Raw genomic sequence first — 57,671 nt, 5'->3', positions numbered from 1 at the left:
AAAGTAGCGGCAATGCCGGTCGGTCCAATCCAGCATAGGCGCAACGCTGAAGCGGTGACTTGCGAACGGCCGGCTTTCGGTGTTTTGCATTCCTCAAAATTCCACGAAATTTCAAACTAGGGGAAGCTATCGTATCGCAACGCGGCGCTTCCTATCGAAACCGACGCGTTGGGTTGTTTCCGTGCGGGACTGCGCCGGCTTGGCGGGCAGGCGGCTTTACAGCGAGTAACTGATGCTGAATCCGAGCCTGACGTCCTGGTCCAGAACCGGTAGCGAGCTTTGTTTGTTGGCGAACGTGCCGACTACGGTACCCATCACCGACCAATGGTCGTCGATCGAATAGGTCAGCATCGCGCTGGTCAAGGCTTGGCCGGCGTTGAGCGTGCCTTGGTTGTAGGAGATGAAGGTTAGGGTGTCGTTCCAAAAGCGGCAGTTGTAGCGTATCAGCCAGGTACCGAAGATGTCGCCGTTGCTGGTGCGCTCGCTGGCGGCCAAGCCGCTGTCGTGGTCCAGAAACGAGCGCGCCTGTACCGATGCATTGATGTTCTGGTCGTTGGTCAGCGCGTAGTCGAAGCCGAAGGATGCGCCGATTTGATCCTTGCGCGCGGTCGAGGTATGCGGGATCGGCGCAAGGATGTTCGTGTCCTCGAGCAGGCCGACGCTGTAGGCCAAGTCCAGCTTCAGCAACAACTTGCCGATGGCCCGGTTGGCGCTGGCGCCCAGCAGCCAATAACCGTTGTCCTTGGACTGGATGTGGCCGTTCAGCGTGGTCGGCGTCAGATAATGCAATTGGTTTTCCTGCAAATAGGCCGCCATCAGGGACAGGTCGCTGTGTTCGACCGACCATTGCATCCGCGCGCCGACTTCAATCGGGTGACGGTCAGGGTTGGGATCGTCGATCGGAAATAGCGGCGCCGAATAAGCCGGGCTGCCCTGGCGCGGCAGCGGGTTGAATTGCGGATTCAGATTGACGAACATGGCCCAGCGCCGATTGGCGGCGAAATGCTCCCAAACCGCGAACCATTGGTTGATGCGGGCGTCCTCCACCTCTATCGTGCTCAGGTCGCGGTATTCCAACACGTTCAAGGTGTCCAGCACCGAATTGCCCTCGGCCTCGCCCCACACTAAGGTCTGTCTGCCCAGCTTGAAGGTGTGGCTGCCGAAGGTCTTGCTCAGATACAACTCGTTCAGCCGCATTTCGACGTTGTCCAGGCGCTGTTCCATTTCGATGGATTGGCTGCTCAAGCCCTCGAAATCGTAATCCGACGGCCAGTACAGCTTGGCCTGGCCGCTGCCTTGCAGATTCCAGCCGGGGGCGAAGGGGTTTTGATATTTGACCAGCAGGCCGAGACGGTTGTCTTCGACGGCGGCTTGTTTGTGGATGCCGGAACCGGTTTTGTGCTCGTGAACTTGCGCGTAAAGCAGTTGGGTGAATTTGAAGGTAAATCGGTCCAGCCAGCCTGAATCGGTATCGGCCGGCGGCGATGCCGAGGCGTCGTCGAATGCTAGCGAGCCGGTGTCCGGCAAGTCCAGCACCGGTTCGGACGCCAACGCCGCCGCGCCGGGTTCGGCTCTCGCCGGGAGCGCCAGACTCAAGACGACGGCCAAATACAGCCGTGACCGCTTAGGGCCAGGTTTGCGCGGTGGGCAAGCAATCACCGTCAGTTCGTTTGGGCCCGCAATTGTTCCAGCGTGGTTTCTCTAAAAGCCACGTCGGTTAACGTGCGCTGGGTCAGAAAGTCGTCGGGGATTTTTACGCTGCTGTTGATTTCGCTGCGGGCCATATTCGATAAACGATTGGTGACCAGATTCATCATGGTTTGCGAACGCGCCGTCCAGACGCCTTTGATTTCCTCGACCTTGGAAGTCAGCAGGCGCTTGATTTCCTTGTTTTGCTTGTCGTACAACTCGACCCGCAACGACACGTAGCGCTCCTTGTCGACGTACATTACCCGGCGGCCGTAACGGGTCTTGCGGGCGCGCTCGGCATTGGGGATGGTTTCGATTTTCCAGACCGGCCGGCCCGCTTCCACGGTATCGCCGAGCACGTTGATCGTGTAGTCGTCCAGTTTGCCGGTTTCGGTGTCCTCGGTGGTGAATTCCGAGCCGAACAGCGAGGCCGGTTCGGAATCGTCGTCGGAATTGCCGCTGGCAATGCGCTTGACCTTACCCAGCGCCGACAGGTAGAGCCAGGTTTCGTTATCCTTGCCGGTTTCGTCGTAGCTGTAATTCAACATGCCGACGCCTTTTTCGGAGGCCGGTTCCAGTACGATGGTCACCGCCTTGGTGTCCTTTTTGTTCTTGCCGTCGTTGATGCCGACCGCTTCCAGCAGTTTTTCCCGAGGCGTTTCGGCGCAGGTGATTTTGTTGTCCTTGATGCCGTATTGGCAACTGGATAGGCGCGATTTGACGAAGGCCGAGTCGGTGATGCTGCGCTGATAGTCCGACAGCTTTTCCAATATGGCCCGCCCGTCCGGCGCGCCGCCTTCCTCGGCCGCCGCCGGTTGAGCCAGTACGGCGCAGACGGCCGCCAGAATCAGCCGATTTGCAAAGCGATTACGCATGCTTGAACCTCATAAATTGACGGTCGTATCGACCTGTTTGAGACCGAATTTCGGTTTGAAAGCCACCAGCAACGCCGGTAGCAAGAACAGTTCGCACAAGATGCCGACGAAAATCGCCAAGCCGCCGAAGATGCCCATCTTCGCGGTGCCGAGGTAGTCGGAAAAACCTTGAATCGAAAAACCCAAGCCCAACACCATGCCGGTAAACAGTATCGATGGGCCGACTTCCTCTATCGTCTCCCGCAAGGCTTCGGCCATGTGCCGGGTCTTGATCAGCGCCTGTCGGTAATGGGTCATGAAATGGATGGTGTCGTCCACCGCCAAGCCGATGATGACCGGCGCCAACAGCAAGGTGTCGGTATCGAGCGGTATGTCCAGCAAGCCCATCAGGCCGTAAGTGAACAAGGCCGGAATCACGTTGGGAATCAACGACAGCAAACCGGCCTGCACCGAACCCAGCGTCAGGAAAATGATCACGCTGATGACGCCCAGCGCCAACAAAAAGCCGTCGTATTGCGAATGGGCGATGATGGCCTGGGTGCGCATCGCCAGCGGAACCGTGCCGGTCAAGGTGACTTCCAGATCGGGAAACTCGTTCTTCACGTCGCCGAACACTTGTGCGATTTCCCGGTTCACTTCGTCGAAGAAGGCTTGATATTGCGAAGAACCGGCGCTGTACACGTTGACGCTGATATGCGACTGGCTATAGTCGTCGGACACGATGCCGCGCCGATCGGCCGGATTGACGCTGTTGAACAGATACAACAATTGCGCCACCATCGTTTGGGAATCCGGGATACGGTAAAACTCCGGCCGGTCTTCGTTCAAAACCCGGTATGTATCCTTGACCAGATTCGCCAACGAATACGTCCGGCTGACCTTGTCCGGATATTTTTCGGCGATCTTTTGTTGCAGACTATCGATGCGGGTCAGGATTTTCGGGTCGAGAATGCCGTCCGCCGTTTTGGTGTCCAGCATGATTTCCATGTTTTGGGTGCCGGCCATCTTGCCGTCGGCGGTTTGGTAGGCGACCCGGATGGCGCTGCCTTCGCGGGTCAGTTCGGTGACGTTGGAGTCGATGCGCAGCCGGCTTTCGCCGTACCAGCAGGCCGCCACCAACGCGCCGAACAACAGCAAGGACAGCCGAAATTGCCGCGAGGCCAAGCGCGGCACGGCGCTCAACAAACGTTTCTGGCCGCGGATCACCGCGTAAGTCAATACCGAAATCAGCGCGATATAGCCGCCCACGCTCAAGCCCAAGGCCAGCATGACCAAGCCGACGTAGGCAATGGTGCAGACCGAGCGGGTCGCGGTAGACAGTGCCAGCCAACGATTCGCGATACGGCGCGGCCAGCCTGGTTTGACCGATGCGTCGGCCACGCCGGGATGCCAGAAATCCAATAGGATCGGCAGCAACACCACCGAAAATAAGTAGGCCAAGCCGACGCCCAAGGTGGACATCGCGGCGAACACCCGGATCGGATAAAGCTCTGACGAAATCAGCGAAAAGGTACCGGTCATATTGGTGATGCTGGTTATCAACATCGGCAAACCGGCGGTCGCGTAGGCATCGGAGAGGGCCTGCCGGTGATGGTCGCCTTGCTGGCGGCGCGCTTGGTAAATGCTGATGACGTGGATGCAATCGGCCATGCAGCAAACGAACACCAACATCACGGTCAGACTGATCATCGTCGACAAACTCTTGCCGGCCCAGGCGGCCGCGCCGGTGACCCAGACGATGCTGAACAACACGATCAACACCGGCCACAGCACCGCGCTGAACGAGCGGAACAGCACCCACAGCAGTACCACGTTGATCAGTATCATGCCCAGATTCAAACCGGCCGATTGCTGCAGCACTTGCTGAACGAATTCCATCAGCGGCGGATAACCGACCGAATAAAATTCGAAGTCGTTGTCGTAGCGTTGGTACACCGCTTTCAAGGCCTTGACGAAGCGGGCGTAAACAAAATTATCGACCTTCTCGTATTGGATGGCCTGCACTTCGGCGCTGTCGTCGAACTTCAAGGTTTCGGCGCCGCTCGCCACATCGCCGAAGCTGTCGTCCAAGGCCACGCCGTCGGCGTTGACCTTGGGCACGTAGTCCTTGACCGGTATCGCGCCGAAATCGGTTTGGATCAACACCGCCGCGTATTGGCCGTCCGGCGAGTAAAACGCCAAGCGATAGTCTTTTTGCGCCAGGGCCTGGGCTTTGATTTCGGCCAATTCGGCTGGATTGTCGGGCAATTGGCGCGGCACCAAGCGGTTGGAATGCAGGGTATCGCCGTCGGCGCTCTGCACGCGGAGGTTGCTTAAGGATTGTACCCGGCGAATATGGCGCAGTTCGTCCAAGTTCGCGGTCTGTCCGCCGGCATCCTTGACCTTGTCGCCGAGTTCACGCCAGTTTTCCAAGTCGTCGGTCAAGGTTTGCACGGCCGCCAACGAACGCCGCGAGAAGACGTCGCCGTCCTTGGCCCGGTAAACCAAAAACACCGAGTCGTCGCTACCGAACTGGCGGCGAAACTTATCCAAGGCCACGATGGCCGGGTCGCTTCTATCCAGAAAGCTGTTCGCGGCCGTGTTAATGCTGGTGCGGGTCAGCGCCCCGAATAGCAAAAACAGGGTTAGCGCGAGGGTTGACAGCAAAATCCACCATTTAAACCGTATCACCCGTGTCGGGACACCGGCAAAATATCCGTTCAGACTGTCGAACAATTTTTCCATCGCTACTCCATTGCGCCGCTGCCGAAAGCGGGGAATCGATTTCGGCGGTTAAGTTTTTAGGTGTCTGAAGGCGCGGGTGTTGCCGGGGGATCTGAAAAAAATCGCGCCGCTTACGCCCGCAAGCAATTACCAAGCCAAGCAAAAGGCACCGAATAGCAAGGCTTCCGGACTCTCGACGGGTGTCCGAATCACTAAACTACGTTATTTGACTCAGACAGCGCGTGAAATGGCGCGATTGAGCGGCTAGGAATAATCGATGAGCTGGGTTGTGCGCGGCCCGGCCAGCGGTTTGGAGTACAAACCGAGGTTTGTACTCCGCCGTTCGTCGGCGCCCATCGGGCATAGAGGCGACACCACTCCGCCTCGAAGACGGTAGGACCGGTGTTACGGCGTTGCTACTTGGTAACGCCGCAAGCTCGGATCGGCTTCGATATCGGCATCCCGGAACAAACAAGGTCGCCAGCCTTTCTTGGAGAACAATTCAGTCTGGTCCGCGAAATGCGGCGACTTGGGGTCGGTCGATTGCGAGAAGGCCAGCACCGCTTGGCCATGCGGGCCTTGCGGCGTTAATTCGACCGCCAGCAAAAACGAGGTGCCGTAATTGACCACGTAGCCTTGGTCGGTCAAACCGGTGGCCGGATTCAGCACTTTTCCCCGTTGGGTACCCGGTAGCAAGGTGTCGTTCGAGCCGCTGTAAGCCGCCATGTTCAAAATGCCTTCCTGGCCTTGACCACCGTGGACAGGAATCTTGGCGGCGTTTTTCTGGCTGAATTGCAGATCGCCCAATTTGGCATCCAATGCGATGCCGGCTTGCCGCAGCGTTTGCACGGCCTTGCCCAGCGCCAGCAGCGCCGGGTCCGGACCGTGTTTCGGCGCGGGGGCGAGGCCGTCGGGCGTCGTGAGCGGCGCGGCCGGGTCGAAGGCCCGGGCAAAGATCTTGTCCTTGGCCGACATCATCGTGTCTTCGTGGCCGCCGGCTTCCGGGCGAAACGTGCTCAGAAACTCGCGAAACAACACCGCGCCGCGGCTTTCCAAATCGAAGCGTTCGTCCCAGTTGGCCAGTATTCGGCACGCTTGGCTCAAATCGACGCGCTCGGTGCCGATTTTGACCGACTTGGCGGCGTGGCAACGCTCCACCAGGCCGGTTCTGAACAAGCGGCCGGCCAGCGATTGGTTGGACAAGGCCGCATCCATGACCGATTGCAGCGAAAATTTGCCGGTTTGCCGGGTCAAGGCCAGCGCGTTCATCCGGGTCCGTAGCGACGGCGGCTGACGCTCGTCGCCGTACAGCGCGTAAAAGCCTTCCAGCGGCTGCTTGGGATTGCTCAGCCAGTGGCTGTCGTTGGCGTTGAACACGAAATCGCTACGCAGCAGTTGCGGCGCGCGCTCGAACGGTAGCAAGCCCGGCTTGCGGGCGGCCGGGTCGTTAAGCCATTCGTCGCGCGATGTGCTGCCGTCCAGCAAATAGATGCCGTGAAACGCGTATAGCGCCGCGACGCCCGGATCGCTTTGCTTGGCCTGTTGCCAGGCCTGCAACGCGGCCGGCGACAAATGCGGTACCGGTGAACTGTCGGCGTACCAAGCTTTGCCTTCCACGGACGTGGCGATGGTGTTCGAGAACGGTATGCTACCCGCCCAACGCCGGTGGGCGTCGATCAGGCCTTCCAAGTTCGTTGCCTTGGCCATGTCGAAAAATTGGGCGAGCATCGAATCGTTGTCGATATTGGCGTCGCGGTAAGTCAGAACGTGTTGGTTATTCCATGCCAGATCGGCCATGCCGCCGGTCAAGGCGGCCGGAATAGACAGGATCGGTCCGTAGTGGCTGCGCCACAGCTTGCGGGTTCTGGGTTCCAGTACGCCCGCGCCGTTCAGCACTTCTATCGTGTAATCGGTCGATTCCATCGCCTTGATTCCGTCGTCGTAACGATAGCGAGTTGGATCGCCCGGATCCAGCGCTAATCGGTAGAGCGTGGCTTTCGGCGACGTCGTTACGGTCAAGGTCCAGGCGACCGCGGCATTGAAGCCGACCAGCGTGTTCGGTACGCCGGGGACGGTGATGCCGTAGACGTCGAGTTTGCCCGGCACCGTGACGTGCGACTCCCAAGCCTGCAATGCGCCTTCCCACGGAAAATGCGGTTGGGCCAGCAATAGGCCGTGGCCGGACTCGCTCAAATCGCCGCCGATCGCCCAGCCGTTGCTGCCGGGCTTTGCCGAGTCGGCCGGGACCGCGGGCGGTGGCGATACCGGCGCGCCGGCCGCTTGCGGCGGTTGGGCGTTACTCAGAAAGGAGGTCAGAAACCGGCCGCTTAAAAAAATGCTGAAATCGGTGGCAATCGCCAACAAATCAGCTGGCGTAACCGTCACGTGCCGCTTCGGATCGCGGCAGGCGCCGGGCAACTTGCCGGAATCGGCGACAGCCACAAAACGGTTGATGCCGGCGGCATGCGCGGCCAGCATGTCTTGAATATCCGCGGGTAAGCCGGCCAATTTTTTTTCCGCATCGGCCACTAAACGCAGATGTCGGTAAGCAAAATCGCTTTCGACGTTAGCTTCGTAATCGCCGGCGCCGAAATAACGCGAACGTTGGCCGCGCACTTTGATGACTTGATCCAGCAACACGCAAATCCGGTCTTCGGCCATCGCATAGCCTTGGCCGAACCAGGCGCCGGGTAGATCCGGGGCGGAGATGTGCGGAACACCGTAACTGGTGCGCCGAATGGTTGCCGAATAGGCGCGTTCGCCGACCGTGGTCGGCATGGCGTTAGGTTCCATGTTTTTCAACGACTCCGAATGACAGGTACCGCTTAAAAACGGAATGAATATAAAAGCCGCCAACGCGCAAGCGTTTGTAAATGATCGATTGGCATTCATGGTTTCTCAAGAAAACTATAAAAAACGAATAATTGAATAAGCGCTTATTTAAAGCGGGAAAGTTTTTTCGTAATAAATGATGAGGTGATTATAACGGTCCTGGATGGATCTCGTTCTGAAAATAGCGTGCGGCTGAATTGTAGTTAAATTTTTGAAAGTCATCAATCGCGGCTTTAAATTCATAACAGCTGGCGGATTAAGAATCGATGCTGAGTTTTCGCGAAAAAAATTAGCTTTTAAGCTCAGCGATTGTTCTTGATTTTAGTTGGGTGTCGCTAGGCGGCTGGGCGCCGGTAACGACAATATCTGGTGTGCATGGCGGGCTAAAAGCTGTTCGTCCTAAGCCGGCAGTAGAGCATCTTACATGGCGTATAGAACCGGATCAATCCGAATAGTCATTCTGATCTCGGCGGCCGTCGGCTGGTGTTTTCCGGTTCAATTGTCTCCGCTTCAAGCCGTCTTGGAGCAAAAAAACGACGGATTCGGCGATGCGTGTCGGCGTTTTTTTAGCACTAGGCGGGTTCGGCGGGAAAATAAATTTAATATTAAATGGTATGGCATATGCCGCAAGGCGCTAAAAATTGCGTGATATGCCATAAAAAATATTAACTTTTTGGTGAAATAAACTAGTTATTTAACACAGATTTTTAGTCGGTATGCGACAAATCGCCGCGCGACAATTTGTCTCATTGCGAATTATTTATTCTCGATTGAAGATGCGCCCGGCTCTAAAAGCCAACGAGAGTGTTAGAGGTGTTTTTGAACGATTTAGGGTTCTGTCTTTAAGATGCCGATTAATGCTGATTTTATTTAAAATTGTTTAAATTAGTTTGGTAACCCGCCGTAATCGAGCAGGTTATTCAAAGCCGGGAGTTATAAATGAAAAAAAGCAATAAAATCAAAGTAGGAATATTCGCTTTAACCGCGCTATCCAGCGCGTTGACGGCGATGGAGGCGAATGCGGCGTGTACGACGGGTAATAACGCCACGCTCACCTTGCATAAAACCGCTTTAGCGACGATGGCGGGTGGGGGCAGGGCCGGTGGCCTGACGCTACCGTCTGCGGACTCGGATACGGGGCAGGCGCTTTGGGGAGGGGTGGATTACGGTAAACGTTTTATCTATCTCAATGCATTTCTTGCCGATAATGCTTTCAGCTACTCCACTCTGAATAATGCCACACCGAGCACCGGTACCGGCGGAGCTGCGGTGGTTGCGGGCACGACGACCTACAATGCTCAGACTTTGCCTGTGGTCTGTGCGACCTCGGCGACACCCAATTACACCACTACGTTTCAAACCGGAAATAAAGTCTCTACATGGAATAACGCTTCAACGGGCATAATCGGTTTAGCAGGGGTGTTGAAGGTGCGTAGCGCATTTCAAAACCCTGCGTTATCGCTCAGATGGGGTAAGCTTTCCCTGGAGAATACGGGCAATACGGGGGGGGGCAACGGCACTTGGGTGTTGAAAGAGTATTTGACGGGTAATACTCTTTTCAAACTGACCGAAGTCTATACCTCGCTGTCCGGAACCACCTTGACGTTGAAAGCCAATTTGCGCTTTGCCAATTCCAGCACTGATACCGATGGAACCGATTGGGGAAGATGCTTTAAAGGGACGAAGACAGGAACGGTTTGCGATGACTTCTACGGTATCAATGTAGCGCCGGCCAATGGTGCCAATTGGTGGCAATATACGGCCGATTCAGTCAATAACATGACCATGTTGACCGGTAGCGGTACTTACACCACTCCAACCTCGACAAAATCCGGCACTCCGGCTGTGTATGGTTCGCCGGCGCCAACAGGCTCTGAGTCGCAAGCCATCATAGGCACCATCGAAGTAACCCATCAATATTAACCATTGAAAGCGTGGGCGGCGATGGGTGACTAAGGCTACCTTCGCCTTCGTTGATAAGCGTCAGGGAAAGCCTTTCGCCGCCCCTGATGGTTTTCCGGTAACAGTAAAGATAAAAAAATTTGATATTCAGGAAGAACCGCATGAAAAAACAATTACCTAACGTTAAGAAAATAACCCTGCTTTCCGTCAACCTGGCCGCGTTGATGATTCTATCCGCGCCCGCTGACGCCAGCACCTTGAACGGCACTATCGGCGGTATGGCTTACTTGACTTATGACCAGCAGGTCTGGGCGACGATGAAAAGCGAGTGGTTTCGAAGCGATATACACGGTATTCCGTTAAATAATGGTGCCATGGAGCCCACCTCCAACACCTACGGCAACCGCTTCTTTTATCCGCAATTGTTCGTTGGCAACGAGGTGCCGTCCGAAATTCCCAATTCGATAACCGCCTCGGATCGATCTATTCAGCGTGGCCAGTCCACGCCGGAAGCTATCGCGGCTTGGCGGATTGACGACCCAGCGCAGCGAGTGCCACTCGAGCAGCCGGTTGGCGGCTGGGCGATGCCGGTGGAATCGGCCGATTCGCCGGGGTTGGATCCTGGTTGGGGGGCGGGGTATGCGCCGGGTTCGTACGGGCCGTTGATGGCCGACGGCATGGGTTATAGCGATCCCGACTTTCCGGATTTTGTCCATTACATTAGCTTGGGCGGTTCCTTGCGCTTTGCCAGCGACTTTGCTGCGCCTGGCGGTACGCTCTGGCTGCGGGGTATTGATATTCGAGAATATCAAAGCGGTGATACTAATAGATGGTATATAGGTGCCAGCGGCCATGCGGAAACAGCCAAATATACGGCATTCCAGCTATTGAACCCTGTGTTTGGCGTTAATGCCCAAGGCATGCTGACCCTGGAATCTGATTACATTTGGGGGGACAGTTCGTGGGCCAGCTTTTTTCAACTTGGGGATCCAGAAGTCAATTTGGTTCTGGGTCACCTTTCCATCAACCCCGATGTTACCTCTACGCCGGCGGTCCCGGTGCCGGGAGCGGTCTGGCTGTTTGGTACCGGCTTGCTGGGGCTGCTAGGCCTTAAGAGGCGGGGCCGCGCCGGCTAAGCGTCAAAGCCGTGGGACGTGCTGAACGACGCGCGGCACACCCTATAGGCTGAGTCGTAAGCAATCATAAGCGCGCCATCGAAGTAAGCTATCAATATCGACCGTTGAAAGCGTGGTGGGCGATGGGTGGCTAAGGCTCCCATCGCCTTCGTTGGTAACCGCCAGGGAACTCTTTCGGCGGGGTCGAATAGATTTTATCGTTCCCACGCACCTGCGTGGGAATGCATCCCGTACCTCTCTAGTGGTGCGGCTTGGTACGCAGGAGCGTCTGTTTTGTGTTCCCACACTGGAGCTGGGAACACAATAAATTGATGCGGGGCGCTTGCTGCCCGCTAGGGCCGGGCAATCTGGCTTGGGTTGAGTTCTTTGATGGAGTTAAAACTAGACATGCGGAAATTCAGTGTTTTTTTTGTTCCGGTTTTCCTGGTGGCGTGTTTGTCGATTTATGTGCTCAAGGGTGCCGGGTTTGATCGGCCTGAACCGCTGCCTGGGCAACCGGCCGGGTCTGCGACCGCTCCGCTGAGCCAATTGCTGGATGTTATCCCGCTTGGGCCTAAAATCCGGACCTTTACCGACGAGCAAGCCTGGCTGGATTTTTCCGACGACACCTCCACCGACGAGGTTGCCGACACTCAAAGTACAAGCCAGTTGCTGGTGGCATTGGAAGACAAGGCTGGGCAAGGGCTAAGCTACGAAGCGCTGCGGGACGGCGAGGAATTTCAACTGATCATGGCCCAGATCCAATCCGACCCCGCCGCCCGGCAGCAAGTGTTGGCGCACATTATGAAGTTCAGCGGCACGCCGTTGGGCAAAACCCTGAGTTTGGCCTTGGCGACCTCCGGTGCCGCCGTGGGCATGCCGAAGCTTAAAGCGGCGGCCGTCCAGTTATTGCGGAAAGGTTCCGAGGAGCAACGGCTGGATGCCCTGCAATTGTTGGGCGCGACGGCCAGTTACGATGCTCCGACCCGCGCCGGTCTGCTGGATGTATTACGCGGAGACGGGGCGGCAAATTCGGAATTAGCGGTGGCGGCCATGGCTAATTTGGTTAAGCAAAGTGGAGGTGCTTCGCCGGCCGAGCAACAAGAGATCGTTAAGGCGGTTTATCCGTTTGTCGGCAACAGCGATCCGCAACTGCGGCTGAACGGCCTGCAAGTGCTGTCCAAGCTGGCGGGTAGCGATCAGGATGCCCAGCGGATTTTCGCCGAAGGGGTCAACGATGCCGATCCAGACGTCAGGCGTTGGGTGATTGCCGCGATGGGCAATGGCGAGTTTGCTTACGACAGCGTGCGCGAGCCGTTGCTGGCAACCTTGCAAAATCCGGATGAAGACCCGGCGGTGAAAGCCGTCGCGCAGCGGGCGCTGGAACGTTTTCCGTTGGACGATCAGGCGCGACAAATTTACCAGGAACATCTGGCTAGCGAGTCTTACCAGGCGCCTACGGGCGGCTTTGGTTTCAATTAACGGGTTTGATATCCAGTCCGGTCAGGCGCTGAAAACGCCAAAATGCGAATTGGGTTTGCCCAATATCGTTTATTGAGGTTCTTCCGCCTTTTCAAAATGAGGATCGAAGGGGATATATTTGGAAAATCTCTCCAGCCCTCTTTTGCAAAGAGCGGAACAAATGGCGGGAGTTTTCCTCCGGAAGGATGACGATTAACAAAAGACTCGCCTGCCAATAATCAGCTTCACCCACTGACAAAGCGCCGCAGCTGCAACGGCTGGCGGCGTATGTTTCGTCCATCTGTTTTCGGTTGGTCATTTACCTCTTCTCCGGCAACACCTTTCCGAGTTAGTTAAGCCGGTATGACTCACATCAATGGGCCTTCGAAATTCCCGGGGCAGTTCACTCTGTGTTGTCGGCCGATAGGCGTTGAGTACAAAACGCGACGCATCAGTGTCTCATCGCGATAGGGTGCGGTGCCAGACCGCGACGCAATTCGTCGATTATCCTGGTTTTGTGAGCGTCGCGTTGAATAAGGCGGTAGGTTGAAGGGTTCAAACGCTCGGCGAGGTTTCTTAAGCTATGTGTTTTAACGCAATAAAAACAGGTGAAATCACTTACTTTTTTTACTAGTCGATTCGCAAAGCATTTCAGCAAACCCATTTTACGGTTTTGCTAGGCGAACATAGGGGTTTTTGGTTGTCTTTATTTAAAAAAATACACTAATTTTCAATTGGTTATATTTTTGATGATGGCTCGGTTGTTTCTTGTTTTTCTAAGTGGCGCGTTTGTTGCATTTAGTTGAAGCAATCTTATTGCTGCATAGATAACCATGATCTTAACGTCGCCTCAAACTCTCGCCGAAATCTCTACATGGCAAGCGCAATACCAGGGGGATTCAATTGCCTTTGTATTCGAAGAGCAGAGTTTGACGTTTCGCGAATTCGATCAACGGGCTAATCAAGTAGCGGCGGGTCTGTTAGCTGTCGGGATAGAGCCTGGGGCGCGCGTTGCGATATTGAGCAAGGACAGTATTAATAGCTACGAAGTGCTATTCGGTTGCGCAAAAGCCAGAGCGGTTTTAATCGGAATTAACTGGCGGCTGACGCCGCAGGAAATTCATTACATTCTGCAGCACGGCAACGCCGAGATTTTGTTTATCTCTCGGGAATTACTAGAAAGAATCGAGGCCGTGAAAAGCGAGTTGCCGAGTTTGCGCAAGATTATCGTATTGGATAGCGAATTCGAGGATTATTCGGGTTTCCAAAATTGGCGGGATCAATTTTCGCCGAATGGCGTCGGTCTGACTTATGCGCCGGATGAAGTCGTTGTGCAAATGTATACCAGCGGCACTACCGGCCATCCAAAAGGCGTGCAACTGCCGAATTATTCGTTCTTTAGATTGATGCAGGGAATGCGCGAGCAAGGCGATCATTGGATGAACTTGAATCCGGACGACAAATTGCTGATTTCACTGCCGCAATTTCACATGGGCGGAATTTGGTGGGCGATTCAGGGCTTCATCGCCGGCGCGCAAGGTTTCATTATCGATACGTTTATTGCTTGGAAGGTGTTGGAACTGATCGAACGTCACCGGATTAGCAAAGTGCCGATGGTACCCGCGATGATTCAAACCACTTTGGCGGAACCTTCTTGCGAAACCACCGATTTATCGTCGGTACGGGGTTTTTTATACGGTGGATCGCCCATCGCGCCTGCGTTGCTGCAAAAGGCGATGCAGCGTTTCAACTGCGGATTTTTCCAAATCTACGGTATGACCGAAACCGGCAATATGGCGGTTTGCCTGCGCCCCGAAGATCACTCGCCGGCACATCCAAAACGTCAAGAATCCGCGGGCAGACCTTTGCCCGGTGTGGAAATACGCGTATCGGATATATCAGGAAATGCCTTGCCGGCTAATGCGGTCGGCGAAATCTCGATTAAGTCGCCCGCTAACATGATTGGTTATTGGAACAACGACGAGGCAACCCGGGAGTGCCTGTCCGAAGGCGGATGGATTAGAACCGGAGACGCCGGTTACGTCGACGAGGAAGGCTATTTGTATATCTGCGACAGGATCAAGGACATGATTATTTACGGCGGCGAAAACATTTATCCCGCCGAAATAGAAGCGGCGCTGTGCGAGCACGAAGCTGTCGCCGAAGCGGCGGTCATCGGTATACCAGACGAGCGTTGGGGCGAGGTCGTCAAGGCGTTTGTCGTATTGCGGCCCGGCCACGCGATTAAGGCGCGCGAACTGATTAACTTTACCCGAAATCGAATCGCCGACTTCAAGGCGCCAAAGTCGATCGATTTTCTCGAAAAGCTGCCTCGGAACCCGAGTGGCAAAATATTAAAACGGGAATTAAGAATGCCTTATTGGGCTGGCCAAGTTCGGCAAGTCAATTAGCGCGAGGCGGATTTCCGCCGCGACCGGGTTTCGTTAAAGCGTATTGGCGGAGCATTTTATGAGCTGTTATCCGCCGGGAAATTTATAAAACCTTCACCTTTGGTTAGAGGAGAGTATGTATGAGCGTTGAAACCTTGGAAATGGAAGTGATCGAATCAAAATCCGGAAAAATAGGCGCCGAAATCCGTGGCCTGGATATCAATGGGTTGGCGGATGACGCGCCGGAACTGGGCATGATTCGTAGCTTGATCTACAAGAATAAACTGGTTGTACTGCGCGATCAGGAATTGGATGAACAAAAATACGTTGCATTCGCCCGTAAACTTGGGCGGCCGCAAGTCTATTTTCAGCCGCAATATCATCATCCGGATCATCCCGAGATATTTGTTTCTTCGAATGTGCCGGACCAAAACGGTAACAAAATCGGCGTTTCCGGTACCGGAAAATATTGGCATACCGACTGCGCGTTCGAAAAGAACCCCTTGTCGTTTACCTCGGTTTATCCCTTGATTTTCCCGAAAATGTCTAGGGAAACCTCTTACATCGATATGGTAACGGTATTGGAAAATCTGCCTACGGATTTAAGACAGTATGTCGACGATAAAATCTATATCCATGCGGGGCAATTACGATACAAAGTTCAAGCGTCCGATATCGATAAATCGCTGGCCGAGCTTCTCGATAGGATTAATAGCGAAGTGCCGCCGGTCGAGCATCCCGCCGTTATTCAGCACCCGGTAACCGGTGAGTTTTCGCTTTACATCAGTAGCGGCTTTACGACAAAAATCGCAGGATTGACTCACGAGGAAAATCAGCGCGCGTTGACGGCGCTATTTGATTTTATCGAACGTCCCGAACACGTGCATACTCACTATTGGGAAGAAGGCGATTTGATTATATGGGATAACCGCTCGGTTATACACAAGGCATCCGGCGTCAAGCCGGGAGAAACCAGCAAAATGTATCGGGTCGGTATTTACGATGACTTGCCGTTTTACGTGGGTATCGGCAATTAACATTCGATACGGTTAGTTTGGTCGAAACTTGTTCTATTAACATTACTATTATTAAGGGTAGCGCGCATGATTACTAAGAGTAAGGGATTGGAAATTAACGAAGCGAAACAGGGTAAAATCGGTGCGGAAATTATTGGCTTGGATGTCAATAGTTTGTCCGAAAACGCGCCGGAACTGGCGCTGATTAGACAATTAATATATAAAAATAAATTGGTGGTCTTGCGCGGTCAGGAGCTGAATGCCGAAAGATATGTTGCATTCACTCGGAAACTCGGTCGTCCGCAAGTGTATTTCCAGCCTCAATACCATCATCCTGATCACCCGGAAGTATTCGTTTCGTCGAATGTGATCGAAGCGGACGGCAAAAAACTGGGCGTTTCCGGCACGGGGCGGTATTGGCACACTGATTGCGCTTTCGAAAAGCATCCATTGTCGTTTACTTCGATTTATCCGTTGGTTTTTCCCAAATCGGCGAGAGAAACCTCTTACATCGATATGGCGGCGGTTTACAGCAAACTGCCGGATGAACTCAGGTCTTACGTCGAAACGGCTACCGCGGTTCATGAAGGTAAAATGCGCTATAAGGTTCAAGCGTCGGATATCGACAAATCGCTTTCCGAATTGCTCGATCGTATTCACAACGAAGTCCCGCCGGTTAACCATCCGGCCGTAATCCAACATCCGGTCACGGGCGAGAAAATCCTGTATATCAGTAGCGGCTTTACCACCAAGCTGGCCGGTCTGAGTTACGAAGAAAATGAACGGGTGATGCAGGCCTTATTCGACTTTGCGGAAAAACCGGAACATATTCACACCCATTATTGGGAAGAGGGCGATTTGATTATCTGGGATAACCGACCTCTGGTACACAAAGCGTCATCCATACAACCCGGAGAGAAAAGCAAAAGTTACAGAATCGGGATTTACGACGACTTGCCTTTTTATGTGGGAATTAACTAATGACTTCTATTTTGGAATTGCCGGAGCGGGAAGCGCTCAGTTTAACGGATATTGACGCTTCGTTTGTAAAAACAGTGTTGACGCCTTATCGGGAGAGTTGTCGGTACTTAAAAAAAGCGTATTTTCAACAGCAGGAAGACTTGGGTATTCAGGGTATGCTGATGAATGGCGAGTTTTCAATTCCGGAGTCTTGTTACATCGACGATACCGGGCATTTCAATGCCGTAGAATATAATATCTGCTACAACCAGATTGCTTACGTTCATTTGGGTTATTGCATAAAAAATGGATTAATTCCGGAGTTGGGCGACTACGATCCCGATTTGTTTTTTGAAAAACAGCTTTCGAATTTCTTGATTGCCAATCTCAATTCCGGTTTTCAAAGTCTGATTAACGCGAAGCACTTCTACGGCACATTCGGTATTCATACCGTAAAAAAAACGTCCCGCTGTGTGTTTCTGAAAACATTTTGTCATTTTCACGATGACGAGGTCGGTAAATCCAAGGGTGAAGTGATGCTGGCTATATTGCGTCCCGGTCCTTAATAGCGTGAGCTCCGGCATTTTCTGACTATAGCTAAAGGTGCTTCGAAACATTGAAAGCCGGCGGAATTAACGCGAGCACTGGTGTTTCGGCAAAGGCTTGCTGTCCGGGTTGGGACTGTCGCGATTTGGATGTTGGGGTATGAATAGCTTCCGGCATGGAATTCAAATTAAAACGGTATCGGATACGGCTATTTATTTGCCGTTTATTTTTGCCGGACTTGGCATGGGTTGAGCGATTAATTTCCGGCGCCTGGTGAACAGATAACCGTCCGCACGCCCGCGTTTCAAGCTGCTTCGTATTTTGCCAAGACGCGCCAATGTGGCGGTCATCTTTAATTCGGGTTTTTTAGCTGTTTTCGCGCTAATTTTCGATCATTCTTAAATTATTTACTTATATATCATGGGGACGGATATACAGTTTCCGCGAACGCGCGGCGAGTTCATCGACGCCAGCGGCGTTTTAGATCGGCTCGCCGTCGCGGGTTCCGGTTCGCGCCAAGCCCTATTGACCGACTTCATTCGCGATTTGTTGGTTGAGTTTCTGGAGTTGGACAGCCCCAACGAGGTGGCCGACGATCAGAATTTCGCAGCCTTGGGCGCGGATTCGATGCAGGCGGTCGACTTCAAGGTAGAGCTTGAAAAGCGCTTGCAGTGCGCTTTGAGGTCGACGGTGCTGTTCGATTATCCGAGTCTGGATTTGCTCACTCGGTATTTGCTGGATGAGGTCTTAGTCTTCGGCGACGTTGCTTCGGTTGACGACCCTTTGGAGTCAATGCCGATACCCGTGACCCGACAATTTGCTGAGCTCGAACCGTTTGCAATCGCCGTGATAGGCATGGCCGGCATATTTCCGGAAGCCGAGAATGCCGCCGCGTTGTGGCGGAAAGTCATTTCAGGTTCGCCGTTGCAAGTCACCAGCCATCCGGGAAAGTCGGAATTGACCTATGGTCGGGTCGATCCGGGCAGATTGCAGGCCCTGGAATGCCTGAAGATGTCGCGGGCCGACTTCGCGGCTTTACCGCGTCAGGAGCAGTTACTTTATCAGTGCATCGAAGACGCGTTGCACGACTATCGGCTTGATCTGTCCGCGCTGATAAAAAGTACGACTGCTGTTTACATCGGCAGCCGGGATACGGTGCCGACACCGGACGTGGCCTACCAAATTCCGCTCGCCAACAAGGTTTCGTTTCAATTGAACCTGAAAGGTCCCAGTGAAACGATCAACACGTTTTGCACCAGCGTGTATGTTGCCTTACATCGGGCCATACAAAGCCTGCGGGCCGGCGAATGTCAACAAGCGCTGGTCGGCGGCGTCAACGTGATCGGTGCCGACGAATTTACCGAAGCTTCCCGTCAGGGTCTGTACCGGGACATCTTGAGTCCGGACAATCAAACCAAAAGCTTTGGCGATGCCGCCAACGGCTATCTGCGCAGCGAAGGGGCCGGGGTGTTGATCGTAAAACCGTTGGCTGAGGCGGTGCGGGACGGCAACACGATTCTGGGCTTGGTCAGGGGCTCGGCGGTTTATCACGGCGGCCGAGGTTATTCGTTCGAGGCACCGAATTCGCAGGGTCTTAAGGAAGCGATACGCTTGTGCTTAACGCGTGCCGATCTGGACTCGGATTCTATCGACTATGTCGAAGCGCACGGCATCGGCAACGTGATGGCCGATGCGCTGGAGCTAGGCGCTATCGATCAAACTTACCGGCAGGCCGGCGCCGATTCCGCCAAACGCTGGCATATCAGCAGCGTGAAGCCCAGTATCGGCCATCCGGAAGCCGCTTCGGGTATCGCGTCGATCATCAAGGTGTTGAAAGCCTTCGAGCACGGAGTGCTGCCTGGCGTGGCCGGCCTGGACGCGATCAATAGCGACTTTCCCGCTGGGCACGCCTTGACGCTGCAACACGAAAATCGTCCTTGGCCGGGAGCCGACCGGCCGAAACGCGCGGCCCTGAATAGTTACGCCATCGGTGGGGTAAACGCTCACATTGTTCTCGAGGAATACCGGCCCGATGCCGAGTTGCAAGCTCGGGCCGCCGGTCATTCAGCGCCGGTGACGGTAAAACCGCTGGATGGCTTGAGTCCGGATACGCCGACTTTGGCGGTCGTAGCCAAGCTGGTGAAAGACATTTTTAAGCTGGACTTGGCCACGCTCGATTTATCGCTGTCCCTGATCGATTACGGCTTCGATTCCATCGACGTGGTGCAGTTCGTCGGCCGCTTGAACGAATCTCTGGATTTGGACATCAAATTCAGCCAGGTGTTGCGGATAGACGATTTCGCCGGTTTCTTCGATTTGTTGGCTCGCCGACAGCAGCAAAAGCGCAAGGTGGCGCATGACACCGGCTCCGCGCGCTCGCTGAGTTTGGCGTCGGAGATTCGCGGTCCGTTGTCCGAAGTGCAAAAAGGTCTGTGGTATGTCAACGAACTCGCCCCGGAGTCGATCGCGTTTAACGTGCCGTTGACCTTCAAGGTCTCTGGCGGCGTCGAGGTCGAAAAACTACAGCAAGCGCTCGCCGCGATGTTGGCGGAGTATCCGCTGCTTAGGGCGGCGATTATTCAGCGGAGCGACACCGGCGATAGCGAGCAAGTGATTCGGCCGCTGGATGACGGTCCTCTCTGCCATGAAATTCGCCTCGAGTCCGGGGCAATGCTGGATGATTGTTTGTGGGCGCTGTTGAGGCAGCCGTTCGATCTAGCCACGGAGGCATTGGTCAGGCTGTATGCCATCGACGCGCCGGATGCCGGCGCTTACGTGTTTTTCGTGATCCATCACATCGTCTTCGATGGTACCTCGGGCGCGTTGTTTATTGCGTCGTTTTGGCGGAAATATCATGCCTTGCTGGCTGGCGAAACCTTGGTTTGCCAAGCGCCGGATTTGGCTTTTCTGGACTACGTCGAATGGGAGCGCCGCTATCTGGCCGGTAGCGCCGGAGGCGAGGATAGATGTTGGTGGCGCGCATTATTGGCCGATCAAGCGGGCGCCTTGAATCTGCCCTACGATCGTATGCCGCAAGCCAGTTTGTCGGCCGACGGCATCGGCTGTCGTAAATATACGCTGGACGACGCGACGCTGGCGGCTCTCAAACAATTGGCGACGCGCTGCAAAACCAGTTTGGCGGTGCTGTTTCTGGCGACATTCCAGATTTTTTTGCACAAGCTCACTCAGGAGTCGGCGCTGGCGGTCACCACGCCGGTGCGAGGACGGCCCAAGCAAGCGCACGAGCAGAGTATCGGTTGTTATATCAATGTGATGGTGGTGCCTTGCACGATGCAAACCGAGTTGGCCTTCGTGCAATGGGTCCAACAAGCCCGCCAACAATTTTTCGATTGCCTGGACCATGCGCACTATCCGTTTCCCCGGTTGTTGGCGGATTTGGGATTGAATCTGGCCAACCCGCAAGAAAATCCGTTTCCGGTGTCCTACACCTACCAAAATTTCTTCGACGAGTTGTTGAACAACGCTGATGCGCTGCAAGGCGTGGAGACTTTGTACGAGGTGTTTCAACAAACCGAGGACCATTACACGCTGGAAATTTACGATTTCCGGCAGAGCCTGCAGATCAATATCAAGTACAAACGCAGTTTGTTCGACGACGCCACAATCACGCGGCATTTGGCTTGCTTCAAGCAGTTGTTGACCAGCGTAATCACCGACCCCGAGCAGGCTATCGGCGGCATCGAGATCGTTCCGCCGGCGGAACGGCAACGTTTGTTGAGCGATTTCAACGCGACTCGGACCGCGCCAATCGGCGATTTTTGCATCCACGACCTATTCGTCCGCCAAGCGCTGAAAAGCCCCGATCAGTTGGCGGTGATCGGAGAGGATCGGTCACTCAGCTACCGGGAGTTGCACGAGCAAAGCGACCGGCTGGCGAGCTATCTGCAAGAACGCGGCGTGGCGCCGGATACTATCGTGGCGGTGTGTCTGCGCCGCTCGCCGCTGATGCTGGTCGGCTTGCTGGGCATACTCAAGGCCGGCGGCGCCTATCTGCCGCTGGACGCCAATACGCCCGTCGAACGTAGCAAAGCCTTGCTACTGGACAGCGGCGCCCAACTGCTGCTGACCGAAGCCGGCTTGGCCGACGGCTTGGCTGAAATTCGCGCCGGTTTGGCGATTCAGACCCTGGCGCTGGATAGCGACTGGCCGCTGATCGCCCAGAGCGCCGCGCAACCGCGTCCCAGCGCGCGTCCCGAACATCTGGCCTACGTCATCTATACCTCCGGCTCCACCGGTCAGCCCAAAGGGGTGATGGTCGAACATCGCAACGTCGTCAATCACAATCTGGCCGTGATCGACGCCTACAGTCTCAGCGACCGCGACCGGGTGTTGCAGTTTTCGACCATCAGCTTCGACATCTTCGTCGAAGAAGTCTTCCCGACCCTGCTCAGCGGCGGCGCGGTGGTGATGATGGACGGCGAGCGCTTCACCGACGTCGCTTACTTGAAAAGCCTGCTGCAACGCCATCGGGTCAGTTTGATCAACTTGCCTACCGCCTACTGGCATACGCTGGTGGACCAAGACTTCAGCGACACCGCGTTGAGCCGGGTCGTGATCGGCGGTGAAAAAGCCGAGGCGCAAAAATATCGGGCCTGGCGGCAACGCAACCCGAACGTCGCGGTGATCAACACCTACGGGCCGACCGAAACCACCGTCATTTCCTTGCTGTATCCGATAGACCCGGCCCAGAATCCCGACCAAGCGATACCGCTAGGCAAACCGCTGGCCAATACCCAAGTCTACGTGCTGGATAGCGAACTCAACCCGGTGCCGATCGGCGTGCCCGGCGAACTGCACATCGCCGGCGCCGGCGTCGCCCGCGGCTATCTCAACCAGCCCGAACTGACCGCCGAGAAATTTATCGCCAACCCTTTCGGTGCCGGCAAGCTGTATAAAACCGGCGATCTGGTGCGCTGGCTGGACGACGGCACCCTGGCCTTTCTCGGCCGCCGCGACCATCAGGTCAAGATTCGCGGGTTTCGGGTGGAAATCGGCGAAATCGAAAATGCCTTGCTAAGCCACCCGAGTGTCCGCAACGCGGTCGTTCTTGCCCAAGAACATGCTGGCGGCAAACAGTTGGTTGCGTTCTACCAACTTGTTCAAGCACTTGACGTAGTCGAGCTCAGCCGATTTTTACGCGAGCGCTTGCCCGATTACATGGTGCCGGCCGCCTGGGTCGAGTTGGAGGAAATGCCGTTAACCAGCAACGGCAAGATCAATCGCAAGGCTCTGGAGGATAGGCCGGTCGATCTGTCCGCTCGGACCCATTACGTCGCGCCCGGCAACGCCGTCGAAGCGACCTTGTCCGAGATATGGCGGGATGTGTTGGATCTGGACCAAGTCGGCGTGCAAGACAACTTTTTCGCGCTAGGAGGGCATTCCCTACTGGCGATCCAAATTGTGCTCCGCATCAAGGCCGCGCTAGGCGTGGAACTACCGCTCAGCCGCTTTTTCGAGGCGGCGGATATTCAGCAACTGGCCCTCGCCGTCGCCGGCGGCGCGCAAGTCCAACAGGAAGATTCGCTGGCCAATTATTTGGAGCACATGGAGGTGTTCATTGTTTAAGCGAGCTCGATTAGTGCGGAATGCGTTCGTCCGGATTCAGCGCTTAAGATTTTTGCCATTACCACAGCCAATAGCATGTTGAGTGAATTGATAGCAAAGGGCGCGCGGTTCAGTGCCACATCCGCCGGGGATTTGCAGGTACAGGCAGGCCATGGCCTGCTGACCGAGGCGGTTAAATCCGCGCTGACCGCCGATAAACCCAATGTTCTAGCTTACTTGGCCGGCGACAAAATCGCCTGCCAGTCCTTTTCCCAGGAGCGCTTGTGGTTTCTGGATAGACTGGGGTTTGGCGGCCAGTACCACGTGCCGGGCGTGGGGAAAATCGACGGTCCTTTGGATGTCGACGCGCTGGCGAAGGCGCTGAACTGCATTTATGCCCGCCATGACGCGTTGCGCACCAATTTCACGGCGCTGGACAATATTCCGTTACAAAGAATCCGCCCGGTATCGGAAGTCCTAATTGAGCAGCACGATCTGAGCGGGCTCGGCGAAGAAGCGCGCCAGCACGAACAAAAGCAAAGGTTGAAAAGCTTTATCGAGCAGGCGTTCAACTTGGAACATTCGCCGTTATTCAGGGCGATGCTGTTGCGTCTGGGTAGCGAAAGCCACATTCTGGCGCTGTGTCTGCACCACATCGTCACCGACGGTTGGTCGATGCGGGTTTTGCTGAACGATCTCGCGGCCGCCTACACGGCATTTATCGAAGGCCGGCAGCCGGTATTGCCGGCTTTGGCGGTGGACTACGCGCTGTTCGCCGGCTGGGAACGCGAAACTCAAACGGACGCCAGATTGGCCCGCGAACTGTCTTATTGGCAACGCCAGTTGTCCGGCTATCAAAATCTTGAGATGCCGTTGGATTTCGCGCGTCCGGCCGCCGCCAGCGGAAAGGGTGCTTACCTTTCATTCGAGCTCAGCACGGCCCAGGGGCTAGCGATCAAACAAGCCGCCCGGGCGAGAAAAACCACGCCGTTTACCGTGTTCATGACTGCGGTGTATCTGTTGTTAAGAAAATACAGCGGCCAGGACGATATTTGCTTAGGTATGCCGGTGGCTAACCGCAATCAGCGCGAAATCGAAGACATCGTCGGTTTTTTCGTGAACACCGTGGTGATGCGCATTCACCCCGAGACGCCGTCCGGCTTGACGGTCGATGCGTTGCTGGCGCACGTGCATGGCGTGATCGTCGACGGTCAGGACAATCAGCACGTGCCAATCGAGAAAATTTTCGACGCGATACAGCCCGAGCGGGATTTGAGTCGAAGTCCGTTGTTTCAGGTCTTGATCAATTACACGCCGTTACGGCTTGGCGCGGTGCCTTTCGGGAATTGTCGCTTGCAGCCGGTATTCGACTTCGAAATCAACGAAGCGAAATTCGAATTGACCTTCACTTATAACGAGTATGAAGACGATCATGCCGCGATCGGTATCGAGTATGCCTCGGATCTGTATTTGCCCGAGACGGTGCAAAGGTTGGCTGCGCATCTGTCTCGAGTCATGCATTTTTTGGTCGAGTCGCCGAACGGCACACTGGCGGAGTTGGAACTGCTGGACGCGGACGAACGGCGCAAGATACTGGAGGAATGGAGCCGGACGGCCGGCAAGCCGGTTCCGGACGCCTGCATCCACGACCTATTTGTCCGTCAAGCCCTGAAAAGCCCGGACCAGGTGGCGGTGATCGGCGAGGAGCGGTTGCTCAGCTATCGAGAGTTGCACGAGCAAAGCGACCGGCTGGCGAGCTATCTGCAGCAATGCGGCGTGCTCCCGGATACCATCGTGGCGGTGTGTCTGCGCCGCTCGCCGCTGATGCTGGTCGGCTTGTTGGGCATCCTCAAGGCCGGCGGCGCCTATTTGCCGCTGGACGCCAATACCCCCGTCGAACGCAGCAAAGCCTTGCTGCTGGACAGCGGCGCCCAACTGCTGCTGACCGAAGCCAGCCTGGCCGAAGGCTTCGCTGAAATTCGCGCCGGTTTGGCGATTCAGACCCTGGCGCTGGATAGCGACTGGCCGGCGATCGCCCAAAGCGCCGCGCAACCGCGCCCCAGCGCGCGTCCCGAACATCTGGCCTACGTGATTTATACCTCCGGCTCCACCGGCCAGCCCAAGGGCGTGATGGTCGAACACCGCAACGTGGTCAACCACAACCTGGCGGTCATCGACGCCTATGTGCTCAACGACCGCGACCGCGTGCTGCAGTTTTCGACGATCAGCTTCGACATCTTCGTTGAAGAAGTCTTCCCGACCCTGCTCAGCGGCGGCGCGGTGGTGATGATGGACGGCGAGCGCTTCACCGACGTGGCGTATCTGAAAAGCCTGCTGGAACGCCACCGGGTCAGTCTGATCAACCTGCCCACCGCCTACTGGCATACGCTGGTGGACCAAGACTTTAGCCACACCGCGTTGAGCCGGGTCGTGATCGGCGGCGAAAAGGCCGAGGCGCAAAAATACCGGGCCTGGCGGCAACGCAACCCGAACATCGCGGTGATCAACACCTACGGTCCGACCGAAACCACGGTGATCTCGCTGCTGCATCCGATAGCCCCGGCCCAGAATCCCGACCAAGCGATCCCGCTAGGCAAACCGCTGGCCAATACCCAAGTCTACGTGCTGGACAGCGAACTCAACCCGGTGCCGATCGGCGTGCCCGGCGAACTGCACATCGCCGGCGCCGGCGTCGCCCGCGGCTATCTCAACCAGCCCGAACTGACCGCCGAGAAATTTATCGCCAACCCGTTCGGTGCCGGCAAGCTGTATAAAACCGGCGATCTGGTGCGCTGGCTGGACGACGGCACCCTGGCCTTCATCGGCCGCCGCGACCATCAGGTCAAGATTCGCGGCTTTCGGGTGGAGTTGGGCGAAATCGAGACCGCGCTGGCCAGGCATCCGGCGGTCAAGTTGGCGGCGGTGGTGGTCGGCGAACACTCGAATAACAAGCAATTGCTGGCTTTTTATACCCACGACGGCAAGCCGCCCGAGCAGGAGGTGCTGAAAGCGTTTTTGCGTGAAAGCTTGCCGGAATACATGGTGCCACTCGCGCTGTTTGCCGTCGAGGTTTTGCCGATGACGCCCGGCGGGAAAATCGACCGGAACGCCTTGGCGCGGCAAGCGAGCGGCGTACAGATCGGCAATGCCGATTTTAGTCCGCCGAGCGGCCAACTGGAGCAACAACTAGCCGACATTTGGCGGGCGCTGTTGAACATCGAGCGGGTTGGCGTGCACGACAATTTCTTTCAATTGGGCGGCCACTCCTTGCTCACCGTGCAACTGATTAGCCGTATCAACGCCATTCTCCCCGACAGCTCGTTGAATCTCGCCGATATTTTCAAATACCCGACGATAAAAGCGTTGACCGACTACTTAGAAAGCTCGATGGATAAACCAACGAATTCAGTATATTTGCTTAATCTGCGCTCGGGGATTCCGACGTTTATCGTGCCGGGCATGCCCGGCTTGAGCGACGGCTATTTTGAGTTGGCGGAATGCCTGAAGCGGGAAGGGCCGGTTTACGGCTTGCAAATGAAAGGCTATGCCGGCGATCAGCCGGCGGCCACGGTCGAGGAAATGGCGGCACACAATATCGAGCAGATCGGGCGCGTCTGGCCGCAAGGGCGAATCAATTTATACGCGCACAGTTACGGTGGCACCGTCGTCTACGAAATGCTGCGCCAGTTGCAAGATTCGGCCTACGAAATCGGCGAAGTGGTGTTGATCGATAGCGGTTTGTTGTTGAGGCAAAGCCGCGTGGACAAAGCCTCGGTCAAGGCCTTTTGCAACTTCATGCTGACTAGCGCCGGCATTTCGCCCGAGCCTTATCGCGCCGCCATCGCCGACGTTTTAAAAACCAAGCCCTACTCGGGATGGAAAGACTGCTTTGCGTTGCTGTTGGCGGATATCGTTCCTAATCTGGATGCCGGGGATTTTCGGAAAATCTGGCAGGTGACCGAGGCGTCGATTACCGCTAATTACCGTTACACCGCCAAGTTGCCGTATTCGGTGACGCTGGTGATTGCCGACGGCAGTAAAGGTTGGTTGGCGGCCAACGAGTGGGACGATTATTACCAAACCGTCAACGTCATCAAGGCCAAGGGCGAGCACTTCACGGTGGTCAAGCAGCCATTTTGCGCGGCTTGGTTGCGCGAACTGAGTCCGGAGCCGGCGGCTTCGCCGTCAACGCTAGCCGCGCCGCCGCTTGCCGAGTCTGGCGCGACCGCTAGCCTGCTGAGCGTTAGGGGGCTGGAGAAGCATTACGGAAAAGTCACGGCGGTCGCCGGCGTCAGCTTTGAATTGCAAGCCGGGACGTGTTTCGGCTTGCTGGGTCCGAACGGCGCCGGCAAGACCTCCACGCTGGAAATGATGGAGGGCATACTCAAGCCCAGCAAAGGCAAGATCTTGTTTCGCGGCGAGCCTATCGACCGGCGTTATAGCCAACATATCGGCATTCAGTTTCAGCATACGGCCTTGCCGGACACCCTGACGGTCAAGGAATCCCTGCAACTGTTTCAAAAGCTGTATCCGCGCGGTTTGCCGCTGGAAGAGATTATCGAAGCCTGTGCCTTGCAAGACTATATCAATCGCGATTCCCGCAAATTGTCCGGCGGTCAGCGGCAACGCTTGTTGCTGGGCATCGCCTTGATCAACGATCCCGACATTTTATTTCTGGACGAACCGACCACCGGTCTGGACCCGCAATCGCGCCACAACTTCTGGAGCTTGATTCGGGAGATTAAAACGCGCGGCAAGACCATTGTGCTGACCACGCATTACATGGAGGAAGCCGAGCAGCTTTGCGACGAAATCGCCATCATGGATCAAGGCAGGATTATCGTCCAGGATACGCCACAGAATCTATTGCAGGAGCATTTTGACGGCGTGCTGATCCGTTTGCCTAGGGTCAGCGGTCTGGCGGAGATGCCGGGTTTGCCGTTCGCGGTAACCGCCGGCGACGAAACGGTGGAGTTCGTCACCGCCAATGTGGAAGCGGCGATCGCCCAATTGACGCGCTTGCATGTCTCGCTGGAAGGCTTGACGGTCGCCACGCCGAATCTGGAAAACCTGTTTCTTAAATTAACCGGCCACTCATTGAGAAGTTGAGATGAAGCATTTTTTGGCATTGCTAAAAGCCCGCAATATCGAATTGATCCGCGACAAAGCCACCTGGATCTGGAATTTCGTGTTTCCGGTGATTTTGATCGTCGGCATAGCGGCGATATTCGACGATCAGGACGGCGCGCTGTTTAAAGTGGGCGTGACCGGCGAGGCTAATTCGCAGATTACCGCGTTTAAGACCACCCAATATCTGCAATTCATCGACTACCCGGAACTGGATAAGGCGTTAGCCAAACTGCAGCATCATCAACTGGATATGGTGGTGCAAGGGGGGGCGGAAAACGGCTATTGGATAAACGACAGTTCCGGGCAGGGCTATCTGCTGGAAAAAGTCCTGCTGGCTGGCGATCGAGCCGCCACCTGGAAAAAGCAAGTGGTTTCCGGGCGGCGGGTGCGCTACCTCGATTGGGTTTTGCCCGGCATTTTAGCCATCAACATCATGCACGGCAGTTTGTTCGGCGTCGGCTTTACCATCGTCAGGTATCGCAAAAGCGGCGTGCTTAAACGCTTGAAAGCCTCGCCGGTCAACGCTTTTGAGTTCCTGTCGGCACAAGTCGTCAGCCGGCTGGGGCTGTTGATGCTGGCGGTCGTGCTGCAATTTGTCGCGATGAACGTCTTGTTCGACTTTTTAGTGCAGGGGGCTTATGCCTTGTTGGCGCTGATAGCGGTACTCGGTTCGGTAACTTTGATCAGTCTCGGCTTATTGATGGCGAGCCGGACCGGTAGCGAGGAGTTGGCGTTGGGCATCCTGAATTTGCTGACCTTGCCGATGATACTGCTGTCCGGGGTCTGGTTTTCGCTGGAAGGCGCACCCGCGCTGTTGCAGAACCTGACGCTGATTTTCCCGCTAACCCACGTGCTGCAAGCCGCGCGCGCGGTGATGATCGACGGCGCCGGATTGGCCGAGATAGCGCCGGCATTGATTACCCTGTCGATGATGACGCTGTTGTTTTTAACGACCGCCGCGCTGCGGTTTAAATGGGTGGAAGATTGAGGGTCGGTCAATCCATGGAGGTCCGTGCGACTCACCGGGAGCTGGCGCATTCCGCCCGTTGATTCGACGCGGCTTAGGTTTCGAGATACGTGGAGTTGTCACAAATACCGGCAAATCGTTTGAATAGGTGATTTCACGCAGTTGCTGAGGCAAATCACGTGGTTTGGGTTTGTTTGGCCGTCGGTAAAAATGTTAGTCGTTGTAAAACAATGGCTTTTTTGTTGGCCTGGTCTTTGCTGTTAGATCAGCAACTCGGGAAATGACGATAGGTTTATGTCGGCGGGTTTGCGTTTCGCGGCGCTCTCTCTAAGCCAGTATCGTTGGGTTTCGAGCCTTGGCGGCTGCCGAATGACGGCATCTTGCGCCGTTCGGAAAAGCCGCCGGAAATCTAGGAAAACCTCGCTCAAGGATTCGGGCGATGCCGCACGGAAGCGGCAATTTCGCCACATCCGCCGCGAGGCGGAGCCGGAAAGCCACGGGTCTTGGAATAAGACGGCCGGGTTGCCTTCGAACTTTGGGCTCTGCAATGGGATGTGACGCGCTTCCATCCGTATCGGGACCTGGATTTTGCCCATTAAATCAATCTTAGATCGTTTTGTAAGGAAAACAATGAACCTATTAAACAAACACAGTTTGAAAGCGGCCTATGCCGGCGTTCTGGCAATCAGCGTATTCGGCGGCGGTCTGTTAACGGCAGGCGATGCCAACGCGGCCCTCGTTAGCGGCGTCGCGAATATGACCATCGACAATTCCGCATTTACCTCGGCCGTTGGCGGTTCCGAAGGTTGGTATATCGCCAATTTTTGGGACGAGACTTATAACGCAACGCCGATCGATCTGGACACGACCGGCGGTGTTGCTCTCAGTCAGACCGAGACCTTCAGCGTTTCGTTGCCGGTGAACGCCAATGGCACCACCATCAGCTACGGCGCGAGAAAGCAGGAGGCCACGACGATGGATGCCAGCAACACAGCGGCAGGCCAAATCGGCTTGAGCGGTGCATTTCGGATGGAACCCGCCGGTGGCGGCTCCTACCTGAACCCCGGTGATTTTTACCTGAAAAAAGCCAGTGGGACGTGGAATATCTTTACCTACAGCGCCGGTTTTAGTAGCCCCGCGCAAGATCCAGCCTTGTTCCGCTTGGTGAATGCCACCGAGTCGGTCAACGGTAATGGCGAATTATCGCTAAGCGGCGATTTGTATCTTTCCACTTTGGGTTACTCCTGGAATTTGCTGTTTAACGGCAGCACATCGGTCAAAGTGGGTACCTTCAATCTGGCGCCCGCCGCAGTGCCGCTGCCGGCCGGCGTGTGGTTGTTCGGGAGCGGATTGGTCGGCCTGTTAGGCGCCTCCAGAGGTAAATCGGGCTTATCCGCCTAAGCCTTACCAGACCGCTCACCCTTCCGTCGCAAAAGGCTGCGGGGCGCTTTGCTTTCCGTTAACGGTCGGGGGGTAGAGCCCGAACTTGGCCGGTAAGCGACTTATTAGAAACCCAATTTTTTTCAAGGAATACGCATGAAATTTCTATACCTGATCGTGCTGTCGTTAACCCTTGCCGCGACATCCGCGCACGGCGCTACCGTATCCGGCGGTTCGCTGATTATCAATATCGATCGAGACGCTTTCGAGAACGGTATCGATCTAGATAGGACCGCTGCGCCATCCATATACGTCGAGGAATACTACGACGCTTCGCTGGCCTCAAAAACCTTTGAAGAGTTGCGCGATTACAATACGCCCGTCGATCTGACCGATTACGCGGCGAACGAAATTCCGGCCACCGGATTGAAATTTACCGTCAATGGCGCGCATGTGGCTGACAACCCGTTAGGCCGGCACAATAGCGCCACTACCTTCACGTTCGACCCTAACGACATTACCGGCACTGCGTCGGGCTCTATCGGACTGGCCGGCGGCCTGCGTTATCGAGTGGATGTCGCGCCACCCACTAACCGGGTATTAATGGGCGACATGACGCTGACCTATAATCCCGCGGAAGCGCTAAAAACGCCGGAAAGTTCGGATTGGGTCATTTACAACACCCTCGGCTTTAAAGCGGTGGCTTTCGAGTTGTTTAACGTGGTTTCCGAGATCAACGGAAACGTGCTGTCTTTGAGCGGCGAGTTGGGTTACGGTTGGGGATTCGATCATCTTGGGGCCGGTCCGGCCCGCAATGCTAATGCGCGCATCGGTACCTTCAGCTTTCAAACCTCCGTGGTCCCGCTGCCGGCCGCCGTCTGGATGTTTATGACCGGCTTAATCGGCATGGGCGTGAGCGGTTTTCGCAACCGATCCGCTTGATCGGGATATCAGTTAACAGGAGGTTTCGATGACATGCCATCGCCTTGAAACATCAAAATACTTGACCGCGGTTTCGACGGTTTTCGCGCTGGTCGCCGGCGGATTCGTTACGCAGGCCGATGCCGCGTTGTTAAACGCGAATTCCGGAGGCACCTTCACGATGAATCTGGACCGCGATGCTTTAGCGCTCTCCAACTTCGGCTCGTTGACCCAGCCGGGATACTTTCTGGCGCAATATTTCGACACCATCGAGTCGGATTACACGACCCGCACCGATTCGTCGTTTTACTTCAATAATCCGACGCGTGTCGAAATTCCAGCCGTGAACTTGGTACACGACATCACGCCGGTCAGTGCCAGCAATCCCAGCGGTCAGCTTTCCGGCCGCAACGTCCAAGCCACGACGCCGGACTTCTCGATCGATTCGGACACCTTGGCGGGTACCGGCACGATGGGCATGACCGGCGTCGAGATGTTTCGAGGAAGCTTTTCCGGCACCTTGCTGAACGGCGATTACTCGCTGAAATACGACCCGGAGGCGCGGCAGACCATGTGGGATGCCTTTGGTGTTTCGGGCACGCCGGGCGGCTGGTATTTGCAGAATAACGTTTCGTTTAGCGCGGTGGCTTACGAATTGGCTAATTTGCGGTTGCAGTACAGCAGTGCCGGCGATTGGATGCTCAGCGGCGATTTATTACTGTCCCCCGAAAACGCGTTCTTTTTGAAAAATACCGTCTTGGCCGATTTGGGGGATTTTTGTTTAGGCGTGGGTGCCTATAGCGGTTGCGGCCAAGTGGCCACCGTTCCATTGCCTTCGGCGGTTTGGTTCTTCGCTTCGGGGATTGCCGGTATCGGTATCAACGGCTATCGCCGATTCAGGAGGGCATGATGGACGTTCGCCTAGGTCGCGCCGCTCCGTTGCCGCGAGGGATTTCCGCCCATTGCTTGGGCTTGAGCGTGTTAGCGGTCTGCGGCGCGATGCCGGAAAGCGCCGCTGCGCAATCGCTGTTTCCGTACGGACCGTATTCGAGCATTCAAATGAATGTGGACCCGGCCGGCGACAATATCGCCGGCGACGCGGCTCACGAGCCGACGATCGCTCTCGATCCGAATAACCCAGACCGGTTGGTCGCGGGCTGGAAGCAATTTGCCAGTATCGCTTCGGGCAGCCGGGAAGGCGGTTGGGCTTATAGCGACGACGGCGGTAAGCACTGGCATTTTCAAGGCGTGGTGACGCCGGGCGAACAACGGACCAACATCATGGTGGATGTCGATTCGGCGGGCAATTTCTACTACCAGAGTCTGCATTACGACAGCACCGGCAACTTCGCGGCGGACGTGCAGGTATTCAAGTCGCTGGATGGCGGCGTCAGCTGGCAAGCGCCGGTCTATGCCCACGGCGAAGGCGCGGATAAAGGCCGAATCGGCATAGACCGGAGCGGAACCGCCAGCGACGGCCATATTTATTTACACTGGCGGGAAGGTTTGGACGACAAGCGTTTTACCCGCTCGGTTAACGGCGGCCTGAGCTACGAAGCGCCGGTCAGCGTGCCGGAAAACCCGTCGTTCGGTACCATCGGCGTAGGTACCAACGGCGAAGTGTATCTGGCCGGTCGTAAGGAAAGCGGCAGCTTGGTGGGTACCAAGCTGGTCTACGACGGTTATTTGTTCGCCACCTCGTTGAACGCTCGCGATCCCAACGCAATACCAAGTTTCACGACCCAAGCCATCGATATGGGCGGTTCGCCGATCACCTTCATGATTCCCAACAATCCCAACCCGCTTGGTCCGATCGGCGATATTCAAGTCGCCGTCGATCATTCGGCAGGTGCGTTGCGCAACAACATTTATCTGCTGGCTCCGGTCGATCCGCCGGGCACGGACAATCTGGACGTCAACTTTATCCGCAGTAGCGACGGCGGGCTGACCTGGTCGGCGCCGCTGCGCATCAACACCGATACGGCGGACCGGAACGCCTTTCAGTGGTTTCCGATGCTGGGCGTCGCCGACAACGCCCGGATCGATGCGGTTTGGTACGACACCCGCGAAAAGCTCCAGGCCGGTACCTCGCAACTCTACTATTCGTACTCGTGGGACGGTGGGGTAACTTGGAGTCCGAATCGAGCGGTCACCGCGACCTTCAACACCCAAATCGGCTATCCGTTGGGCGTCGACAAAATCGGCGACTATAGCCATCTGGTTTCCGACAAATACGGCGCTCACGTGTCCTACACCGCGACCTACAACGGCGAGCAGGATGTGTACTATTTGAACGTATTTCCGGATTGCAATAACAACGGCAAATCCGACGTTTTGGACATCGAGCAACGCCAAAGTGGCGATACCAACCAAAATCATCTGCCCGACGCGTGCGAAAACATGACCGTGACCGGCGATCAAGACAGCGACCGCGATGTCGATTTACTCGACCTCAATATCGTGCTGGCCGCTCGAAACAAACCGGCGAGCGGTGCCGGCGACCCCAGGGATTTGGATCATAACGGCACTATCAATGTGCTCGACTCGCGCAAACTGGCCCTGTTGTGTACGCGACCGCAATGCGCGAAGTAAGCTCGCGGGATTCGATACACACGTCTTGGATACGATCGCTTTAACCCTTCCCCTTCACTTCCGATTGCCGTCACCGACCTGCCGCTCGGTGACGGCTTGTTCGAATCGCCGTTCCCTGCTCTCCAGAAATCGGAACTGGCATACTCTCATGTTTGTGCAAATCATCGGTTTTATCCTACTGACACGGTTACTTGTTCTGTGCCGGCGAGTAGATAAAAGACGTCACACGATGATGACCGGCCTGTTAAAACGCTCCAATCCTTCGAATCGTAACCGTTTGGCAGCGTAGCGACTTACCACCGCTGCCAAGGTCATTGATCTATTGACTCGCGGTATCTGGATGACGGCCCGACGAGTCGGCGAATTTCGGCGGAATCCTTTTCAATGATCATGATCCGGCCGATGGCTCGGCCTCTTCGCCTATCGCTAAGCCGAGAATGCACCGATCCGTGATAATCTGCTAGCCGAGGCGATGGCGCCGCGAGTTCCGCGCGTCGATTCGTCGCTTCGACTTTTATAACGTGTCCGGGGGATGACGATGAACGAAGATACCTTGAATTTGGAAGTCCGTAAGTTCCTGAAAACCGTCGGGATCGCTTCGCAGCGCGAACTGGAGCACGCGGTGTTGAAAGCGGTCGAGGCCGGCATACTCGAGGGTTCGGAGACTCTCGCGGTGGCGATGACCTTGGAGGCGCCCGCGCTGGGGATACGTCACACCATCGAGGGCAGTATCGCGCTGGAATAGTTTCCGCGCCTAACGTTGCGATTGGCGTCGGCGCGAGACGGCCGACGGTCCTTGACTTGTCCAGCGACTCTATTTTTAAGACCGGCCCGCATGGCTGGCCGTTTTGACTCAGCATGATTGATTTATGACCGAACTGATCTGGATCGCCGCCGCTTATTTGGCCGGCATGGTCGCCAGCCGCTTGTCGTTTCCACCCTTGGTCGGCTACTTGGCCGCCGGCTATGCCCTACATGGTTTGCAAATCGCGCCGTTGCCGAATCTTGGTCACGTGGCGGAAATCGGCATCGAACTGTTGCTGTTTTCGGTCGGTTTGAAGCTGAAGCCTTCGTCGCTGATCCGCCGCGAGGTGTTAAGCGTTGGCGGTTTGCACCTGTTGCTGACGGCGGTGACATCGGCGTTGGTGTTTTTCTGGCTGGAACAAAAGGTGACCGGCGGTTTGGTGTTGGGCGTCAGTTTGGCGTTTTCCAGCACCGTGTTGGCGATCAAGGTATTGGAAGACAACGGCGAATTGTCGACGCTGCACGGCCGCGACGTGTTGAGTATTCTGATTCTGCAGGACATTGTCGCGATCGTCTTGTTGGCGGTGGCGGACGGCAAACAACCCCAGCCTTGGGCTTTGGCCTTGTTGGCCTTGCCGCTGTTGCGGCCGCTGGCGCATCGGATTTTGTCGGCCAGTCGCGCCTCCGAATTGAAACTGCTGCTGGGCGTCTGCTTGGCGCTGGCCGGCGGCGTCGCGGCCGAACGGGTCGGCATTTCCGCGGACATCGGCGCGCTGCTGACCGGCGTGATGCTGGCGACCCATCCCAAGATCGACGAATTGACCGATCGGCTGTGGAGCTTGAAGGAGTTGTTTCTGGTGGCCTTCTTTCTGCAAATCGGTCTGGCCGATCTGCCGAATCGCGAACAGGTGACGCTGGCCTTAAGTTTACTCGGCTTGTTGCCGCTGCAAGGCGTGTTATTTTTCGGGTTGTTTCTGTTCGCCGGCTTGCGCGCGCGCACCGCTTTCGTGTCGTCGTTGGCCTTGATGACTTATAGCGAATTTGCATTGATCACGACCGGCGCGGTGGTCAACGCCGGTTTGCTGACCGAGGATTGGAAGGCGATTATCAGTTTGGCTGTGGCCGGTTCGTTGGCGGTGGCGGCGCCGCTGAACCGCTACTCGCACCGCTTGTTCGGCTGGGCCGAGTGCTGGCTGGTGCGTTTCGAAAAACAATCCGGGAATCCCGACCGCTTGCCGGAATCCTTCGGTGCTGCCGAATGGCTGGTGATCGGCATGGGCCGCACCGGCATCGCCGCCTATCGGGCGTTATGCGAGCGCGAACAACGGGTGGTCGGGCTGGACGCCGACCCGACCGTGCTGGAAACCCTGTTGGGTAATGGGCGGCGCGTGGTCTATGGCGATGCCGAGGACAGCGAGCTGTGGAGCGGTTTGCCGTTGGAGCGCGTCAAGGGGATTTTATTAACGGTGCCGGCGTACGAGGTGCGCTGCGCCGCGATCGAGCAATTGAGGCGGCGCGGCTATCTTGGCCAGATCGGCGCGATTTGCTATCACGCCGAGGAAGCCGATCACATGAAAGCGCTGGGTGCCGATTTTGTGATACATCCGCTGGTCGAGGCCGGCAATCAATTGGCCAAACAATTGCTCGAAGGCGGCGCGTAGGCTTAGCCGACAGCGAACCCCGGTTTAATGACGATAGAGAGATAGACAAAGATGAGAGCATTCCGGGACTGGACCGCGTTGGCGGCGTTTTGCGGCTTGATTTTCTGGTTGTCGGCGCAGGAGAGTTTGCCGGTCAAGATGCACTTCGAGTTTCAGGACAAAGTCCAGCACGCGCTAGCTTATTTCGTGATGGAGGTGTGCAGTTGGCGGGCGTTTCGGCATCGGCTGGCCGAGCGCCGCTTACTAGGCTTGGTCAGCGTCGCCTATTGCAGTTTGTACGGGATCAGCGACGAATGGCACCAGTCCTTCGTGCCGGGGCGCGAGCCGGGCGTCGGCGATTGGTTGGCCGATACTCTGGGCGCGGCGTTGGCGGCCGGAGCGCTTTACGTCGCCGGCCACAGATCGGTTCTGGCCTGGATCGCGCGCTGATCGTTTATTTCGGCAAGTCGCCGAGCCGCTTGCCGGCCCGGTAAAGGCTCCAGGCCAATATCGGCACCACCAACGCGATCGCGCCGAGCAGAAATGCTCGGCTGTTCAGCAAGTTTCTCAGGGAATTGTCGGCGCCAGTCTGGCCAGTTGCGAGCGCCTCGCCCAAGTTGGCCGGCGTCGGGACGATACCTTGCCGCAGCAATTCGCCGATCGCGGCGGTGTCGTACCGGGCTGGCGCCAGGCCGGCGTTTCCGTAAGTCAGGCGATACGCGCTATTGGGGTTGGCGATAAACAACAAGCGATAGTTTTTGCCCAGTCCGGTCAGCGCGGTGATTTGCAGTGGCGGATTGTCTTGATTGTGAATCACCAAGCGATATCGCTCGCCGCGTTGTTCCGGAAAGTCGATCCGGGTCTCGGCTTGTTGGATGTCACCGAAACGCAAGGCCCGCAGTTGCCCGCTGCTTAGGGTTTGCCAAGCCGATTCACCGCCGCCGGTTCGAGGCGTCTGCAGTTCGACATCGCGTTGAAAGCTGGGCGTGGCGACGTCCAGCCGCAGCCCGGTCAGCGGCAGTTTGCGGCTGTCGATGTCGATTAGGGTGGCGCGTCGCTCGGCGTCTTCGTGTACCTGAAAGTCCGGCAACGGATAGTCGACGACGGTTTCGGCCTCGGCGCGGCTTTCCGAGCGCAGATGCCAGAACTCGATCCGCTCGATATGTAGTGGCTCCCGATACAGGGTTTGCGTTTCGCTGCGTTCCAATTCCTCGTGGCCTTGCATACGCCGGGTCAGCGCCGTGATTTCCGCGATCCGGGTTTGGCCGGTCTTGCCGACCAGGATTTTGAAATAGCGGTCCCCGTTGGCGGGCAAGGACACATCGAGATTGGCGATCGCCAAGTGCCGGGAGTAATCGTAAACCGCCGCGTGCTCGGTCAGCGTTCGCCAGTGTTCGCCGTCGTTCGAGCCTTGCACCGTGAGTTCGTACTCGAAATCGTGTTGAGCGGTGACCAGCGTCAAGCCGTCGGCAGGTTCGGCGTTGTCGGCGAGGTGGACTTCGAAGCTCAGGCTGTCGCCAGCGGTTTGCAGCGCGGTGATCTGGCCGAGGCTGGGGCGGCGGCTACGGACCGTTTTGGTCGCGGCGGCCGGGCGCAACAGAAACGGTGTCTCGACGCCTTGGCCGTCGAGCAGACGCAGATCGCCGAAGTCGGCGGCGCTGGCGGCGTAGATTTGGCTGTCCAATTCCACGGCCAACAGCGCCTGACCGTTACCGGGCGCTTGCTGGACGGGGCGGCTGAATTCGGTCGCGCCCACCGGGGCGGACAGCGACAGCCAGCAGACTAAAAAGGCGTTACGGGGACTCATCGTTTGCTCTCGGTCTCGGCGTTAGCGGCGAAGTTTTGCCGGTAGCGCATGTAGAAAAACGCGCCGCCCAGCACCAGCATGCCCAGTACGATGAAGGCGACGATCCGGTAGATTTGTTCCAGGCGGGCCAGATCGACGAAAAACACTTTCCAGGCCACGATCGCAAACAAGACCAAACCGGCCAAGCGCAGTGCGGCGACTTCGCGGCGGATGCCATGGTAGACCGAAGTCAACGCGAACAGCGACCATAGAATCGTCACGCCGCCGGAGCGCAAGCCGGGCAAATAATGCAGCAACAGCGAATTGGTTTCCAGGCTGAGAAACGCGAACAACAATACCAGCGCCGCCGTGCCCAGCCAGCGGCGCACGTCGGCGGCGCTGCCTTCGTCGCCTTCCAGCCGGCGGAAAGCCAGGGCCAGAAACAGGATAATCGCGCCGAAGTCGAGCAGCCGCATCAGCGCCGATTCGAAGCGGTAAGTGCCGCCGTAATGCAAAGTCAGCAAACTGTCGCCGATCGCGGCGTGACCCAGCGTCAGGCCCCAGGAAGGCAAATCGAAAAACGCCAGTTTGATCGCCAGGCCGATCAGCAGCCAACGCAGGCCGGCTAACATGAGCTGGCCGGAGCCGGTCATGTAGCGATTCAGCAGTAGCGCGCCCAAGCCTAGCCAGACCAGCGTCAATGCCGGCGCTTGCAATGGCGGATACAAGTAGGCCAGGCTGCGGTAGAGTTCCAATTGCAGCGTGACGAATACCAGGGCTACAACGATCAGTGCGATGACGGCCAAGACGCCGCCGTCCTTCAGCCAGACCGGCACGTCCTGGGCCGGCGAACAAGCCAATTCGGTCGCCGGTGCCGGTTTTTCGATCAGTGTATAGGCCAGCGCCATCGACAGTATCGGGACGCCGAAGCTGACCAGGCGTTCTATCAGCCCGAACCAGAATTCGCCCGGCGCGGCGTCCCCAGTCGCCCCGTCCGCGTATTGGCCGGGCAAATCGATGAAAGCGTAGCGGGCGACGACCAGCAAATACAGCAGGTAGGCGGTTTGGCGTAAAAACGCGCTACGCACTTTGCCGGCCATCCAAATCATCACCAGTGCTTGCAACGACCAACTGACGGTGATCCATTGCTTGGACAAGATTAACGGCACCGCCACGCTCAGAAAGAACGCCGCCAAGCCGATAAACCCGACCACCAATTCTCTATCCTCGATGCGGCGGGCCAAGCAGTAATACACGTGGCCGACATAGAATGCCGACAGGGCGAGGCACGGCAATGCGGTCCAGATTTGCCCGTATTCGGCGGCGATCAACTCGTAAGCGGTGCCGAAATAGATCGCCGCGTTGACCGCCAGCGCGACCAAGTCCAGCAGCGTCGAGCGTTGCCGATTGACCAGGCAAAACAAAAACACCGTCGTCGAATACAACACGAAAAATCCGGTCAGAAACGGCAGCACTTGCCAAAAGTAGCCGGACTCGTAGCGTTGCATCGCCGCGAAAAACAGCAGATAGTTGAAGGCGAAGCCGAGAAAATTCAGTACATGCCAATGCTTGTACCAGTTCACCGCCAGAACTCCGCCGCCCAGCAACAGCATATAGCTGAACAAGCCGACGAAATTCACTTGACCGGTGGACAGCAAAATCGGCGTGCAATAGCCGCCGATGATGGCGAAGATCGCCACCAGCATCGCGTCCAACCGGATCGCCAACGCGGCGGCGCTGGCGGTAACCGTCAACATCAAGCCGAAGGCCGGATAGGCGCCGAGCAGGTGGTAAAAGGCGTAAGCGGCGAACACGCTGAAATACAGCACCGCTATGCCGCCGCCCAACAAGCCCTGGCTGAACAAATGGTACTGGCCGCCGACTAGGCGCACGCCGCCGACGATCATCGCCAGTCCGGTCAAGACGCTGAGCGCGACCCGCGCCTGTTCGCCGAGCAAGCCGTTATCGATCGAATATTTCAGAAAAAAGCCGATGCCGGTGACCAGGATCAGGACGCCGATGCGCAGCAACCAGTTGCTGGCGACCGCGTATTCGATCGAAACGCCGTGCGGACGGTGGCCCTCGCCAACCACGATCCAGTTCCAGATTTGTTGGAGTGCTTGCCTTGCCGCCAATTCGAAACGGCTCGGTTCGGCGACTTGCCAGCCGGCGGTTTGCCAAGCGTCGTTGGGAGCGGGTGTGCTCGCCGTCGGTTCGGTGTCGGCCGGTTCCGCTCGGCTGGGTTCGGGGGCCGTCGTCTCCACCGATGCGGCGCGGGGTTCGAACAAGATCTGCTCCCGCGCCGGCGTTTGCGCGTCGAAACTGGCTGGCGCGGCGGCCGGACACTCGGTGCCGACACGTTCCGTCAACGTCAGCAGCAGTTTGCGGTCCTCGCGCAAAGCGGCGTGCAGGTCGGCGAGCGAATCCTTGATTTCCCGGTTGATTTCGCGTTGCCGGTTGAGCAGTAGAACCAGCAGTACGATTACGACGATCGGCACGACGACCGCAACCACGGCGAGCAGTTCGAAAATATCGTCCAAGGTGGGACTCCCGGTCTATAGTTAAAGCGAGCGGAGGCCGTGGCCGGCAGGGCCGGTTTCGAGCCGTTTCGCAACCTTAGCATATTTATGAAAAATGACCGGGCGGCCGCTGGAGTGGTCGTTGCCACCTGATTGCGGAGACCGGCGGAAAAATGACCAGGAACGCAATTTTTCGCATGGGTCGTTCAGGTTTCCCCGCGCGGTGCCGATGACTCGTGATAAATTTCCAAGGAATGTTAAGCGGCCCAGAACTATGAACAGTCAAACTACTATCCAATCAAAAATTCTGCTCAGCATCGCCAGCGTGTTTGTCGTGTTGATGTTGGTCAGTAACGTGTTCATGGCCGGCCGCCAGAAAGATATGGTGCAGGCGCTGGCAACCGACAAAGCTAAAAATATCGCCGCCGGCTATTTCGACGGTATCAACACCCTGATGCTGACCGGCTCGATGTCTCAGGTCGAAGTGTTGCGGGAAAAGGCCTTGTCGCATCCCGGCGTCAGCGAGGTGCGCCTGATTCGCGGCAACGGGATCGTCGAGTTGCACGGTAAAGGCAAGCCCGAGCAAGCGGTCGTCGACGAACTCGATCGGCGCGGTCTGAGCGGTGAAGCGCTGATACGCCACGGCAACGACGCCAACGGGCGTTGGGTGACCGTGGTCGAGCCGATACTGGCCAGCAGCAATTTTCGCGGCACCAATTGCCTGACCTGCCATCCGGTCAAGGAAGGCGAGGTGTTGGGCGCGGTGCGGGTATCCTATTCGCTGGCGAGCCTGGACGACCAAATTAACCAAGATCTGATCGCCGGATCGGCGATTTCGTTGGCGATGTTCGCCGCCGGCTTGTTGCTGGTCAATATTCTGATGCGGCGCATCGTCGTCAACCCGCTGGTGACGATGCGCGACACCGTCGATGCCATCGCTCGCCATTCGGATTTGACCGCGCGCTTGCCGGTCGACAGCGGCGATGAAATCGGCCAGGTCAGCACCTCGTTTAACTCGATGTTGGCTAATTTCGCGGCGAGTTTGAACCGGGTGTCTGACGTCAGCCGTTTACTGACCGACGCCACTGATCGCATCGCCACTGTATCGAGGCAAACCTCGCAGGCGGCCAGTCAGCAGCAGAGGGAAACCGAAAACGTCATTCAGGCGATCCACGAACTGGAGGAATCGGTGAGGGATGTGCGGCACGGCGCTGACGGTGCGGCGCGGGCTTCGGTCGAGGCCGACCAGCAAGCCGCCCAGGGCGCGGAAACCACCAAAAACGCCATCGACGGCATCTATGTGCTGGTCAGCGAAATCGAGCGGGCCTCGGAAGTCATCAAGCGCCTGGACCAAAAAAGCAACGGCGTCGGCGCGGTGTTGGACGTGATCAAGGGCTTGGCCGAACAAACGAACTTGCTGGCGCTGAACGCCGCGATCGAGGCGGCTAGGGCCGGCGAACAAGGCCGGGGCTTCGCGGTAGTGGCCGACGAGGTCAGAACGCTGGCGACCCGCTCGCATCAGGCGACCGAAGAGATCGAGAAAATCATCGACCAATTGCAGCGCGAGGCCAAGGAGGCGGTGACGGTGATGGATAAAGCCAAAACTAGCGCCGAGCAACGCCGCGAACAAGTCCAAAGCGCCGATCTAGGTTTAAGCGCGATTGCCGAGCGGGTGACTCAGATTCGCTCGTTGAATTCGCAAATGGCCTTGGTGGCCGACAATCAAAGCCGTGTCGCGCAACATGTCGGTCAAAGCATCGGCAACATTGGCGGCTTGACCGATCGCACTTCGCAAGATGCCGCGCAAACCAGCGACGCCAGCCGCGAGTTGGTGCAACTGGCCGTGCAGTTGAATGAATTGGTCGGTAAATTCCGCCGTTAACGCGCTACGTTTGACAGTTTTGGCCGGTCCGGCTTATAGTCGCCCCATGAGTCGTTTTTTTTCGTCACGTTTTGCAAACAAGTCATGGCTATGGGCTTTGCTCACGGCCGTGGTGTTTGCGTTGTTCTAATATCAGTTCAAACCACCGCGGGCTCGACCGCGGTGGCTTTGTCATTTGCCTAGGGCTCGCACCAGCACAGGAGCCCTAATGAAGTCCCTTAGCACCACCTCCACTCAAACCCTGATCGGTTACGGCCTGGCGGCCTTGGCCGCGATCGGCTTTTCCGCCAAGACGATATTGGTCAAGCTGGCCTATGTGCAAGCCGTCGATGCCGTGACGTTATTGGCGTTGCGGATGGCGTTTTCGGTGCCGTTTTTCCTGATCGTCGCGTTTCAGCAACGCGGACCCGCCGCGCGGCCGTCCCTGACGGCTCGGGATTATTGGGTCGTGGGCGTGCTCGGTTTGCTTGGCTATTACCTGTCCAGTCTGCTCGATTTCACCGGTTTGCAATATATCTCCGCCGGTCTGGAACGCTTGATTTTGTTCTTGTACCCCACCTTGGTGTTGGCGATGTCGGCACTGTGGTTGAAAAAGCCGTTCGGGTTCCGGGAACTGACGGCGGTCTTGCTGAGTTATAGCGGGATCGCACTGGTGTTCGTCGGCGAGTTGGATGGGGGCGGCGATACATTGTGGTTGGGGGCCGCTTACGTGTTTGCCGGCACGGTCAGCTATGCGCTGTACTTGCTGGGCGCGGGCCAGGCCATCGCCCGCTTGGGCGCGATGCGCTTTACCGCGTACGCGATGTTGGTTGCGTGCGCGGCGTCGATCTTGCAGTTCGTGTTGACGCATCCGCCGGAGGCCTTGCTGTTGCCGATGCCGGTATACCAGTTGAGTCTGGCGATGGCGATCGTCTCGACGGTGTTGCCGGTGTTCATGCTGTCGGCGGCGATCCGCCGGATCGGTTCGGGCCATGCCTCGCTGGTCGGCACGATAGGGCCGGTTTCGACGTTGCTGATGGCGGCGGTATTCCTCGGCGAACCGATGACGCTATGGCAGGTCGGCGGGGCAGCTCTGGTGTTAATGGGCGTACTGAGTTTGTCGATGCGTTGATGCCCGCCGATTAGGCTTCGCCGCCGCCCAGGCTCAGCATTTCTCGGGCGTGCGCCAAGGTGTTTTCGGTGATAGTCACGCCGCCCAGCATTCGCGCCACCTCCGCGACCCGTTCGTCCTCGCGGAGTTTGCGAACCGTCGACGAGGTGACCGCAGCATTTTGGTTTTTGGCGACGAATAAATGCTGATGGGCTTGCGAAGCGACTTGCGGCAAGTGCGTGACGCACAGCACTTGCCGGTTCAAACTCAGCCGGCGCAGCTTTTGCCCGACGATCTCGGCGATGCCGCCGCCGATGCCGGAATCGACCTCGTCGAAGATCATCGTCGGCGTGGTTTTATCGGTGCTGGTCGTGACTTGTATCGCCAGGCTGATCCGCGACAGCTCGCCGCCCGACGCCACCTTGGCCAAGGGTTTGGCGGGCAAGCCCGGATTGGTGCTGATCAGAAACTCGATCCGATCCAGGCCGTTGCGTTGCGGCTCGTTGCCATCCTCCCGGTCGAGCTTGACCAGGAACTCGCCGTGCGGCAGGCCCAATTCCTTGATTGCGTCGGAAATGCGGTGCTGCAACTCGTCGCCGGCCCGGCGCCGGCTGGCGGATAATGCCGTCGCCAATTCGCGGTATTGCGCCAGCAGACGCTCGCAATCGGCTTGCAGAACTTCGATGCGCTCGCCGCTATGGCTGAGATTGTTCAACTCCAGCGCGAATTGCTCGGCCAGCGCCGGTAATTCCTCGGCTGGTACCTTGTGTTTGCGGCTCAGGCGTTGAATCACGCCAATCTGGTTTTCCAGCCAGCTCAGTTGGCCGGGATCGGCTTCCTGATTCTCCAGGAAGCGCCGCAGTTGTTGGGTGGCTTCGCCGATCTGGATTTCGGCGTCGCTCAGCAATTCGACGATGCCGTTCAATTCGGCGGCGTATTGGCTTAATTCGCCGACCGAGTGGATCACGTGACCCAGCATGTCGGCGACCGATTGCTGGTCGTTGTCGTAGAGGATGTCGAGCTGTTGTTGACCGACGCCCAAAATTCTACCCAGGTTAGCCAGTTTGTTGTGCTCGTCGGCCAGGGCCTGATAATCGAAATTTTCCAGATCCAGTTGCTGCAACTCTTCTAGCTGATAACGCAGCAGCTCCTCGCGTTCGGCTTGGTCACTGCCGGATTTTTGTAGTTGTTGCAGTTCTTTATGGGCTAGCCGCCAGTTTTGTTGGCAGGCGTTCAGATCGTTGAGCAATTCGGCGTGGTCGGCGAATCCGTCCAGCAGCAGACGCTGTTCGTCGGCATCGAGCAGCGTCAAATGGGCGTGTTGGCCGTGGATCTCGACCAATTGCCGGCTTAACGTTTGCAGTGTTTGCAGATTGACCGGCCGGTTGTTGATATAGGCCTTGGAGCGGCCGTCTTCGCTAACGGTGCGACGGACCAGGCATTGGCCGTCGTCGTCCAATTCGTGGTCGATCAGCCATTGGCTAACCAGCGGCGCCTTGGATAGATCGAATTCGATGTTGATTTCGGCGCGCTTGCTGCCGGGGCGCACGTAGCCGGAATCGGCGCGATCGCCCAACGCCAAGCCCAGCGCGGTCAGCAATATCGATTTGCCGGCCCCGGTTTCGCCGGTCAGCACCGACATACCGGGTTCCAGGTCCAGGTCCAGTTTGTCGACCACGGCCAGATCGAGAATGTTCAGGTTCAACAGCATGTCATTTGGCGGAATAACCGCCGCTCCAGTTCAGTTTGCTTCGCAGAATGTGGAAGAAATCGTGGTCTTCCGGGTGCAGAATGTTAATCGGTTTGTCGGCTTTTCGAATGACGATCGTGTCGTTAATGCGCACGTCCGGGATTTCTAAATGATCGCAGGTGACCAGCGCGTTGATTTGCTTGGTCTGGCTGAAACGGATCTCGATCGTGGCCTTGTCGTCGATGACGATGGAGCGATTGGACAGCATGTGCGGATTCAGCGGGACCAGTACCAGTGCATTTAGGGTTGGATGCAGAATCGGTCCGCCGGCCGACAGCGCATAGGCGGTCGAACCGGTCGGTGTCGCGACGATCAGGCCGTCGGAACGCTGGGTGTTCAGGAACACGCCGTCGATGCTGGTGACGATTTCGATCATGCTCGGCGTGACCCAACGATGCACGACGACCTCGTTGACCGCGGTCTGGCGATGGATGAGTTCGCCGTCGCGGATGATGGCGGCCTGTAACAAATGACGCTGTTCGGTCTGGTAGCGGCCGTCGAGGATTTGCGCCAGGCGGCTCAGCAACTGGTCCGGAGAAATGTCCACCAGAAATCCCAGTCGGCCGAGGTTGACGCCGAGCAGCGGAGTGTCGAAATCGGCGGCGGCGCGGGCGGCGGTCAGGAACGTGCCGTCGCCGCCGACCGCGATCAGCAGATCGCAGCATTCCGGCAGCCGGTTGATGTGCATGCCGACGACGCCTTCGGCTTCGATTAGCTCGGCGCTTCGGCTATCGGTGGTCACCGAGTGACCGCGCTGCAGCAAAAAGCGGTAGAGCTCGCTGAGCGTGGCGGCGATACCCGGATCGCCGAATTTACCGATGATGCCGATGCGTTGAAAGGGTGAAGGCATGTCTGAGCCGGGATTCAAAAATGCTTGGGATTATACAAACAATTCGAGCAGGCACTAGCGAAGCTTCGCGCTCGGCGTCGCGGGCGCGGCCGGAATATCGGCGTCGGCCAAATTCCGTGCGGTTCGGTGTCGTTAACACCCTGAATTTGTTGCCAGGTAATGGGCCGTGCCGCGACCGGGCGTCTGGCCAATGTCTGAAATCGGACGCTATCCATCGGCATTGCGAATGCTCGAGATCCCCGACAGGCTTGGGTTCGCACGGATTTTAGGCGGATTGACAAGGCTCCGGGCACCTGTTAGCTTTCCCCTCTGGCACTCGTTACGTTGGAGTGCTAACGAATTTTCTAGGGTGTCAATGTGGCTAGCGGACCGGATTTAAACGAAAGATCGGCGTATTTGCTGAAGGCCTTGGTTGAGCGTTATATACAAGACGGTCAGCCGGTCGGCTCGCGGGTATTGTCCAAGGATCCGCTGCTTAAGCTCAGTCCGGCCAGCATTCGCAACGTCATGGCCGATCTCGAGGAAATGGGCTTGATCCATTCGCCGCACACCTCGGCGGGCCGGGTACCGACCGTGGCCGGATACCGTTTGTTTGTCGATAGTCTGTTGACGGTCAAGCCGCTGGCGTCCAGCGACCTGGATCAATTGCAAAGCGGCTTGCTGGCCGATGCGGACAAAACCGGCGACGTGCTGAGTAAGGCCTCCAGGCTGCTGTCGGATATGACCCATATGGCTGGTGTCGTCACCCTGCCGCGCCGTGAGATGGTCACGTTGCGACATATCGAATTCCTGCCGATGTCCAGCATGCGCGTACTGGTGATTTTTGTCACCGACGGCGAGGAAGTTCATAACAAAATCATCCATACCCAGCGTCAATTTAGCCCGGCCGAACTGCAACAGGCCGCCAATTACTTGAATTCGGTTTACGCCGGCCTCAGTCTGGCCAAGATCCGCGAGCAAGTGTTGCGGGAGATGGAGCAGGATCAGCAGCGCGTCAATCAAGGCATGATAGACGCGGTCAGCATGGCGCAACTGACGTTCGCCCAACAACCCAACGACGATTACGTGTTGAGCGGCGAAACCAATCTGATGGGCTTTTCCGAATTGTCCGACATGGACCGTCTAAAACAGCTGTTCGAGGCGTTCAGCCAAAAGCGCGGCGTGATCCATTTGCTGGATCAATGCCTGTTGGCCGACGGCGTGCAGATTTTTATCGGCGAAGAGTCCGGCTACAGTGCATTCGACCATTGCAGCTTGGTCACGGCGCCTTATTCGGTCAACGACGAGGTGGTTGGCGTGTTGGGAGTGATCGGCCCAACCCGGATGGCGTACGAAAAAGTGATTCCGTTCGTCGACGTGACGGCAAAAATATTGGGCGCGGCCTTGAATCCCAAATAATCGCCCTTATCGTAAGGCCGACCTAATATTTTAAGAACCACGGAGTCCCAAATGAGCCATCAGCAATCGAGTCACGAACAGCAATCCGACGCCGAATTGATCGCCGAGGTGCTGGAGCAGACCAAAGAAGCCGGCGAAGACGTTGTTGCCGAGGCAACCGAGGCCGGCGAAGTCAGCATCGAAAGCCTGCGGCAACAACTGGAGCAAGCCCAACAACAAGCCGCCGCGAATCTGGACAAGGCTTTGCGCGTGCAGGCCGACATGGAAAATCTGAAAAAACGCGTACAAAAGGATTTGGACGACGAGCGTAAATACGGCTTGGCCAAGTTCGCCAAGGAATTGCTTAGCGTGTTGGACAGTCTCGAGCTTGGCGTGCAGGCGGCGACCGCCGATAGTCCGGAAGTGGCTAAATTGCGCGAAGGCAGCGTGCTGACCATTAAGCAATTCGAATCGGTGTTCGCCAAATTCAATATCGAAGTCCTCGATCCGACCGGGCAAGCGTTCAATCCCGAATTGCATCAAGCCATGGCGATGCAGCCCAGCGCCAGCGCCGAACCCAATACGGTTTTGAACGTGTTTCAAAAAGGCTATATCTTAAACGGCCGTTTGCTGCGCCCCGCGATGGTGGTGGTGGCCAAGGCCGAGGACAAACCCGCCGACAGCGCGAAAGTTGACGAACAGGCTTGAAATTTCATTGATCAACCGCATATCGCAAATAACTTTTTAACTAATACCTAATTCAAGTCTGGAGAATCTCAATGGCTAAAATCATCGGAATCGACCTAGGAACCACCAACTCCTGCGTCGCGGTCCTGGAAAACGGCACCGCGCGGGTTATCGAAAATAGCGAAGGTGCCCGCACCACGCCGTCCATCATCGCCTTCACCGGCGACAACGAAGTGTTGGTCGGTCAGTCCGCCAAACGTCAGGCGGTGACCAATCCTGAAAACACCTTGTTTGCGATCAAGCGTTTGATCGGCCGCCGTTTCAAAGAAGACGCGGTACAGAAAGACATCAAGATGGTGCCTTACAAAATTATGGAAGCCAACAATGGCGACGCTTGGGTCGAGTGCCACGGTAAAAAAATGGCGCCGCCGGAAGTGTCTTCCCGCGTGTTGATGAAGTTAAAAAAAGATGCCGAAGCCTTCCTGGGCGAAGAAGTCACCGAAGCCGTGATTACCGTACCGGCTTACTTCAACGATTCGCAACGCCAAGCGACTAAAGACGCCGGCCGGATCGCCGGTCTGGACGTGAAACGCATCATCAACGAGCCGACTGCGGCGGCGTTGGCGTTCGGCATGGACAAACCCAAAGGCGATACCACCATCGCGGTCTACGACTTGGGTGGCGGTACCTTCGATATTTCCATCATCGAAATCGCCGAAATCGAAGGTGAGCACCAGTTCGAAGTATTGGCCACCAACGGCGACACCTTCCTGGGCGGTGAAGACTTCGACTTGCGCATCATCGATTTCCTGGCCGGGGAATTTAAAAAAGACACCGGCATCGATTTGCACAACGATCCATTGGCGCTGCAACGTCTAAAAGAATCTGCGGAGAAAGCGAAAATCGAGTTGTCTTCCGCCGAGCAAACCGACATCAACCTGCCGTATATCACGGCCGATGCGTCCGGTCCGAAGCACTTGAACGTCAAACTGACCCGCGCCAAACTGGAATCGCTGGTTGACGAACTGATCGAGCGCACCAAAGGTCCTTGCTTGCAAGCGATTAAAGATGCCGGCATTTCGACCTCGAAAATCAACGACGTGATTTTGGTGGGTGGTCAAACTCGGATGCCGAAAGTGCAGGCCTTCGTTAAAGAATTGTTCGGCAAAGAGCCGCGCAAAGACGTCAACCCTGACGAAGCGGTAGCGCTGGGTGCGGCGATTCAAGCCGGCGTATTGGGCGGCGACGTCAAGGACGTGTTGCTGCTGGACGTCACGCCATTGTCGTTGGGTATCGAAACCCTGGGCGGGGTGATGACCAAACTGATCGAGAAAAACACCACGATCCCAACCAATGCTTCGCAAGTATTCTCGACCGCCGAAGACAGTCAAACCGCGGTCACCGTGCATGTGTTGCAGGGCGAGCGGGAAATGGCGTCAGGCAACAAATCGCTGGGCCGTTTCGATTTGCAGGACATTCCGCCCGCGCCGCGCGGTATTCCGCAAATCGAAGTGTCGTTCGACATCGACGCCAACGGTATCCTGAACGTGTCGGCCAAGGATAAAGCCACTGGCAAGAAGCAATCCATTGTGATCAAGGCGTCCAGCGGCTTGTCGGATGCCGAAGTCGAGCGCATGATCAAGGACGCCGAAGCGCACGCCGACGAAGACCGCAAGCTGAAAGAACTGGTTTCGGCGCGTAACTCGGCGGAAGGCATGATCCACGCGACCGAAAAGTCGTTGAAGGAATTGGGCGACCAAGTTACCGGCGACGAAAAATCGGCGATCGAAGCGGCCATCAGCGACTTGCAGGGCGTGTTGAAAGGCGACGACAAGGACGCTATCGAAGCCAAAACCGCCGCGCTGACCGAGCTTTCGGGTAAACTGGCCGAACGGGTTTACGCCCAAAAAGGCGGAGCGGACGCCGCTGCCGGCGAAGCCCATGCGGCTAGCGGCCAGCAAGCCGAAGACCACAATGTGGTCGATGCCGAGTTCGAGGAAGTGAAGGACGACAAAAAATAATCCTCACCGGGGAGCCTCTCGCCGTTAACGGAGAGAGTCAGGGTGAAAGGTGTTAATCACCCTCATCGTTCCATTCATTCAACACACTAAATAACCGCTGGTAAACGCCGGCGGTTTTCTACGTTATGGCAAAAGAAGATTTTTACAAACTGTTGGAAGTCGATCGTAACGCCAGCGAAGCCGAGATCAAAAAGAGCTATCGCAAAATGGCGATGAAGTATCATCCCGACCGCAACAAGGACAATCCGGAAGACGCCGAGAAGAAATTCAAGCAAATCAAGGAGGCCTACGAGATATTGTCCGATTCGAAAAAACGGGCGGCCTACGATCAGTTTGGTCATGCCGGCGTCGATCCGTCGATGGGCGGCGGCCGCGGCGGTTTCAGCGGGGCGGAAAGCTTTAGCGATATTTTCGGCGATGTGTTCGGCGACATATTCGGCGGTGGTGGCGGACGGCAGCGCAGTAGCGTCCAGCGCGGCGCGGATCTGCGTTATAACCTGGAGTTGACGCTGGAAGAAGCCGTCGGCGGTACCGAAGCGACCGTCAAGGTGCCGGTGCTGGTCGCCTGCGGCGAATGTAACGGCAGCGGCGCCAAGAAGGGCAGCAGCCCGGTCACCTGTTCGACTTGCCACGGTCATGGCCAAGTGCGGATGCAACAAGGCTTTTTCTCGGTGCAGCAAACCTGTCCGACCTGTCACGGTACCGGCAAGCAAATCAAGGACCCTTGTCCGAAATGCTACGGGCAAGGCCGTATTCAGGAAACCAAAACGCTGTCGGTCAAGGTGCCGGCCGGCGTCGATACCGGCGACCGGATTCGCTTGGCCGGCGAGGGCGAAGCCGGTATCAACGGCGGTCCGTCCGGTGATTTATACGTTCAGGTTCAGGTTAAGGAGCATCCGATCTTTACCCGCGACGGTGCGAATCTCTATTGCGAAGTGCCCATCAGCTTTCCGACCGCGTGCTTGGGCGGCGAGTTGGAAGTGCCGACCCTGGACGGCAAGGTGATGCTGAAAATCCCGCCGGAAACCCAGACCGGCAAAATGTTTCGATTGCGCGGCAAGGGTGTCAAGCCTGTACGTGGCGGAGCCATCGGCGACTTGTTGTGCCGGGTACAGATCGAAACGCCGGTGCGCTTGACCAAGGATCAGCAGGCTCTGATCGAGCAACTGCAAGTCTCCCTCAGTGGTGGCGGTAAACAACATAGTCCGCAGGAACATAGCTGGATGGACGGTGTGAAAAGCTTTTTCGACAAGTTGACGGGATGATGGCGATGCGTATCGGCGTGGTGGGTGCTTCCGGGCGCATGGGATTGTGTTTGTTGAAAGCGGCGTTAGCCGCGCCGCAAGCCGAATTGACTGTCGCGATTTCGCGGCCGGACAGTTTGGCGATAGGCAAGGATGCCGGCGATTTGGCCGGCGTTTCGCCGGCCGGCGTGCCGGTCGGCGACGATTTGGCGGCGGTCGTGGATTGTTTCGACGCGCTGATCGATTTTACCCGGCCGGATGCGACGATGGCCTATCTGGACGTCTGCCGGCAAGCCGGGAAAAAACTCGTCATCGGTACCACCGGGTTCAGCGAGAGCCAAAAAGCGGCAATCGCAGAGGCCGCGCGGGACATCGCAATCGTGATGGCGCCCAATTTCAGTGTCGGCGTCAATCTGTCGTTGAAGTTGCTGGAAACGACCGCGAAAGTGATGGGCGATTACACCGACATCGAAGTCATCGAAGCCCACCACCGGCACAAGATCGATGCCCCGTCCGGTACCGCGTTACGGATGGGCGAAGTCGTCGCGGCGGCGCTGGGCCGGGACTTAAAGGACTGCGCCGTTTACGGACGGGAAGGCGAGACCGGTGCCCGCGATCGTAAAACCATTGGATTTTCGACGATACGGGCCGGCGATATCGTCGGCGAGCACACCGTGATGTTTGCCGACGAAGGTGAACGCGTCGAAATCACCCACAAAGCCAGCAGCCGGATGACCTTCGCCAACGGCGCGGTGCGCGCCGCTATTTGGCTGGCCGACAAATCCAGCGGTCTTTACGATATGCAGGACGTACTGGGTTTGAAAAACTGAGTTTTCTCGAACGCGCCCTGCGGACCACGCACTCGAATCAGCGTCCACTTATATTCTTAGCGGCGCTATTTCTCCGGTCAGTTTATAATGACGGTAGTCGGCTATGACCAATGCGTGATCGAAGGCCAAAACCGGCGGCAAATTGTCAAAGGTAAACAAACCGCAATTCTTGGCGTCGTCGGCCGCTGTTGGCGAGCCGTGGGCTTCCGCGATGTAAACTGCCGTCGCGGTGTGGTTGCGCGGATCGCGCTGCGGATTGGAATAAATGCCAAGCAATGCAGTCAGACGAACGTCAAGACCGGTTTCCTCCGCTGCTTCCCTAACCGCGGCATGTTCAACCGTTTCACCGACATCGACAAAGCCACCCGGCACAGCCCAGCCGTAAGGCGGATATTTGCGTTCGATCAACACGAAGGGACGCTGCGGGTGGTCGATCAGTTCGATCAGAATATCGGCTGCAATCAAAGGCGTAATCGGTTTGGGCATCACAGTGTCCTGTTTTCGAGTGAGGGGGAGCTTGTTGGGCGGATTTAACCATGTTTTCCCCATTTTTCGGAAACCGACGGAGTCGTTGGATCGATACCGATACCGGACGTAAAGTGGAAAAACCAGAGGCTATCGGCGATGGTCGTACGGTCGGCATAACAGACAGACAACTAAATCAATGAACGAATTTATTCCCGGCCAACGCTGGATTAGCAACACCGAATCTGAGCTCGGCTTAGGCATGGTATTGGAAGCCGAATACAATCGCGTCACGGTGCTTTTCCTGGCGACCGGCGATCGGCGGGTTTACGCGCGCGACAACGCTCCGCTGACGCGGGTCAGGTTCGCGGAAGGCGATACCGTCGAATCGGTGGAATACGTCAAGATCAGCGTACAGCAAGTGGACGAGCACGCCGGACTGTTGACCTATATCGGTGTCGACGAAGACGGGGGATTGCAGCAAATTGACGAGATGGAACTCAACCACCATATTCAATTCAACAAGCCGCAAGATCGATTGTTCACCGGCCAGTTCGACCCGACCGCCTGGTATTTGCTGCGCTACGAAACCTGGCGGCGCCAGCAACGCCATCAACAATCGGCGGTCAAGGGGCTGCAAGGCGCGCGCGCCGCGCTGATTCCCCATCAATTGTATATCGCGCATCAGGCCGCTAACCGCGCGGCGCCGCGCATTATGCTGGCGGATGAAGTCGGTTTAGGGAAAACCATAGAAGCCGGCTTGATCATTCAACACCGTCTGATTAACGGTTTGAGCGAACGAGTTTTGATTTTGGTACCCGAAAGCCTGATGTACCAATGGTTGGTTGAAATGTTGCGGCGCTTCAATCTGCGTTTCAGCCTGTTCGACGAAACCCGTTGCATGTCGTTCAACGACGACGGCAATCCGTTTCAAAACGAGCAATTGATACTGTGCAGCCAACAGTTTTTCGCTGACTTTCCCGATCGCCAGCCACAAGCGTTGGCGGCCGGCTGGGATATGGTCGTCGTCGACGAGGCACATCATTTGGAATGGAGCGAGATCGCCCCCAGCGTCGAGTACCGTTTCGTCGAGCAGTTGGCGCAAGCGGTGCCGGGCTTGGTGTTGTTGACCGCCACGCCGGAGCAATTGGGCAAGGAGAGCCATTTCGCCCGCTTGAGATTGCTCGATCCCGATCGCTTCTACAGCTTTGCGCAATATCTGCAAGACGAAAAGCAATTCGAGCCGGTGGCGCAGTTGGCGAATCGGCTGATTTCCGGTGAGCCGTTAAACGAGGCAGAGCAAGTCGAGTTAGGCGAGTTGTTGAAACACGACAATGCCGAAGCATGGCTGAAGCAAGTCAACAACAGTAATGTCGGCGCGCGGGAGGAATTGATCAAGTTGCTGTTGGATCACCACGGCACGGGTCGGATCTTGTTCAGAAACTCCCGGCATACGGTCAAAGGTTTTCCGGATCGGGAACGCCATGGTTATCCGCTTTTCGGCGAGGACACCGCCGAACTCGCCGACAGTCCCTATCTGTTTTGGCTGATTGACACCTTGAAGACCCTCGGCGACGAGAAGGCGTTGCTGATTTGCCGGCGAGCCGACACCGTGATCCAGCTGGAGCAAATACTGCGACATCACGTGGGACATACCGCGGCGGTATTTCACGAGGGCATGAGTATCGTCGAGCGGGACCGAGCGGCGGCATTCTTTGCCGATGAAGACAGTCGGGCGCAGGTTCTGTTGTGTTCGGAGATCGGCAGCGAGGGGCGCAACTTTCAATTCGTGCGGCATCTGTTTCTGTTCGATTTGCCGGAAAACCCCGATTTGCTGCAACAGCGTATCGGCCGACTGGATAGGATCGGCCAAAAGCATGTGATACAGATTCACATTCCCTACGTGGTCGGCAGTCCGCGCGAGGTGTTGTTTCGCTGGTACGACGAAGGTTTGGACGCGTTTCGACATAACGTTTCGGCGGCGTCGCAGGTGGCCAAAGCCTTGAGCGAGCCGTTGTCGGTGGCGTTGGCCAGTCGCGAGCGAGCGGCGGTTGACGCATTGATAGAAGAAACTCGCCAGCTGAATGCGCGCCTCGAAGCGGAATTGCAGAAGGGCCGCGATTTGTTGCTGGAACTGAACTCCTGCCGTCCGGAGCCCGCTCGGCAATTGGTCGAAGCCATTCACGCCAGCGAATCCGATGGCAGTTTGTGGCCTTATCTGGAGGATATTTTCGATTGCTACGGCGTCGACGTCGAGTACCACTCCAAGGCTTGCCATATCCTGCGGCCCAGCGAAAATCTGCGCATTTCGCATTTTCCGATGTTGCAGGACGACGGCTTGACCGTAACGGTGGCTCGGGATATTGCGTTGGCGCGCGAGGACATGTTGTTTCTGACCGCCGAACATCCGATGGTTTTGGCGGCGATGGATTTGGTGTTGTCTAGCGAGACGGGCAATGCCGCGGTCAGCGTGGTCAGGCAGGCGCAATTGAAGGCCGGCCAATTTTTGTTGGAATTGCTGTTCGTACTCGAGTGTAGTGCGCCGGCCGAACTGCAAATTGGCCGGTTTTTGCCGCATACGCCGATTCGGGTGTTGATAGACCAAAACAAGATGGATCTAACGGCGTCGGTCAGCCATGACAGTCTGATCGAAACCGGCGATAAGTTCGAGAAGGCCCAAATCAGTCAGTTTTTGAATAGCCAACGCCAGCATATTCAGGAGATGATCAAAGTAGCGGAACAAGCCGCTGGCGGCAAGGCCCAGCAATTGATTGGCGAAGCCACCAATCGAATGGTGGCGGCATTGACCGGTGAAATCAAGCGGATGGTCAGGCTGAAAAAAGTCAATCCGGCGATCAAGGATGCCGAGATCGAACAACTCAAGGAAATGACGATGTTATCGCACGAGAGCATACAGGACGCGCAATTGCGTCTGGATGCGGTTCGTTTCGTGATTACCGCTTGAGCCGGATCGCGCCGGACGGTGTTTTAATTGGTTTTGATCAACACGGTACTTTCGTCAAGTTCGACGCACTCGAACATCAGATCGTCTATCGACCCCTCGACGTGGTCGATGTAATGCAGGCCGCATTCGGATTCGCTGTGCTGATGCTTGATAACGCCGTGCACGCTGAACGGCGTGCCGGATTCCGGCAATATCATCGTGATCTTGATTTTGCCGACTATATCGTCCGCCAGCGGCTTGCGAAGCCGGACGCGAATGCCGCTGTAGCTAATATCGAGGATATCGGCCTCGAACGCCAGCTCCTTGGCTGTCGTGGGGTTGAAAACGATACCTGCCTGCAGGCCTCTAGGTCTTACTCTAAGGTGATTGCGCTTCTCGGGTTTCATCGTTTGGCTCCTGCGGAATGATGAAGGGCGTCCTTCCTCGGGTCATAAAATTTCAGAATAAATATAGCCGTATTTTGGACACGGTTGTCATGTCCCGAATTTTTTCCAAATTTTCCCGAATTATATGACGGAAACAACATAAGGTTAATCCATGCTATTTTCAGAACTCGGTCTTTCCGAGCAAATTCTTAGAGCCGTTGCCGAACAAGGTTACGAAACGCCTACTCCGATTCAGGAGCAAGCGATCCCGGTGATATTGCAGGGGCGGGACGTGCTGGCCGGTGCTCAGACCGGCACCGGCAAAACCGCGGGCTTTACACTGCCTTTGTTGCAATTGCTGCAACAAGCGCCTGTGAGGAAAAAGCCCCGACCTATTCGGGTGTTGATCCTAACGCCGACCCGCGAACTGGCGCTGCAGGTCTACGAGAGCGTTTGCTCTTACGGTAAGCATCTGCCGTTTTTTGCGGAAGCGATTTTCGGGGGCGTCAGCAGCAAGCCGCAAATCCAAAAATTGCAGCGCGGAACCGATATCGTGGTTGCGACTCCCGGCCGCTTGTTGGATTTGATCCAGCAAGGCTATGCGGACCTGTCGCAAATCGAGTATTTCGTGCTCGACGAAGCCGACCGGATGCTGGATATGGGGTTTATCCGCGACATCCGCAAAATTATCCAATTATTGCCGGCACGGCGCCAGAATCTGTTGTTTTCGGCAACGTATTCGCCGGAGATCAGCACGCTGGCCGAACAATTGTTGAGCGACCCGGTCGAGATTGCCGTTGCCAAACGCAATTCGGCGGCGGAAACCGTGTCGCAGTTGGTCTACGGTATCAAGCGCGAGTCCAAGCGCGAATTGCTGGCGCATCTGATCGGCGACGGCCGGTGGCAGCAGGTGCTGGTTTTCGTGCGTACCAAGCACGGCGCGGATCGCTTGTGCAAGCAGCTGATCAAGGATGGCATACGCTGCGCGGCCTTGCACGGCGACAAGAGCCAGGGAGCCAGGACCCGCGCGCTGGACGATTTTAAAAGCGGTGCGATCACGGCACTGGTGGCGACCGACATCGCCGCACGCGGGCTTGATATCGACCAGTTGCCGCATGTTGTCAATTACGATCTACCGCAAGTCGCCGAGGACTATGTGCATCGCATCGGACGCACTGGCCGGGCCGGCGCGGAAGGGCAGGCAATCTCGTTGGTCGATGCTGAAGAAGCGCAATTGTTGGCGGCAATCGAAAAACTCCTGAAAAAGTCGATTCCGCGGGTTGCCGATACAGGCTACGAAAAAGTGTCGCTGGAACCGGTTTCCGCCAAGTCTCAGCCCAAGGCCAAGCCTAAGGCAGCGGCTAAACCTCGGTCGCAAGCTCGGCCCGGCGACCGTCCGGGCGAACGTGCTC

Annotated in this window: 38 protein-coding genes and 1 riboswitch (1 of these 39 running past the window's edge); of the genes, 26 read left to right on the top strand and 12 right to left on the bottom strand. The window is 56.7% G+C overall.

The genetic code is table 11. The annotated features are described in order from the left end of the window. The 5 genes from dusA to BJL95_RS02375 all read right to left on the bottom strand — a co-directional run. Nucleotides 1-90 carry the beginning of a tRNA dihydrouridine(20/20a) synthase DusA gene (gene dusA, locus BJL95_RS02395; RefSeq protein ID WP_071155199.1) on the bottom strand. 897 nt of this gene lie to the left of the window's left edge, so the window shows 90 of its 987 coding nt (coding positions 1-90); its start codon is at nucleotides 88-90; the stop codon falls past the left edge of the window. Between the two features lie 126 nt (nucleotides 91-216). After that, on the bottom strand, nucleotides 217-1,596 hold the full coding sequence (locus tag BJL95_RS02390) for a DUF1302 family protein (protein WP_071155197.1): 1,380 nt from the start codon (nucleotides 1,594-1,596) through the stop codon (nucleotides 217-219). Nucleotides 1,597-1,661: 65 nt separating this feature from the next. Then, nucleotides 1,662-2,564, bottom strand: a complete 903-nt coding sequence (locus BJL95_RS02385) for an outer membrane lipoprotein-sorting protein (RefSeq protein WP_071155195.1) — start codon at nucleotides 2,562-2,564, stop codon at nucleotides 1,662-1,664. A 9-nt stretch (nucleotides 2,565-2,573) separates the two neighbouring features. Beyond that, nucleotides 2,574-5,288 carry an RND family transporter gene (locus tag BJL95_RS02380; RefSeq protein WP_083385570.1) on the bottom strand — a complete coding sequence of 905 codons (2,715 nt, stop codon included), beginning with the start codon at nucleotides 5,286-5,288 and terminating at the stop codon, nucleotides 2,574-2,576. 384 nt (nucleotides 5,289-5,672) lie between these two features. Further along, a complete protein-coding gene (locus BJL95_RS02375) occupies nucleotides 5,673-8,159 on the bottom strand; it encodes a penicillin acylase family protein (RefSeq protein ID WP_083385569.1) in 2,487 nt (828 codons plus the stop codon). Nucleotides 8,160-9,038: 879 nt separating this feature from the next. Here BJL95_RS02375 and BJL95_RS02370 point away from each other — a divergent pair. The 3 genes from BJL95_RS02370 (at nucleotide 9,039) to BJL95_RS02360 (ending at nucleotide 12,598) form a co-directional block, all read left to right on the top strand. Continuing rightward, nucleotides 9,039-10,022, top strand: a complete 984-nt coding sequence (locus BJL95_RS02370) for a hypothetical protein (RefSeq protein WP_071155193.1) — start codon at nucleotides 9,039-9,041, stop codon at nucleotides 10,020-10,022. Between the two features lie 140 nt (nucleotides 10,023-10,162). Further along, nucleotides 10,163-11,137 carry a hypothetical protein gene (locus BJL95_RS25020; protein WP_064026125.1) on the top strand — a complete coding sequence of 325 codons (975 nt, stop codon included), beginning with the start codon at nucleotides 10,163-10,165 and terminating at the stop codon, nucleotides 11,135-11,137. Nucleotides 11,138-11,524: 387 nt separating this feature from the next. Next, nucleotides 11,525-12,598 (top strand): HEAT repeat domain-containing protein, encoded by a 1,074-nt coding sequence (locus BJL95_RS02360; protein ID WP_071155191.1) that lies wholly within the window; start codon nucleotides 11,525-11,527, stop codon nucleotides 12,596-12,598. A 91-nt stretch (nucleotides 12,599-12,689) separates the two neighbouring features. On the opposite strand, the gene BJL95_RS24405 is transcribed toward BJL95_RS02360, so the two are convergent. After that, a complete protein-coding gene (locus BJL95_RS24405; RefSeq protein WP_139306093.1) occupies nucleotides 12,690-12,896 on the bottom strand; it encodes a hypothetical protein in 207 nt (68 codons plus the stop codon). Between the two features lie 514 nt (nucleotides 12,897-13,410). Between BJL95_RS24405 and BJL95_RS02355 the strand changes: the two genes are divergently transcribed. The 14 genes from BJL95_RS02355 to BJL95_RS02290 all read left to right on the top strand — a co-directional run bounded on the left by BJL95_RS02355 (nucleotide 13,411) and on the right by BJL95_RS02290 (nucleotide 36,878). Then, nucleotides 13,411-14,988 (top strand): fatty acid--CoA ligase, encoded by a 1,578-nt coding sequence (locus tag BJL95_RS02355; protein ID WP_071155189.1) that lies wholly within the window; start codon nucleotides 13,411-13,413, stop codon nucleotides 14,986-14,988. A 119-nt stretch (nucleotides 14,989-15,107) separates the two neighbouring features. Next, nucleotides 15,108-16,004 carry a TauD/TfdA family dioxygenase gene (locus BJL95_RS02350; protein ID WP_217631657.1) on the top strand — a complete coding sequence of 299 codons (897 nt, stop codon included), beginning with the start codon at nucleotides 15,108-15,110 and terminating at the stop codon, nucleotides 16,002-16,004. 66 nt (nucleotides 16,005-16,070) lie between these two features. Next, nucleotides 16,071-16,964, top strand: a complete 894-nt coding sequence (locus tag BJL95_RS02345) for a TauD/TfdA family dioxygenase (RefSeq protein ID WP_071155187.1) — start codon at nucleotides 16,071-16,073, stop codon at nucleotides 16,962-16,964. Then, the gene (locus BJL95_RS02340) at nucleotides 16,964-17,509 is read left to right on the top strand and encodes an FcoT family thioesterase (protein ID WP_071155185.1); all 546 of its coding nucleotides are present in this window, start codon (nucleotides 16,964-16,966) and stop codon (nucleotides 17,507-17,509) included. Before BJL95_RS02345 ends, BJL95_RS02340 begins: the two co-directional genes overlap by 1 nt. Nucleotides 17,510-17,909: 400 nt before the next feature. Next, on the top strand, nucleotides 17,910-23,075 hold the full coding sequence (locus BJL95_RS02335) for a non-ribosomal peptide synthetase (protein WP_071155183.1): 5,166 nt from the start codon (nucleotides 17,910-17,912) through the stop codon (nucleotides 23,073-23,075). Nucleotides 23,076-23,150: 75 nt separating this feature from the next. Then, nucleotides 23,151-28,163 (top strand): non-ribosomal peptide synthetase, encoded by a 5,013-nt coding sequence (locus BJL95_RS02330; RefSeq protein ID WP_071155180.1) that lies wholly within the window; start codon nucleotides 23,151-23,153, stop codon nucleotides 28,161-28,163. Between the two features lies 1 nt (nucleotide 28,164). Then, nucleotides 28,165-29,172, top strand: coding sequence for an ABC transporter permease (locus tag BJL95_RS02325; RefSeq protein WP_071155178.1), 1,008 nt, complete (start codon nucleotides 28,165-28,167; stop codon nucleotides 29,170-29,172). Nucleotides 29,173-29,604: 432 nt separating this feature from the next. Then, a riboswitch (cyclic di-GMP riboswitch) is annotated at nucleotides 29,605-29,681 on the top strand. A 100-nt stretch (nucleotides 29,682-29,781) separates the two neighbouring features. Beyond that, a complete protein-coding gene (locus BJL95_RS02320) occupies nucleotides 29,782-30,552 on the top strand; it encodes a hypothetical protein (protein WP_071155176.1) in 771 nt (256 codons plus the stop codon). Nucleotides 30,553-30,687: 135 nt separating this feature from the next. Continuing rightward, nucleotides 30,688-31,473, top strand: a complete 786-nt coding sequence (locus BJL95_RS02315; RefSeq protein WP_071155174.1) for a VPLPA-CTERM sorting domain-containing protein — start codon at nucleotides 30,688-30,690, stop codon at nucleotides 31,471-31,473. Nucleotides 31,474-31,501: 28 nt separating this feature from the next. Then, nucleotides 31,502-32,362 (top strand): hypothetical protein, encoded by an 861-nt coding sequence (locus BJL95_RS02310; protein ID WP_139306092.1) that lies wholly within the window; start codon nucleotides 31,502-31,504, stop codon nucleotides 32,360-32,362. Next, a complete protein-coding gene (locus BJL95_RS02305) occupies nucleotides 32,362-34,044 on the top strand; it encodes a sialidase family protein (protein ID WP_071155170.1) in 1,683 nt (560 codons plus the stop codon). The genes BJL95_RS02310 and BJL95_RS02305 overlap by 1 nt, the downstream gene beginning before the upstream one ends. Nucleotides 34,045-34,582: 538 nt before the next feature. After that, complete coding sequence (locus tag BJL95_RS02300; protein WP_064024387.1) at nucleotides 34,583-34,789, top strand: DUF6494 family protein; 207 nt, start codon at nucleotides 34,583-34,585, stop codon at nucleotides 34,787-34,789. 124 nt (nucleotides 34,790-34,913) lie between these two features. After that, the gene (locus BJL95_RS02295; protein WP_071155168.1) at nucleotides 34,914-36,449 is read left to right on the top strand and encodes a cation:proton antiporter family protein; all 1,536 of its coding nucleotides are present in this window, start codon (nucleotides 34,914-34,916) and stop codon (nucleotides 36,447-36,449) included. 51 nt (nucleotides 36,450-36,500) lie between these two features. After that, entirely contained in the window at nucleotides 36,501-36,878 is a 378-nt protein-coding gene (locus tag BJL95_RS02290; RefSeq protein WP_071155166.1) for a VanZ family protein, read from the top strand. A gap of 4 nt (nucleotides 36,879-36,882) precedes the next feature. Here BJL95_RS02290 and BJL95_RS02285 read toward each other — a convergent pair whose 3' ends face one another. Continuing rightward, complete coding sequence (locus BJL95_RS02285) at nucleotides 36,883-38,235, bottom strand: DUF3999 family protein (RefSeq protein ID WP_071155164.1); 1,353 nt, start codon at nucleotides 38,233-38,235, stop codon at nucleotides 36,883-36,885. Then, nucleotides 38,232-40,754, bottom strand: a complete 2,523-nt coding sequence (locus BJL95_RS02280; protein WP_071155162.1) for a DUF2339 domain-containing protein — start codon at nucleotides 40,752-40,754, stop codon at nucleotides 38,232-38,234. Before BJL95_RS02280 ends, BJL95_RS02285 begins: the two co-directional genes overlap by 4 nt. 253 nt (nucleotides 40,755-41,007) lie before the next feature. On the opposite strand from BJL95_RS02280, the gene BJL95_RS02275 reads away from it, so the two are divergent. Both BJL95_RS02275 and BJL95_RS02270 read left to right on the top strand, forming a co-directional pair. Beyond that, nucleotides 41,008-42,615 (top strand): methyl-accepting chemotaxis protein, encoded by a 1,608-nt coding sequence (locus BJL95_RS02275; RefSeq protein WP_064024372.1) that lies wholly within the window; start codon nucleotides 41,008-41,010, stop codon nucleotides 42,613-42,615. Nucleotides 42,616-42,823: 208 nt separating this feature from the next. Continuing rightward, nucleotides 42,824-43,726, top strand: coding sequence for a DMT family transporter (locus tag BJL95_RS02270; protein WP_071155160.1), 903 nt, complete (start codon nucleotides 42,824-42,826; stop codon nucleotides 43,724-43,726). Nucleotides 43,727-43,736: 10 nt separating this feature from the next. Here BJL95_RS02270 and recN read toward each other — a convergent pair whose 3' ends face one another. After that, entirely contained in the window at nucleotides 43,737-45,416 is a 1,680-nt protein-coding gene (gene recN, locus BJL95_RS02265; protein ID WP_064024376.1) for a DNA repair protein RecN, read from the bottom strand. Between the two features lies 1 nt (nucleotide 45,417). Continuing rightward, nucleotides 45,418-46,305, bottom strand: a complete 888-nt coding sequence (locus BJL95_RS02260; RefSeq protein WP_071155158.1) for an NAD(+) kinase — start codon at nucleotides 46,303-46,305, stop codon at nucleotides 45,418-45,420. A gap of 357 nt (nucleotides 46,306-46,662) precedes the next feature. On the opposite strand from BJL95_RS02260, the gene hrcA reads away from it, so the two are divergent. From hrcA to dapB, 5 genes are all read left to right on the top strand, one after another. Continuing rightward, a complete protein-coding gene (gene hrcA, locus BJL95_RS02255; protein WP_064024382.1) occupies nucleotides 46,663-47,703 on the top strand; it encodes a heat-inducible transcriptional repressor HrcA in 1,041 nt (346 codons plus the stop codon). Between the two features lie 51 nt (nucleotides 47,704-47,754). Then, nucleotides 47,755-48,390 (top strand): nucleotide exchange factor GrpE, encoded by a 636-nt coding sequence (grpE, locus tag BJL95_RS02250; protein ID WP_071155156.1) that lies wholly within the window; start codon nucleotides 47,755-47,757, stop codon nucleotides 48,388-48,390. Between the two features lie 71 nt (nucleotides 48,391-48,461). Next, nucleotides 48,462-50,390, top strand: coding sequence for a molecular chaperone DnaK (dnaK, locus tag BJL95_RS02245; protein ID WP_071155154.1), 1,929 nt, complete (start codon nucleotides 48,462-48,464; stop codon nucleotides 50,388-50,390). Nucleotides 50,391-50,515: 125 nt separating this feature from the next. Continuing rightward, nucleotides 50,516-51,655, top strand: coding sequence for a molecular chaperone DnaJ (gene dnaJ, locus BJL95_RS02240; protein ID WP_071155152.1), 1,140 nt, complete (start codon nucleotides 50,516-50,518; stop codon nucleotides 51,653-51,655). Next, on the top strand, nucleotides 51,652-52,464 hold the full coding sequence (gene dapB, locus BJL95_RS02235; RefSeq protein ID WP_348637055.1) for a 4-hydroxy-tetrahydrodipicolinate reductase: 813 nt from the start codon (nucleotides 51,652-51,654) through the stop codon (nucleotides 52,462-52,464). The genes dnaJ and dapB overlap by 4 nt, the downstream gene beginning before the upstream one ends. 48 nt (nucleotides 52,465-52,512) lie before the next feature. On the opposite strand, the gene BJL95_RS02230 is transcribed toward dapB, so the two are convergent. Then, nucleotides 52,513-52,950 (bottom strand): NUDIX hydrolase, encoded by a 438-nt coding sequence (locus BJL95_RS02230; protein WP_064031026.1) that lies wholly within the window; start codon nucleotides 52,948-52,950, stop codon nucleotides 52,513-52,515. A 178-nt stretch (nucleotides 52,951-53,128) separates the two neighbouring features. Here BJL95_RS02230 and rapA point away from each other — a divergent pair, with 178 nt between their 5' ends. Further along, complete coding sequence (gene rapA / locus BJL95_RS02225; RefSeq protein WP_071155150.1) at nucleotides 53,129-55,894, top strand: RNA polymerase-associated protein RapA; 2,766 nt, start codon at nucleotides 53,129-53,131, stop codon at nucleotides 55,892-55,894. Between the two features lie 23 nt (nucleotides 55,895-55,917). On the opposite strand, the gene BJL95_RS02220 is transcribed toward rapA, so the two are convergent. Next, nucleotides 55,918-56,280, bottom strand: a complete 363-nt coding sequence (locus tag BJL95_RS02220) for a PilZ domain-containing protein (RefSeq protein ID WP_071155148.1) — start codon at nucleotides 56,278-56,280, stop codon at nucleotides 55,918-55,920. Between the two features lie 151 nt (nucleotides 56,281-56,431). Between BJL95_RS02220 and BJL95_RS02215 the strand changes: the two genes are divergently transcribed. After that, nucleotides 56,432-57,671: DEAD/DEAH box helicase (locus tag BJL95_RS02215; protein WP_139306090.1), on the top strand; the 1,240-nt coding region annotated here is incomplete at its 3' end.

This window comes from Methylomonas sp. LWB, assembly GCF_001856095.1.
GTDB lineage: Bacteria > Pseudomonadota > Gammaproteobacteria > Methylococcales > Methylomonadaceae > Methylomonas > Methylomonas koyamae_A.
The sequence above is the reverse complement of the archived record's forward strand: the minus strand, read 5'-3'. Positions and strand labels throughout refer to the sequence as shown.

What these genes read in the sequence shown, in the direction of transcription:
- BJL95_RS02385 (WP_071155195.1), bottom strand. Translation starts at nt 2,564, where the DNA reads ATGCGTAATCGCTTTGCAAATCGGCTGATTCTGGCGGCCGTCTGCGCC.
- BJL95_RS02380 (WP_083385570.1), bottom strand. Translation starts at nt 5,288, where the DNA reads ATGGAAAAATTGTTCGACAGTCTGAACGGATATTTTGCCGGTGTCCCG.
- BJL95_RS02375 (WP_083385569.1), bottom strand. Translation starts at nt 8,159, where the DNA reads ATGAATGCCAATCGATCATTTACAAACGCTTGCGCGTTGGCGGCTTTT.
- BJL95_RS02370 (WP_071155193.1), top strand. Translation starts at nt 9,039, where the DNA reads ATGAAAAAAAGCAATAAAATCAAAGTAGGAATATTCGCTTTAACCGCG.
- BJL95_RS25020 (WP_064026125.1), top strand. Translation starts at nt 10,163, where the DNA reads ATGAAAAAACAATTACCTAACGTTAAGAAAATAACCCTGCTTTCCGTC.
- BJL95_RS02360 (WP_071155191.1), top strand. Translation starts at nt 11,525, where the DNA reads ATGCGGAAATTCAGTGTTTTTTTTGTTCCGGTTTTCCTGGTGGCGTGT.
- BJL95_RS24405 (WP_139306093.1), bottom strand. Translation starts at nt 12,896, where the DNA reads ATGACCAACCGAAAACAGATGGACGAAACATACGCCGCCAGCCGTTGC.
- BJL95_RS02355 (WP_071155189.1), top strand. Translation starts at nt 13,411, where the DNA reads ATGATCTTAACGTCGCCTCAAACTCTCGCCGAAATCTCTACATGGCAA.
- BJL95_RS02350 (WP_217631657.1), top strand. Translation starts at nt 15,108, where the DNA reads ATGAGCGTTGAAACCTTGGAAATGGAAGTGATCGAATCAAAATCCGGA.
- BJL95_RS02345 (WP_071155187.1), top strand. Translation starts at nt 16,071, where the DNA reads ATGATTACTAAGAGTAAGGGATTGGAAATTAACGAAGCGAAACAGGGT.
- BJL95_RS02340 (WP_071155185.1), top strand. Translation starts at nt 16,964, where the DNA reads ATGACTTCTATTTTGGAATTGCCGGAGCGGGAAGCGCTCAGTTTAACG.
- BJL95_RS02335 (WP_071155183.1), top strand. Translation starts at nt 17,910, where the DNA reads ATGGGGACGGATATACAGTTTCCGCGAACGCGCGGCGAGTTCATCGAC.
- BJL95_RS02330 (WP_071155180.1), top strand. Translation starts at nt 23,151, where the DNA reads ATGTTGAGTGAATTGATAGCAAAGGGCGCGCGGTTCAGTGCCACATCC.
- BJL95_RS02325 (WP_071155178.1), top strand. Translation starts at nt 28,165, where the DNA reads ATGAAGCATTTTTTGGCATTGCTAAAAGCCCGCAATATCGAATTGATC.
- BJL95_RS02320 (WP_071155176.1), top strand. Translation starts at nt 29,782, where the DNA reads ATGAACCTATTAAACAAACACAGTTTGAAAGCGGCCTATGCCGGCGTT.
- BJL95_RS02315 (WP_071155174.1), top strand. Translation starts at nt 30,688, where the DNA reads ATGAAATTTCTATACCTGATCGTGCTGTCGTTAACCCTTGCCGCGACA.
- BJL95_RS02310 (WP_139306092.1), top strand. Translation starts at nt 31,502, where the DNA reads ATGACATGCCATCGCCTTGAAACATCAAAATACTTGACCGCGGTTTCG.
- BJL95_RS02305 (WP_071155170.1), top strand. Translation starts at nt 32,362, where the DNA reads ATGGACGTTCGCCTAGGTCGCGCCGCTCCGTTGCCGCGAGGGATTTCC.
- BJL95_RS02300 (WP_064024387.1), top strand. Translation starts at nt 34,583, where the DNA reads ATGAACGAAGATACCTTGAATTTGGAAGTCCGTAAGTTCCTGAAAACC.
- BJL95_RS02295 (WP_071155168.1), top strand. Translation starts at nt 34,914, where the DNA reads ATGACCGAACTGATCTGGATCGCCGCCGCTTATTTGGCCGGCATGGTC.
- BJL95_RS02290 (WP_071155166.1), top strand. Translation starts at nt 36,501, where the DNA reads ATGAGAGCATTCCGGGACTGGACCGCGTTGGCGGCGTTTTGCGGCTTG.
- BJL95_RS02285 (WP_071155164.1), bottom strand. Translation starts at nt 38,235, where the DNA reads ATGAGTCCCCGTAACGCCTTTTTAGTCTGCTGGCTGTCGCTGTCCGCC.
- BJL95_RS02275 (WP_064024372.1), top strand. Translation starts at nt 41,008, where the DNA reads ATGAACAGTCAAACTACTATCCAATCAAAAATTCTGCTCAGCATCGCC.
- BJL95_RS02270 (WP_071155160.1), top strand. Translation starts at nt 42,824, where the DNA reads ATGAAGTCCCTTAGCACCACCTCCACTCAAACCCTGATCGGTTACGGC.
- recN (WP_064024376.1), bottom strand. Translation starts at nt 45,416, where the DNA reads ATGCTGTTGAACCTGAACATTCTCGATCTGGCCGTGGTCGACAAACTG.
- BJL95_RS02260 (WP_071155158.1), bottom strand. Translation starts at nt 46,305, where the DNA reads ATGCCTTCACCCTTTCAACGCATCGGCATCATCGGTAAATTCGGCGAT.
- grpE (WP_071155156.1), top strand. Translation starts at nt 47,755, where the DNA reads ATGAGCCATCAGCAATCGAGTCACGAACAGCAATCCGACGCCGAATTG.
- dnaK (WP_071155154.1), top strand. Translation starts at nt 48,462, where the DNA reads ATGGCTAAAATCATCGGAATCGACCTAGGAACCACCAACTCCTGCGTC.
- dnaJ (WP_071155152.1), top strand. Translation starts at nt 50,516, where the DNA reads ATGGCAAAAGAAGATTTTTACAAACTGTTGGAAGTCGATCGTAACGCC.
- dapB (WP_348637055.1), top strand. Translation starts at nt 51,652, where the DNA reads ATGATGGCGATGCGTATCGGCGTGGTGGGTGCTTCCGGGCGCATGGGA.
- BJL95_RS02230 (WP_064031026.1), bottom strand. Translation starts at nt 52,950, where the DNA reads ATGCCCAAACCGATTACGCCTTTGATTGCAGCCGATATTCTGATCGAA.
- rapA (WP_071155150.1), top strand. Translation starts at nt 53,129, where the DNA reads ATGAACGAATTTATTCCCGGCCAACGCTGGATTAGCAACACCGAATCT.
- BJL95_RS02220 (WP_071155148.1), bottom strand. Translation starts at nt 56,280, where the DNA reads ATGAAACCCGAGAAGCGCAATCACCTTAGAGTAAGACCTAGAGGCCTG.